Origin of the sequence: Xanthomonas maliensis, from assembly GCF_009192945.1 — a bacterium.
Taxonomy (GTDB): Bacteria; Pseudomonadota; Gammaproteobacteria; order Xanthomonadales; family Xanthomonadaceae; genus Xanthomonas; species Xanthomonas maliensis.
The window spans coordinates 115343-158798 of record NZ_NSET01000032.1 but is presented as its reverse complement, the minus strand read 5'-3'; the positions used below and the strand labels follow the sequence as shown (position 1 = coordinate 158798).

General features: G+C 66.8%; 31 protein-coding genes, 1 other RNA gene and 1 pseudogene (1 of these 33 only partly in view). 18 read left to right on the top strand and 15 right to left on the bottom strand.

Features of this window, described 5'->3' with window-relative positions; translation table 11 throughout:
• Positions 1–339: 339 nt before the first annotated feature.
• From CKY51_RS10980 to CKY51_RS10970, 3 genes are all read left to right on the top strand, one after another.
• Positions 340–996: a TetR/AcrR family transcriptional regulator gene (locus CKY51_RS10980; RefSeq protein WP_022972159.1), complete on the top strand. Its 657-nt coding sequence runs from the start codon at positions 340–342 to the stop codon at positions 994–996.
• Between the two features lie 129 nt (positions 997–1125).
• Positions 1126–1782, top strand: a complete 657-nt coding sequence (locus tag CKY51_RS10975; protein WP_031339646.1) for a protein-L-isoaspartate O-methyltransferase family protein — start codon at positions 1126–1128, stop codon at positions 1780–1782.
• Positions 1783–1802: 20 nt separating this feature from the next.
• Positions 1803–3185: a TolC family outer membrane protein gene (locus tag CKY51_RS10970; protein ID WP_022972161.1), complete on the top strand. Its 1383-nt coding sequence runs from the start codon at positions 1803–1805 to the stop codon at positions 3183–3185.
• A 157-nt stretch (positions 3186–3342) separates the two neighbouring features.
• Here the strand turns inward: CKY51_RS10970 and CKY51_RS10965 are convergent.
• Positions 3343–3418: non-coding RNA, sX9 sRNA (locus CKY51_RS10965), on the bottom strand.
• 229 nt (positions 3419–3647) lie between these two features.
• The gene (gene waaA, locus CKY51_RS10960) at positions 3648–4964 is read right to left on the bottom strand and encodes a lipid IV(A) 3-deoxy-D-manno-octulosonic acid transferase (protein WP_152249212.1); all 1317 of its coding nucleotides are present in this window, start codon (positions 4962–4964) and stop codon (positions 3648–3650) included.
• A 73-nt stretch (positions 4965–5037) separates the two neighbouring features.
• Here waaA and CKY51_RS10955 point away from each other — a divergent pair, with 73 nt between their 5' ends.
• The gene (locus tag CKY51_RS10955; protein ID WP_022972163.1) at positions 5038–5958 is read left to right on the top strand and encodes an LpxL/LpxP family Kdo(2)-lipid IV(A) lauroyl/palmitoleoyl acyltransferase; all 921 of its coding nucleotides are present in this window, start codon (positions 5038–5040) and stop codon (positions 5956–5958) included.
• 49 nt (positions 5959–6007) lie between these two features.
• On the opposite strand, the gene CKY51_RS10950 is transcribed toward CKY51_RS10955, so the two are convergent.
• From CKY51_RS10950 to CKY51_RS10940, 3 genes are read right to left on the bottom strand one after another with little or no spacing between them, the layout of a single operon-like run.
• Positions 6008–7351, bottom strand: coding sequence for an O-antigen ligase family protein (locus tag CKY51_RS10950; protein WP_022972164.1), 1344 nt, complete (start codon positions 7349–7351; stop codon positions 6008–6010).
• On the bottom strand, positions 7329–8444 hold the full coding sequence (locus CKY51_RS10945) for a glycosyltransferase (protein WP_022972165.1): 1116 nt from the start codon (positions 8442–8444) through the stop codon (positions 7329–7331). The genes CKY51_RS10950 and CKY51_RS10945 overlap by 23 nt, the downstream gene beginning before the upstream one ends.
• A gap of 10 nt (positions 8445–8454) precedes the next feature.
• On the bottom strand, positions 8455–8652 hold the full coding sequence (locus tag CKY51_RS10940) for a zinc-finger domain-containing protein (RefSeq protein ID WP_022972166.1): 198 nt from the start codon (positions 8650–8652) through the stop codon (positions 8455–8457).
• A 452-nt stretch (positions 8653–9104) separates the two neighbouring features.
• On the opposite strand from CKY51_RS10940, the gene CKY51_RS10935 reads away from it, so the two are divergent.
• Positions 9105–12455 (top strand): GH92 family glycosyl hydrolase, encoded by a 3351-nt coding sequence (locus CKY51_RS10935; RefSeq protein WP_031339652.1) that lies wholly within the window; start codon positions 9105–9107, stop codon positions 12453–12455.
• Positions 12456–12631: 176 nt separating this feature from the next.
• On the opposite strand, the gene CKY51_RS10930 is transcribed toward CKY51_RS10935, so the two are convergent.
• Positions 12632–14941 carry an NADP-dependent malic enzyme gene (locus CKY51_RS10930; protein WP_152249211.1) on the bottom strand — a complete coding sequence of 770 codons (2310 nt, stop codon included), beginning with the start codon at positions 14939–14941 and terminating at the stop codon, positions 12632–12634.
• A 163-nt stretch (positions 14942–15104) separates the two neighbouring features.
• Positions 15105–16481 (bottom strand): dicarboxylate/amino acid:cation symporter, encoded by a 1377-nt coding sequence (locus CKY51_RS10925; RefSeq protein WP_152249210.1) that lies wholly within the window; start codon positions 16479–16481, stop codon positions 15105–15107.
• A gap of 280 nt (positions 16482–16761) precedes the next feature.
• Between CKY51_RS10925 and CKY51_RS10920 the strand changes: the two genes are divergently transcribed.
• The 4 genes from CKY51_RS10920 to CKY51_RS22960 all read left to right on the top strand — a co-directional run bounded on the left by CKY51_RS10920 (position 16762) and on the right by CKY51_RS22960 (position 22359).
• The gene (locus CKY51_RS10920; RefSeq protein ID WP_022972171.1) at positions 16762–17934 is read left to right on the top strand and encodes an OprO/OprP family phosphate-selective porin; all 1173 of its coding nucleotides are present in this window, start codon (positions 16762–16764) and stop codon (positions 17932–17934) included.
• A gap of 108 nt (positions 17935–18042) precedes the next feature.
• Complete coding sequence (locus CKY51_RS10915; protein WP_022972172.1) at positions 18043–20685, top strand: hybrid sensor histidine kinase/response regulator; 2643 nt, start codon at positions 18043–18045, stop codon at positions 20683–20685.
• A 289-nt stretch (positions 20686–20974) separates the two neighbouring features.
• Positions 20975–21817: a DUF1460 domain-containing protein gene (locus CKY51_RS10910; protein WP_031339657.1), complete on the top strand. Its 843-nt coding sequence runs from the start codon at positions 20975–20977 to the stop codon at positions 21815–21817.
• Between the two features lie 221 nt (positions 21818–22038).
• Positions 22039–22359, top strand: a complete 321-nt coding sequence (locus CKY51_RS22960) for an Atu4866 domain-containing protein (protein WP_081641370.1) — start codon at positions 22039–22041, stop codon at positions 22357–22359.
• Here CKY51_RS22960 and CKY51_RS10900 read toward each other — a convergent pair.
• From CKY51_RS10900 to CKY51_RS10885, 4 genes are all read right to left on the bottom strand, one after another.
• Positions 22356–22994: a response regulator transcription factor gene (locus CKY51_RS10900; protein ID WP_022972175.1), complete on the bottom strand. Its 639-nt coding sequence runs from the start codon at positions 22992–22994 to the stop codon at positions 22356–22358. The two genes, CKY51_RS22960 and CKY51_RS10900, sit on opposite strands and share 4 nt — an antisense overlap.
• 304 nt (positions 22995–23298) lie before the next feature.
• Complete coding sequence (locus CKY51_RS10895) at positions 23299–24354, bottom strand: ABC transporter substrate-binding protein (protein ID WP_022972176.1); 1056 nt, start codon at positions 24352–24354, stop codon at positions 23299–23301.
• Positions 24351–25736: a sensor histidine kinase gene (locus CKY51_RS10890; RefSeq protein WP_022972177.1), complete on the bottom strand. Its 1386-nt coding sequence runs from the start codon at positions 25734–25736 to the stop codon at positions 24351–24353. The genes CKY51_RS10895 and CKY51_RS10890 overlap by 4 nt, the downstream gene beginning before the upstream one ends.
• Complete coding sequence (locus CKY51_RS10885; protein ID WP_022972178.1) at positions 25729–26442, bottom strand: response regulator transcription factor; 714 nt, start codon at positions 26440–26442, stop codon at positions 25729–25731. Before CKY51_RS10885 ends, CKY51_RS10890 begins: the two co-directional genes overlap by 8 nt.
• Positions 26443–26654: 212 nt before the next feature.
• Between CKY51_RS10885 and CKY51_RS10880 the strand changes: the two genes are divergently transcribed.
• From CKY51_RS10880 to CKY51_RS10865, 4 genes and pseudogenes are all read left to right on the top strand, one after another.
• A complete protein-coding gene (locus CKY51_RS10880; RefSeq protein WP_022972179.1) occupies positions 26655–27848 on the top strand; it encodes an OprO/OprP family phosphate-selective porin in 1194 nt (397 codons plus the stop codon).
• Positions 27849–27954: 106 nt separating this feature from the next.
• Positions 27955–29286, top strand: a pseudogene (locus CKY51_RS10875) (CitMHS family transporter); the annotation flags it as partial.
• Positions 29287–29519: 233 nt separating this feature from the next.
• Complete coding sequence (gene phbB, locus CKY51_RS10870; RefSeq protein ID WP_022972181.1) at positions 29520–30260, top strand: acetoacetyl-CoA reductase; 741 nt, start codon at positions 29520–29522, stop codon at positions 30258–30260.
• A gap of 205 nt (positions 30261–30465) precedes the next feature.
• Positions 30466–31497 carry a LacI family DNA-binding transcriptional regulator gene (locus CKY51_RS10865; protein ID WP_022972183.1) on the top strand — a complete coding sequence of 344 codons (1032 nt, stop codon included), beginning with the start codon at positions 30466–30468 and terminating at the stop codon, positions 31495–31497.
• A 235-nt stretch (positions 31498–31732) separates the two neighbouring features.
• Here the strand turns inward: CKY51_RS10865 and CKY51_RS10860 are convergent, their stop codons facing one another.
• A complete protein-coding gene (locus CKY51_RS10860) occupies positions 31733–33052 on the bottom strand; it encodes an MFS transporter (RefSeq protein WP_022972184.1) in 1320 nt (439 codons plus the stop codon).
• Between the two features lie 260 nt (positions 33053–33312).
• Here CKY51_RS10860 and CKY51_RS10855 point away from each other — a divergent pair, with 260 nt between their 5' ends.
• Positions 33313–35769 carry a TonB-dependent receptor domain-containing protein gene (locus CKY51_RS10855; RefSeq protein WP_170292314.1) on the top strand — a complete coding sequence of 819 codons (2457 nt, stop codon included), beginning with the start codon at positions 33313–33315 and terminating at the stop codon, positions 35767–35769.
• A 31-nt stretch (positions 35770–35800) separates the two neighbouring features.
• Positions 35801–37717 carry an alpha-amylase family protein gene (locus CKY51_RS10850; protein WP_022972186.1) on the top strand — a complete coding sequence of 639 codons (1917 nt, stop codon included), beginning with the start codon at positions 35801–35803 and terminating at the stop codon, positions 37715–37717.
• A 133-nt stretch (positions 37718–37850) separates the two neighbouring features.
• On the opposite strand, the gene CKY51_RS10845 is transcribed toward CKY51_RS10850, so the two are convergent.
• From CKY51_RS10845 to rsgA, 3 genes are all read right to left on the bottom strand, one after another.
• Positions 37851–38531: a type 1 glutamine amidotransferase domain-containing protein gene (locus CKY51_RS10845; RefSeq protein WP_022972187.1), complete on the bottom strand. Its 681-nt coding sequence runs from the start codon at positions 38529–38531 to the stop codon at positions 37851–37853.
• A 99-nt stretch (positions 38532–38630) separates the two neighbouring features.
• Positions 38631–39893, bottom strand: a complete 1263-nt coding sequence (locus tag CKY51_RS10840; RefSeq protein WP_022972188.1) for a flavohemoglobin expression-modulating QEGLA motif protein — start codon at positions 39891–39893, stop codon at positions 38631–38633.
• Positions 39894–40991 (bottom strand): ribosome small subunit-dependent GTPase A, encoded by a 1098-nt coding sequence (rsgA, locus tag CKY51_RS10835; RefSeq protein WP_022972189.1) that lies wholly within the window; start codon positions 40989–40991, stop codon positions 39894–39896. It lies immediately after the preceding gene.
• Between the two features lie 149 nt (positions 40992–41140).
• Here rsgA and CKY51_RS10830 point away from each other — a divergent pair, with 149 nt between their 5' ends.
• The 3 genes from CKY51_RS10830 to CKY51_RS10820 form a co-directional block, all read left to right on the top strand.
• On the top strand, positions 41141–42412 hold the full coding sequence (locus CKY51_RS10830) for a pyridoxal phosphate-dependent aminotransferase (RefSeq protein WP_022972190.1): 1272 nt from the start codon (positions 41141–41143) through the stop codon (positions 42410–42412).
• Positions 42412–43035 carry an SGNH/GDSL hydrolase family protein gene (locus CKY51_RS10825; RefSeq protein ID WP_022972191.1) on the top strand — a complete coding sequence of 208 codons (624 nt, stop codon included), beginning with the start codon at positions 42412–42414 and terminating at the stop codon, positions 43033–43035. Before CKY51_RS10830 ends, CKY51_RS10825 begins: the two co-directional genes overlap by 1 nt.
• A gap of 67 nt (positions 43036–43102) precedes the next feature.
• On the top strand, positions 43103–43456 hold the 5' portion of the coding sequence (locus CKY51_RS10820; protein ID WP_022972192.1) for a class I SAM-dependent methyltransferase. 318 nt of this gene lie beyond the right edge of the window; only the first 354 of its 672 coding nucleotides appear in the window; it begins with the start codon at positions 43103–43105; the stop codon falls past the right edge of the window.

Here is a 43456-nt window from a genome sequence, read left to right as displayed (position 1 = left end):
CACAGCGGCTGCGCCGCCCCCAGCCAGGCGATCCACAGCAGACATCCGAACAGCAGCCACGCACCTGCCATCCGCAGCAGACGCCTGCCGCGGACGCCGCTGATCTGCGTGCCCTCCCCCCCGATCTCCACTCGCCCCTGCGCCCCCCTCCGGACTGCTGGCGGCCGCCATTGCGTTGCCGTCAGACGCAGCAAAATTTATCACCGCGCCCTTCGCGCCCGCGCTAGGTGGATTCCCCACACCCACCGGGCCGGTCACCACAACGCCGCCGAGCGGCGGATGAATGCCGGCCACGCATTGCGAGTATAAATATAGAACCCGATGGTCTAGTATTGACCTATGTCCAGCCCGCCCCCCCTCAAGTCCAAGCCCAGGAGCAATGGCCCTGGTCGCCCGAAGGATCTCGGCAAACGTGCCGCCATCCTGGATGCCGCACGCGTGCTGTTCATGGAACAGGGCTATGCGGGGGTCAGCATGGACGGGATCGCCGCGGCGGCCGGCGTCTCCAAGCTCACCGTCTACAGCCACTTCGGCGACAAGGAGAGCCTGTTTTCCGAGGCGATTCGCGCGCAGTGCCAGCACATGATGCCCGACGACCTGTTCGAACAGGCGCCGGCCGGGGCCTTGCGCGAGCAGCTGATCGAGATCGCCAATGCGTTCTTTGCCATGGTCAGCAACGACTCGGCGATCGCCACCCACCGGATGATGATGGCGCCGGGAACCGGCGACGTGCATATCCGCGAGATGTTCTGGAATGCCGGCCCCAAGCGGACCCAACAGGCGCTGGCCGACTTCCTGTCGGCGCGGGTGGCCGAGGGCGAACTGGAGATCGACAATGTCGCGCTCGCGGCCTCGCAGTTCTTCTGCCTGCTCAAGGGCGAGCTGTACGCCTTGATGATGTGCGGCCTGCTGCCCGGCCAACCCAGCCAGGCCCAGGTGGTCGAACACATCCAGTCCAGCGTCGACTTCTTCCTGAGGGCGTATGCCCGGCGCTGAATACCGTCGGCCTTTGGTGGCGATGACTTCCGGCACTGCGTGGCCAGCGGCCACGCAGCGATGCTAGATGCGCCAGCGGCCCCGTGCACCGGTAAAATGCCTGCCCCACTCGCGTTGGATGACCGCACCATGACGATCGATTTCTCCCAGGCCCGCGAAAAGATGGTCGAACAGCAGATCCGGCCCTGGGATGTGCTGGACCTGCGCGTGCTCGGCGTACTGGCTCGCCTGCCGCGCGAGGCGTTCGTGCCGGAGACCTACAAGGCCCTGGCCTATGCCGACCTGGAAATCCCGCTGGCCGGCGGCCACAAGATGATGAAGCCGGTGGTCGAAGGCCGCATGCTGCAGGCGCTGGATCTGCAACCGGGCGAAGATGTGCTGGAAGTCGGCACCGGCAGTGGTTTTTCCACCGCCTGCCTGGCTGCGCTGGCCCGTGAAGTGGTGAGTCTGGAGATCGACCCGACACTCGCCGCCAACGCCCGCACCGCGCTGGATGCCACCGGCCTGGGCAGCAATGTACGCATCGAAACCGCTGACGTGTTCGCCTGGCAGAGCGAGCGCCGCTTCGACGCGATCTGCGTGACCGGCGCGGTCGACAGCCTGCCGACCCAGTGGCTGCAGTGGCTGCGTCCCAATGGCCGGCTGTTCGTCGTGCGTGGTCACGACCCGGTGATGGAAGCGGTCCTGGTCCGCGGCGATGTCAACGCCCCACGCATCGAATCGTTGTTCGAAACCGACCTCGCCTATCTCAAGGGCGCCGCACCGACGCCTCGATTCCACTTCTGATCCCCAAGGAAGCTTTCCCGATGATCCGCCGATCCCTCGTCCTGGCGCTGGCCGCCGCCCTGTCGCCGATGGCCGCGCAGGCCACCGATCTGTTGCAGGTCTACGAAATGGCCCGCAACGGCGATCCGCAACTGGCAGTGGCCGAATCCACCCGGCTGGTCAATCGGGAAGGCGAGGTGCAGGCACGCGCGGCGCTGTTGCCGCAGATCGACGGTAGCGCCGCCTACACCCAGTCGCACCGCGAACTGGAAGGCGTCGATGGGCGCTCCACCACCAAGCAACGCCAATACAGCATTCAGGGCAGCCAGACCATCTTCAACTGGGCACAGTTTGCCAACCTGCGTGCGCAGCGCGAGGTGGCCAAGTCTGCCGACTTCACACTGGAGGCGGCCAACAACGACCTGATCACCCGTACGTCGGCAGCGTATTTCCAGGTGCTGGTGGGCATCGAATCGCTGGCCGCTGCCGAGACCAACGAGGCCGCCGCCAAGAAGCAGTTCGACTACGCCGACAAGCGCCTGGAAGTGGGCCTGGCGCCGATCACCGACGTGCATGAAGCCCGCGCCCAGTACGACCAGGCGCGCGCCGACACCATCAATGCGCGCAACACGCTGAAGGACTACTACCAGGCCTTGACCGAACTCACCGGCCAGCCGGTGACCAGCCTGCGCGCGTTGCCCGACGACTTCCGCCCGCAGGTGCCCAGCGCCTACAACAATATCGACAAGTTGGTCGCCGACGCGATTGCCGAGAACCCGTCATTGAAGGCGCAGGCGTTGCAGGTCAGCGCCGCCGATGCGCAGGTCAATGCTGCACGTGCCGGTCACTATCCGACCTTGAGCCTGGGCGCCAACGTCGGCCGCAGCAATAGCTGGGGCGGTGCCAGCACGGTCGACCAGGCCGCCGGCAACTTCACCACCAACGGTCGCGACATCGACACCGATTCGATCGGCCTGACCTTGTCGATCCCGATCTTTGCCGGCGGCGCGACCCAATCGGCGGTGCGCCAGGCGCTGTCGCGGCGCGATATCCAGCAGGACACCTACGAGCAGCAGAAGCGTGCGCTCGACCGCAACACCCGCAACGCCTATCAGACCGTGGTGGCCGGTATCAGCGAAGTGGAAGCCCGTCGCCTGGCGGTGGTCTCCGCGCAGGCCGCCTACGACGCTTCGCAGGTCGGCCTGGAAGTGGGCACCCGGACCGTGTTGGACGTGGTGCAGAACCAGCGCACGCTGTTCCAGGCGGAGCTGAACTACGCGCAGTCGCGCTATACCTTCCTGCAGAACCGACTGCTGCTGGGCCAGGCCATCGGCAAGCTCGATATCAGCGACCTGCAGGACGTCAACCGCCTGCTGACGCAGGATGCCGAGTCCAAGCTGCAGAACAGCGGCCGGCTGCAGTAAGTCGCCGCGCGCGTCGAAGCGAAAGGCGGGCGACGGCCCGCTTTTTCGTTGCGGTCGATCACGTGGATCGAGTGGCATTGGCCGCCAGGCATGTTGGCAACCGCCGTTCTTGCACTGTCGCTCATGATGACCAGTGCGCCAGCCATTGATTTAGAGTAGCCAACAAAACGTAGCGAGCAGCCGTCAGGTGGGCGCGGACGGCGCGCAGGAACCGCAGTGTACGCGTGGCACATGAGGATTCCGAGCACCGGCCGCGCTCGCCTGGCGGCTACGCAGTCGCTTTGTTAGCTGCTCCTAATGCAGAACGCTCACGATTCCCCAGATGCAGACGCGCTAGATCAGCCTATCCGTCGCGATTGCACTGGCCGATGAGCGACGACGTTCGGTCGGCAGCACCAGCGCCGCACGTGTGCAGGATGCAGGATTGCAGCCATCGGCCTAAGCAACGTGACGCTCTGTTGCTCAGGACACCGCCAGTTCGCTCGCCACCGGCGGCAGGTGCGGGGCGATCTGCACCAAGGTGCGCGCCACCGCGCCCTTGCCATTGGCGACCAGTGCCAGGCCGGCGGCAGCCATCGCCTCACGCTGTACCGGGTCGCCGAGCAAACGTGCCAGCTCGCGCTGTACGCAGGCGGCGTCATCGCAGATGGTGACCGCCTCGGCCTCACGCATGCGCCGCGAGATCTCGGCGAAATTGTGCAGATGCGGACCGGTGATCGCCGGGGTGCCAACGGCTGCCGGTTCGAGCAGATTATGCCCGCCGATCGGCTGCAGGCTGCCGCCGACGAAGGCGACCTGGGCGCAGGCATAGAAGCTCATCAGCTCGCCCAGCGTGTCGATGATGAAGACCTGATCGTGCGGCCCGGGCCATTGCTGCCGCTTGCGGGTGGCAACGTGCCAACCGCGTTCGCGCGCCGCCGCTTCGACCTTGGCGAAGCGCTCCGGATGCCGCGGCGCCCACAACAACAGCAGATCGGGAAACTGCGCCAGCAGCGCCGCGTGGATGTCGCCCACTGCCGACTCCTCGCCTTCGTGCGTACTGGCGGCGATCCACACCGGTCGCGTGTGGGGCACCTGGCTGCGAAACTGCGCCACCACCGCCTGCAGCTGCGCCGGCGCGGCGATGTCGAACTTCAGATTGCCCAGCGCCACCACCTGGTCGCCGCGCGCGCCCAGGTGGATGAAGCGCTCGGCATCGTCCTGCGACTGCGCAGCCACGCAGGTGACCGTGCGCAGTGCGCGCCTGATCAGTGGAGCCAGCAGCCGATAGCCGCGCAGCGAGCGCGCCGATAGCCGCGCATTGAGGATGTACACCGGAATGCGCCGATCGCGGCAACCGAACAGCATGTTCGGCCATAACTCGGTTTCCAGGATCAAGGCCAGGCGTGGACGGAAATGCTCCAGGAACCGCCCCACGCTGCCGGGCACGTCGTAGGGCAGATAGACATGGTCGACCGCATCGCCCCAGAGCACGCGTACGCGCTCGGAGCCGGTCGGGGTAATGGTGGTGATGACCCAGCGGATATCCGGCCGCTCGGCCCGCAGCGCGTTGACCAGCGGTGCGGCTGCGTTGACCTCGCCCACCGACACCGCGTGCACCCACACCCGTGGGCGTCCACAGGCGTGGGCGTAGGACGCGTAGCGCTCGTTCCAGCGATTGAAGTACTCGCGGACGCGAAAGCCCCGCCAGACCAGGTGGTACACCGTCACCGGCAGCAACAGGTAGAGCAGCGCCGAATACAGCCCGCGCAACAGCCATTCGATTGGGTCTTTCCGCATCGGTGCAGGATACGGGAGCGTCGGCGGCTGCGCATGTACACGCGGCTGGCCGGGCACCCTTTAGAATTGCCTGATGTCCGAGCCCGCCAACGTCGCTGTCCGCCCCTCCCTGCGCAATCCCAAGCACTGGCCGATGTATCTGGGCCTGGCGGTGATGGTCGTGGCTGGGCGGCTGCCGTGGCTGCTGCAGCGCGCGTTGGGGCGCGGCATCGGCTGGCTTGCGCTGCACCTGGCCAGCACCCGCCGACGCGCGGCCGAGGTCAACCTCAAGCTGTGCTTTCCCGAGCAGGACGACGCCTGGCGGGCGCGGCTGCTGCGCGACAGTTTCGATGCGCTCGGCTTGGGCCTGTTCGAGTTCGCACGCGCATGGTGGGGCAGCATCGATGCCATCCGCCCACGCGTACGCATCGAAGGGCTGGAACATCTGCAACAGCTGCAGGCGCAACAGCGCGGCGTGCTGCTGGTGTCCGGGCATTTCATGACGCTGGAGATGTGCGGACGCCTGCTGTGTGATCACGTGCCGCTGGCCGGCATGTACCGGCGGCACCGCAATCCGGTATTCGAGTGGGCGGTCAAGCGCGGCCGCCTGCGCTACGCCAGCCACATGTTCGCCAACGAAGATCTGCGCGCCACCGTCAAGCACCTCAAGCGCGGCGGCTTCCTGTGGTACGCGCCGGATCAGGACATGCGCGGCAAGGACACGGTGTTCGTGCCGTTTTTCGGCCACCCGGCCTCGACCATCACCGCCACCCACCAGCTGGCGCGGCTGACCGGTTGTGCGGTGGTGCCCTACTTCCATCGCCGCGAAGGCGGCAGCTACGTGCTGAAGATCGCCCCGCCGCTGGCCGGCATCCCCTCCGACGACGTGATCGCCGATACCACCCAGGTCAATGCCGCCATCGAGGACATGGTGCGCGAAGCGCCAGATCAGTACTTGTGGATCCATCGCCGCTTCAAACGCCAACCCGGCGGGCGCAGCGCGTTCTATCGCTGAAATCGCCGGCACCGTCCCGGCGCGCAACCGGAGGAGGCAGCGTCCTCGCTCAGTGCGTCGCCGCCCCGCCGACCTCGTCGTTGAGCAGCGCACCGGCGTAGAAGCCGGCCAGCATCAGGGTAAGCCCGCCCCAGAAACTGGAATAGAACGCCAGGTGCGTGTTGAGGGGGAACAGCGTCGCCGCCAACGCGATCATGGCCGGACGCGCCTGCTCGCGCGCCGCCGGGCTGGAATAGCGCCAGGCGCGCCAGGCCTGCGCCAGTCCCGCCAGCCACAGCAACAACCCCAGGACGCCGGTTTCGGCGAGGATCTCCAGGACCAGCTGATGCGCGTGGAAGGCCGGCCCATCCCCCCAGGCGGGCGCCTGCGACGGCGCCGGATCGCAGGCTGGGTAGGCTTCGCGAAATCCGCGCACCCCGATACCGTTGAACGGATGGCTGCGGATCATGCAGACCGCCGCGCCCCAGATCTGCGCCCGCCCGGACAGCGCCTGGTCCACGCCCTGGGCGTCGTCGCCGAACGCCAGCGCCGTGCGGGTGATGCGCTCGCGCGCTTGCGGGGCCACCGCCACCACGCCGGCGGCCACCAGCAGGCCCAGCAGGGCAACCAATAGCAGCCGGCGCCCGCCCAACAGCTGCCATCCCGACAAGGCCACGACCACCGCGAAGGTGATCCAGGAAGCACGTGAGCCGGCCAGTACCAGCACCACGCCGACCGCCGCGGTACTCGCCAGCCATGCCCAACCGCCGCGCCGCCCCGCCAGCACCAGCACCAGCAGGAAGGGCGAAAGGCTGGCCAGCGTCTGCCCAAACTTCAGATTGCATGGCCCGAGCACGCCGCTGAGGCGGTCCACCCGCGCCAACTCCTGGGCGGTGCACAGTCCGTGCCCACTGATCACTTGCTTGAGCTGGTCCAGCCCGAAGAACAGCGGACTGGTGCCGAACACCGCCTGCAACAAGGCATCCAACGTCCACACCCCGGCGATGATCGCCAAGCCGCCAAAGGTGCGGCGGCGACGCGCGGCATTGGCGACGGCCATAGCGCACAGCCACATGAAGGGCAGATAGCGCAGGTCGGTGGCGGCTTTGCGCAGCGCACGACCGGCGTCCAGTGCATCGATGGCCGACAGCATCTGCGGCAGCCAATAGGCCAGGAACAGCACGCTGGTCAGCGCCCAGGACGCCCCGCTGAGCAGGCCGGTGCCGCCGCGGAAGCGTGCCTGCAGCAATCGGTAGGCAGCAAAGACCGCCCCCAGCGACAGCACGGTCTCGGCCAGCCCTGGGGTTGGCCACAGCGCCACGAATACCAGCACCCAGACAGGCGCCCAACGCCCGGCATCGGGACTCAGGACCGAGCCAGGGGCCACGGTGTCAGCGCTGTCGGAGTTCGTCATAGACCTTCAGGGTGGCCGATTGCATGGCCTGCAAGGTGTACGGCAGCACGGCAGGCGGCGCCAGCGCGTGCTGCAGCAAGGCAGCCGCGCGTTGGCACAACGCTGCGGCGTCGAACGGCGCGACCGCGCCCTGTGGCTGCAACTCGGCCAACAGCTCGCCGACCCCGCCGTGCGCCCACCCCAGCACCGGACGCCCCACTGCCAGCGCTTCCACGACCGTGCGTCCGAACGCCTCCGGCTTGCGCGACAGTTGCAGCACCAGGTCGCTGGCCGCATAGGCCTCGGCGATGCGGTCGGTGGGCGCGGTGAAAGCGACGGCCGCAGCCACCCCCAGGCGTGCGGCCTCGGCTTCGAGTTCCCGCACATAGGCCTCGCGCCCGGGCTCGCGCGCTCCGGGCAACCACAGCCAGGCAGGGATGCCGCCAGCGCGCAATGCGGCCAGGAGCTGCAGACCGTCGGCATGGCCTTTGAGGCGGGTGCCCCGGCCGGGCAACAACAACAGCGGCGCGGTGTCAGGCAGATCGGGCAGCAGGCGCTGTGCCCAGGCGCGTGCAGCGCGGTCCGGCAGCGGCCGGCGCGGAAACTGCGCCAATTCCACCCCGCGCGGGATCACCCGCAGGCGGCTGGGATCGGTGTGCGGATACTGCGTTCGCACGTAGTCGGCCACGGTCTGCGAGACGCAGATCACCCGTTCGCCGGAGGTCATCACCCGGCTGTAGCGACTCGGCGAATTGAGGCCATGCACGGTGGTGACCCAGCGCGGGCGGGTCGCTGCCGGCATGCCCCGCAAGGCGTACCAGCCCAACCACGCCGGCAGACGCGAGCGTGCATGCACGATGTCGGCCCCCAGGGTGCCGAACAAGCGACGCAGCGCCGGCACATGCCGCACGCTCAGCAACGACTTGCGACCGATCTCCAGGGTCACGTGCTCGGCCCCCAGCGCCTGCAACGCCGGCACCAGCCGGCCACCGGCGGAGACCACGACCGCGCGCTGGCCGGCACGCACCAAGGCGTCGGCGATCTCCAGCGTCGAGCGCTCCACGCCGCCGGACTGCAGAGCCGGCAGCAGTTGCACCACGGTCAGGCGGTGCATGCCGCCCGGATCAGTCGGCCAGGACGAACAACGAACCGCAGTATGGGCACTTGGCCTCGCCGTTCGGCTCGTCCTCGATCGGCAGATAGACCCGTGGGTGCGAATTCCACAGCGCCATTTCCGGCGTCGGGCAGCTCAACGGCAGATCGCTGCGATGCACGGTGTAACGCTTCTCGGCGTTGGCGGGCGCAGTGGCGGTAGGGCTCATGGCGATGCGGTCGAAAGGGAACGGATGCCTGCATTCTAGCAGCGGGCATCGGCCCACTGTCGGCTGCCGGCCGCCACAAGGCTCCCGCGGCCGGGCGTGCGCCAGCAGACCACATCCGTTGACCCTCCGCGCCGCGCGACCGAACGGGCGGACGAGTGCGACTGCGCGTCGGCAGCGACGCCTCCTGTGTTCGTATCGGGCCTGCGACGCCCGCCTGCACCGACGAGGCGCCCTCGCTGTACTGCCTTGCCAGCCGTGGAAGGGGGCTCCATGCAATCGCATCGCCTTGCGCCAGCCTCGCTCAAGCTCGCTTGCATGCAGCGCGCGGCTTGGACAGGATCCGGGTGGCCGTCGGCGCTCAGCCGACGGGAGGGGCGGCGCTGTAGGCGGTGACATGCGCAAACGCCGTCCGATCGATTCGCATTGACGCCGCTAGAAGGAACCTGCCTGACGTGCTCTCCCCTGCCCTTGCGCATCGCCGGCTATTGACCGCCGCGGTGATCGCCTGCACCGCCGCGGCGCCTCTGGCACAGGCGGCCAGCGGGTTCTTTACCTCGTTCGAGCCAGGACAGGCGCAGCCGGCGCCGATCGATGCGCCAGCGCTGGCGGTCGAAGTGGGAACCGGACCTGCCGCTCCGTACGCTGGCAAGCCGAACGCCGGCTACAGCGGTCTGCAGGCCTTGCGTTACACGGCCAAGGCCGTGAGCGGGCGGCGCACGCTGTTCGCCACCAACACGCGGATTGACGAGAACACCACGCTGTCATGGATGGTGCTGCCGGAAAGCGTCGGCAACGATCAGGTGGCCTCGACCTATGTTTCGCTCGATCTGCGCTTCGATGACGGCACCCGCCTCTCCACGACGTCGGCGCAGGATCAACATGGCGTCGCGGTCGGTGCGCATGCGCAGGGACAGTCGAAGACCTTGTACCCGCAGCAATGGGCACACAAGCAGGTGCGGCTCGGCGCAGTGGCGGCCCTGCGCGACCGCCGGGTGGTGGCCATCGAACTGGAGGTCGCGCCGCCGGCAGGCGCCACGGCGGTCGGCTGGCTCGACGATATCGTGCTGGGAGAGCTGCCGGCGCCCGCACCTGCCCGGCCGTCGGACTGGGTGCTGACCACTCGCGGCACGCACTCCAACGGCACCTTCTCGCGCGGCAACAATCTCCCCGCCACTGCAATGCCGCATGGCTTCAACTTCTGGACCCCAGTGACCGATGCCGGAACCCTTGGCTGGCTGTACCGCTGGAGCGAGCACAACGACGCCGACAATCGTCCGCGGTTGCAGGCCTTGTCGCTCAGTCATCAACCCAGCCCCTGGATGGGCGACCGGCAGACCTTCCAGGTGATGCCATCGCTGAGTGCGGGGATACCGGAGGCGGATCGTGCCAAGCGTGCGCTGGCGTTTTCGCATGCCGACGAGCGCGCGCGCCCCTATCGCTATGCGGTGCAGCTGGAGAACGGCATCCACGCCGACATCGCGCCGACCGATCATGCCGCGCTGTTCCGCTTTCGCTTTCCCGACCACGGCGATGCCAACCTGCTGTTCGACAATGTGGACGCGCGTGGCAGGCTACGCCTGGATGCGGCAACGCAGACGCTGTCTGGCTATACCGATGTGCGGAGCGGGCTGTCGACCGGAGCGACGCGCATGTATGTCTACGCCAGTTTCGACCGGCCATGGCTCTCCAGTGGCCGCATCGAGAGCGGTCGGCCGACCGGCTGGATCAAGTTCGATGCCGGCAGCGCGCGCCAAGTGCAGATGCGCATCGCCACCTCGCTGATCTCGCTGGATCAGGCCAGGCATAACCTGGCGCTGGAGATCGCACCATCGGCAAGCCTCGAGCAGATCGCCGCACGCGCGCAACAGGCCTGGGACGCGCTGCTCGGCCGCTTCGAGGTGCCCGATGCCAGCGACGACCAGAAGACCACGCTGTATTCCAATCTCTATCGGCTGCATCTGTATCCGAACTCCGGGCACGAGAACGTCGGCAGCGCGACCGCGCCCGATTGGCGCTACGCGAGCCAGAACAGTTGGTCGGACAACAACACCGATGGCAGCGCGGTGCGCAGCTTTGCGCCGATCCGCGATGGCCGCGTCTACGTCAACAACGGTTTCTGGGACACCTTCCGCACCGCCTGGCCAGCGTATGCGCTATTCGCGCCCGAGCAGGCCGGCGCACTGGTGCAGGGGTTCCTGGAACAGGCGCGGGCTGGCGACTGGATCGCGCGCTGGTCCTCGCCCGGCTATGCCGACCTGATGGTGGGCACCAGCTCGGACGTCGCGTTTGCCGATGCCTGGCTCAAGGGGGTGCAGGGCTTCGACCCGGCCGAAGCCTATGCGGCAGCACTGAAGAACGCCACCGTGGTGCCGCCGGATCGACATGTCGGCCGCAAGGGCATGGCGCGCTCGACCTTCCACGGCTATGCCGATACCGACACGCCCGAAGGCCTGTCGTGGTCAATGGAAGGCGCGCTCAACGACTTCGGCATCGCCAACATGGCCGACGCATTGTCGCAACACGCCAAGACGCCGACGGAGCGCGAGCGGTATGCGACCGAAGCCCTGTATTTCCGCCAGCGCGCGGCCGGCTACGCGCTGCTGTTCGACCCCAGTATCGGTTTTTTCCAGGGCCGCACTGCCAGTGATGCGTGGCGCCTGCAGGCGAGCGCGTACGATCCGCGCGTATGGGGCAACGACTACACCGAGTCCAATGGCTGGACCTTCGCCTTCACCGCGCCCCACGATGGCCAAGGCCTGGCCGCGCTCTACGGTGGGCGCGATGCGCTGGCCGCCAAGCTGGATCGGTTCTTCGCCACGCCCGAAACTGGCGCAGCTGAATTCGCCGGCTCCTACGGCGGCGTGATCCACGAGATGACCGAAGCCCGCGATGTGCGCCTGGGCATGTACGCCCACAGCAACCAACCGGCGCACCACATCCCCTGGATGTACCTGTTCGCCGGACAACCGTGGAAAACCCAGCAGCTCACCCGCGAGATTCTCGCGCGCCTGTACCTGGGCAGCGAGATCGGCCAGGGTTATGCCGGCGATGAAGACAATGGCGAAATGTCGGCCTGGTATCTGTTCGCCGCACTGGGACTGTATCCGCTGCGGATGGGCGCGGCCGAGTACGTGATCGGCTCGCCGTTGTTCAAGCACGCCCGCGTGCAGCTGCCGGGCGGCGCCCTCATCATCGATGCGCCGAATAATTCGCCGCAGAACGTCTACGTGCAATCGCTCACGCTCAACGGCAAACCCTGGAACAAGACCTGGCTGCCGCATGCCGCCATCGCCAACGGCGCGACACTGGCGTTCGTGATGGGACCGACGCCCTCGCGCTGGGGCAGCGGCGCAGACGCGGTCCCGCCTTCGCTGACCCCACCCGGACAGCGGCCCGCGCCGCTGCGCGACCTGCTCGCCAGCACGGCGCGCATCACCCTGGACAATGGCAGCGAACTGGCGAACCTGCACGATGACGATGCGAAGACGCTCGGCACACTCTCGCCGGGCGCGACGCTGACGCTCAGTGGACTGGCACACGGGACAGCCACGCTCTACACCTTGACCAACGGTTCCAGCCCGATCGCTGCTGCCGGCTGGACGCTGGAAGCGCGTGACCGGACGGGCGCATGGAACGTGATCGATCGACGCTCGCAAGAAGCATTTGCTTGGCCGCTGCAGACGCGCCCGTTCCGTATCGCCACGCCCGGCGTCTATGCCGAGTATCGGCTGCGCCTACAGACGCCGATGCGTACGCAGTGGGCGGAGATCGAGCTGCTCGGCTCCAAAGCCGCGACACCGTAAACGCGGCGCGTGCTCGCTACTGGAAATGACCGCCGGGCATGACGCCCAGCATGTGCGCCTTCGAGGTGAGACACGCGGCTGGACATGGCCAACCGCGTCTCGTCGATGGATCCGCCGCCCTGCCGCCGAGCGAGCCAGCGCAACCGGAGGGCGGCACTACGGTGCCGCCACGCCCGTCAGTCGTTGCTCTTGTCTGCCCCGCCCTTCTCGGCTTCCAGCAGCTTGCGGATCTGCGCGTCCACTGCGGCAATCGCGGTCATGTTCATCACCCGGCGCGAGGTGGCGCTGGTGGTGAGGATATGCACCGGCTTGGAGATGCCCATCAGGATCGGGCCGATCGCCACGCCATCGGTGAACACACGCACCAGGTTGTAGGCGATGTTGGCCGCTTCCAGGTTGGGCAGCACGAACAGGTTGGCGCGCCCCTTCAAGGTGCTGTTGGGCATGATCTGCTTGCGCAACGCCTCGTCCCAGGCGGTATCGCCCTGCATTTCGCCGTCGATGTTGAGCTCGGGCTTGCGCTTGAGCAAGGCTTCGCGCACCTGACGCATCTTCAGCGCATCGCGCGAGTCGTGGCTGCCGAAGTTGGAATGCGACAGCAAGGCGATATTGGGCTCGATGCCGAACAGCTTGAGGCGATAGGCAGCCTGCAAGGTCGCCTCGACGATCTGCTCGACGGTGGGATCTTCCTGCACATGGGTATCGAGGAAGAAGAACACGCCGAGCTGATTGATCACTCCGGTCATCGCCGAGGTCGAGCTCACGCGGGGCTCCAGCGGAATCACGCTGCGCGCATAGCCCAACTTCTTGTGGAAACGGCCGACCACGCCGGACAGCATCGCATCGGCCTCGCCACGCGCCACCATCACCGCCGCGATCAGGGTCGGACGCGAACGCATCAGCTCCTTGGCCGCGGTCACGGTCACGCCGCGACGCTCGGTGAGCGCGTGGTAGTACTGCCAGTAGTCGTTGAAGCGCGGATCGTCGTGGATGTTGGTGATCTCGAAATCCTCACCGGCACGGATGCGCAATCCCATGCGCTCGATACGCGCCTCGATCACCTCCGGGCGGCCGATCAGGATCGGGAAGGCCAGGCCTTCGTCGATGACACTCTGCACCGCGCGCAGCACCACCTCTTCTTCGCCCTCGGCATACACCACGCGCTGCTTGTCGGCACGCGCGCGGTCGTAAACCGGCTTCATCATCAGGCTGGTGCGGTAGACGAACTGGCCCAACTTGTCGCGATACGCGGCCATGTCGGTGATCGGCCGGGTGGCCACACCCGAGTCCATCGCCGCCTGCGCGACGGCCGAGGACAGCTCCACCAGCAGGCGCGGGTCGAGCGGACGCGGAATCAGATAATCCGGGCCGAAGCTCGGGGTTTCGCCGCCGTAGGCCGCACCCAGGTCGGAGGCCTCACGACGTGCCATCGCCGCGATCGCCTTGACGCAGGCGATCTTCATTTCCTCATTGATGCCGGTGGCGCCCACGTCGAGCGCGCCGCGGAACAGATAGGGGAAGCACAACACGTTGTTGATCTGGTTCGGATAGTCCGACCGACCGGTGCCGATGATGCAATCCGGGCGCACGGCCTTGGCCACTTCCGGGGTGATTTCCGGATTCGGGTTGGCCAGTGCGAAGATCACCGGCTGGCGCGCCATCGTGGCGACCATCTCCGGCTTGAGGATGCCGGCAGCCGACAGGCCCAGGAAGATATCCGCGCCCTCGACGATCTCGGCCAGGGTACGTTTGTCGGTGTCGCGCGCGTAGCGCTGCTTGTCCGGATCCAGATCGGTGCGGCCGGTGTGGATCACGCCATCGCGGTCCAGCGCCAGGATGTTCTCCGGCTTCAGGCCCAACGACACCAGCATGTTGACGCAGGAAATGCCGGCCGCACCCATGCCGGTGGTGGCCAGCTTGACCTCTTCGATCTTCTTGCCGGTGACCACCAGCGCGTTGAGCACGGCTGCGCCGACGATGATCGCCGTGCCATGCTGGTCGTCGTGGAACACCGGGATGTTCATCCGCTCGCGCAGCTTGCGCTCGACGATGAAGCATTCCGGCGCCTTGATGTCTTCAAGGTTGATGCCGCCGAAAGTCGGCTCCAGGCTGGCGATGATGTCCACCAGCTTGTCGGGATCGTTCTCGTTGATCTCGATATCGAACACGTCGATGCCGGCGAACTTCTGGAACAACACGCCCTTGCCTTCCATCACCGGCTTGGAGGCCAGCGGGCCGATATTGCCCAAACCCAGCACTGCAGTGCCGTTGCTGATCACTGCCACCAGATTGCCGCGCGCGGTGAGTTCGCTGGCATGGGTAGCGTCCTCGACGATGGCCTCGCAAGCGAACGCCACGCCGGGCGAGTACGCCAGCGACAGATCGCGCTGGGTCAGCATCGGCTTGGTCGCGGTGACCTTGATCTTGCCGGCCGGCTGTTGGCGGTGGTAATCGAGGGCGGCCTGTTTGAAGTCGTCGGTGGACATCGGTGGTGTGGTTCTCAAAGGCGCAGGAGGCTGAATTCTACCCTCCTGCCTGAACAAGGGCCTGTCGCGCAGCTGTCAGTGCGACAGGAACGTGGCGTGCTGCAACGCGAAACGGCCCTGCACCCCACCGGGAGACCGATGGAATGCAGGGCCGTAGGAACCCTCAGCGCAGGCTGGCCGGGGCCGTGCCCGGCTGGCCGACTGACGCCTGCAGCGGCGGCTGGCGACCATCCAGGGCGTTCTGCAGCTGGTCGTGATCCAACGCATTTTCCCAGCGCGAGACCACCACGGTGGCCACGGCATTGCCGACGAAGTTGGTCAACGAGCGGCACTCGCTCATGAAGCGGTCCACGCCCAGGATCAGCGCCATGCCGGCCACCGGCACTTCCGGCACCACCGCCAGCGTGGCGGCCAGGGTGATGAAGCCAGCGCCGGTCACGCCAGCGGCGCCCTTGGAGCTGAGCATGGCGACCAGCAGCAGCGCGATCTGGTGACCCAGGGTCAGTTCGGTATTGGTCGCCTGGGCGATGAACAGCGCCGCCAGCGTCATATAGATGTTGGTGCCGTCCAGATTGAACGAATAGCCGGTCGGCACGACCAGGCCCACCACCGACTTCTTGCAGCCGGCCTTCTCCATCTTCTCCATCAGCGAGGGCAGCGCCGACTCGGACGAGGAAGTACCCAGCACCAGCAGCAATTCGGCCTTGAGGTAGCGGATCAGCTTGATGATCGAAAACCCGCACAGCCGACTGACTGCCCCCAGGATCACCAGTACGAACAGCAGCGAGGTGATGTAGAACGAGCCGACCAGCCAGGCCAGGTTGACCAGCGATTCCACCCCGTACTTGCCGATGGTGAAGGCGATGGCGCCGAAGGCGCCGATCGGCGCGGTCCGCATCAGCAGGTGGACCAGCTTGAATACCGGGGCGGTCAGCGCCTCCAGCAGGTCCTGCACCGGCTTGCCGCGCTCGCCGACCATCGCCAGGGCGATCCCGAACAGCACCGCCACGAACAGCACCTGCAGGATGTTGGGGCCGGTGAGCTTGCCGCTGGCGACCTGGTCGCCGGTGAAGGCGCCGACCAGCGAGTTGGGGATGATGTCCATCAGGAAGCCGACCAGGGTCAGGTCGTGCGACTTCTCGACGTAGCTCTTGACCGCGCTCTGGTCCAGATCGGCCGGATTGATGTTCATGCCCGCGCCCGGCTGCACCACGTGCGCGACGATCATGCCGACGACCAGCGCCAGGGTGGAGAAGAACAGGAAGTACACCATCGCCTTGCCGAACACCCGGCCCACCGTCTTCAGGTGGGTCATGCCGGCAATGCCGGTCACGATGGTCAGGAAGATCACCGGGGCGATGATCATCTTCACCAGCTTGATGAAGGCATCGCCCAGCGGCTTGAGGCTCTCGCCGAAGGCCGGCTCGAAATGGCCCAGCAGGGCGCCGAGGATGATCGCCACCACCACCTGGAAGTACAGCTGGCGGTAGAACGGCACGGGGGTCGGCAACGGACCGACAGCGGGCTTGCTGATGCGCATGGCAGCACTCCGGGGGAACAGAGGGGCGCCTGGCAGGCACCCGGTGCGGCATTCTCGCCACAGCCCGAGCAGGTGGCCGATAACCCATTGGTACTACGCACTGTCTGGCCGCTGAACACCGGCTTACACTTCAGCGGCGCCGAACGCGGCCGTTAATTGCATTTAACGCAGGCACCGATCCACCGACGCTGTTGCACGGCCCCTGCGCGCCGTATGAATTCGTTCATAACGCTCGCCATGGCAGGACGCCCGGCCCAATCTCACCACACAGACCATTCCTATGCGCCTCAATCTGCTCGTCCTCGCACTGGCCATCGCCATCGCGCCCGCCGCCGCCCAGGCGGCCACCTCGATCGAAAACTGGCCGACCAAGTACACCTTCGGTGACGGCACCGAAGTTGGCCTGACCGGCAACTACGCCTACGACGACAACAATTTCTCCGGCGACGACCGTCTGGAAGACCGCACCGACTTCCGGCGCAAGGAATTCGGCGCCACCCTCAAGAAGAAGGGCGTTTACGACGCCATGGTCTATTACGACTTCGAATCCAAGCTGTGGCTGGACGTGTTCTACCGGTTCGAGACCAAGGCCTTGTTCGGCCAGGACTACGGCCGCGTGCGCCTGGGCTACATCAAGGTGCCGGTGGGCCTGGAAGCGGTGCAGAGCTCGCGCGCCGGCAGCTTCATGGAACTGGGGCTGCCGAGCCAGGCCGTGTTCGAGGGCCGGCGTACCGGCGTGGAATGGACGCTGGAGCGCCAGCAGTACCTGCTGCAGGCCGGCGCCTACGGCGGCAAGGACCTGCAGGGCGACAACCCCGGCACCACCCAGGCCGTGCATGCGGTGTGGACCCCGTTCAAGAGCGAAGGTGACGTGCTGCACCTGGGCTTTGCCGGCGCGATCGAAAACCCGCGTGGCTACACCGACGGCCGCGGCGTGTCCTTCAGCCCGCGCGTGCGTCTGCGGGCGCGTCCGGAAGCGGGCCTGACCGACGTGCGGCTGATCGACACCGGCACCATCGTGGACGTGGACCATGTGATCCGTACCGGCCTGGAAGGGGTCTGGATCCATGGCCCGTTCTCGCTGCAGAGCGAAGCGCTGCGTGCCGAAGTGGCGCGCAACGATAACCAACCGCACTTCATCGCCCAGGGCCAGTACATCTACGGCACCTGGTCGCTGACCGGCGAATCGCGCAGCTATGCCGGCGGCGTGCCGGGCAACATCAAGCCGACGCACGACTACGGCGCGATCGAATTGACTGCCCGCTACAGCCACCTGAACCTGGAAGACAACAAGGTCCATGGCGGCCGTCAGCACGACACCACCATCGGCGCCAACTGGTACCTGACCAGCCACTTCAAGTTCCAGGCCAACTACAGCTGGGTCGATGCCTCGCGTAACGGCGTGCACGAAACGCCGAAGATCATGGAACTGCGCGCGCAGGTGCAATTCTAAGCCACCGCTGGCAATCGCAAGTCCGCACGGCCGCGTCCTCCGGGACGCGGCCGTGTGCGTTTGCGGCATGCGCTTCGCCGGCGGGCCTGCGCCCGCCATACTGGGCGCATGTACGCTTCGCAACGCCGCCGCCTGCTGTTCACCCTGTCGATCATCCTTGGCGGCATGCTGGTGGCGATGTTCGCCGCTGGGCATTTCGTCGAACAGCGCGCACTCAGCGACGAGAGCGCCACGGTGCGCCGGCAATTGCGCCTGTATGCGCAGGCCTTGCAGCAGCGGATCGACCGCTACCGCACCCTGCCGCAAATCCTGGCACTGGACCCGGAGCTGCGGGCGGCAGTGGCCGGCTCGCTGTCGGCTGCCGATGTCGATCGGCTCAATCGCAAGCTCGAACGCGCCAACAACGTCACCCAGTCCTCCACGCTGACCCTGATCAACCGCGACGGCACCGCGCTGGCCGCCAGCAACTGGCGCGACGCACGCAGCAACGTAGGAGTGGACTACGCCTTCCGTCCCTACTACCAGCAGGCCATCGCCCACGGCAGCGGCAGTTTCTACGGCATCGGCATGACCACCAGCGAGCCGGGCTACTTCCTGTCGCAGGCCATCGTCGACCCGTCCGGCCAGGCCCAGGGCGTGGTGGTGATCAAGATCGCGCTGGCCGCGCTGGAGCGCGAATGGCTGCAGACGCCGGACATCGTGCTCGCCTCCGACGCCCATGACGTGGTGTTCCTGGCCAGTCGCCCCGCCTGGCGGTACCGCATGCTCGCCCCGCTCGACGGCGACGATCGCAACGAACTGCAAAGCACGCGGCAATACGCCGACCAGCAGCTGCTGCCGCTGCGTCGGCAGGTGGTCGAGCGGATCGGCGACGGCGGCCTGCTGGCCGAGGTGCGCGACCCGCCGCTGACCGGCCTGGTGCTGTGGCAGACCTTGCAGGTCCCCGAGAGCGGCTGGCAGCTGCACCTGCTGCACGATACCCGCAGCAGCGCCGCAGCTGGACGCGCCGCAGCGATCGCCGCAGCCGGCGCCTGGCTGGCGTTGGCGTTGCTTTGGCTGTTCGTACAGCAACGACGACGGCTGGCGGCACTGCGTCTGCGCAGCCGGCGCGAGCTGGAGGCAGTGCTGCAGCAGCATGCCAAGGAATTGCGCACCGCGCAGGACGGCGTGGTGCTCGCCGCGCAGCAGGCCAACGCCGGCCTGAGCCGCAGCCTGGAACACCTGCCGCAAGGCGTGGTGGTGATCGACGCCGAGCTCAAGCTGGTGGCGTGGAATACGCGCTATGTGGAGCTGTTCCGATTTCCGCAGGAGTTGTTGCAGATCGGCCAGCCGATCGAGGATCTGTTCCGCTTCAATGCGCGCCGCGGCCTGCTCGGTCCGGGACCGATCGAAGCGGCGATCGAACGCCGGCTCAATCACCTGCGCAGCGGCAAGCCGCATCTGCGCGAGAGCGAAAAGGAAGACGGCACGGTGCTGGAGATCCGTGGCAACCCGCTGCCCGATGGCGGCTTCGTCACCAGCTATGCCGACATCACCAGCTACAAGAACGCCGCCCGCGAGCTGCGCTCGCTGGCCAACGCCCTGGAACATCGGGTCGCCGAACGCACCCGCGACCTGGCGGCCGCCAAGCGCGATGCCGAAAACGCCAACCGCTACAAGACCCGTTTCGTCGCCTCGGCGGTGCATGACCTGCTGCAGCCGCTCAACGCGGCGCGCATGTTCGTCTCGGTGTTGCGCGCGCAGGTGCGCCATGAGGACGGCGCACGCCTGGTCGATAACGTGGACGAAGCCTTGGCGGCCCAGGACGCCATCCTCAACAGCCTGCTGGACATCTCGCGGCTGGAAGCCGGCAGCTTGAAGACCCAGGTCCGCGACGTCGCGCTGGGGCCGCTGCTGGACACGCTGGCACGCGAGTTCGGCATCCTGGCCGAGGATCGCGGCCTGGTGCTGGAGCTGGTGCCCACCTCGGCGCTGGTGCGCAGCGATGAAACCTTGCTACGCCGCATCCTGCAGAACTTCCTGTCCAACGCCATCCGCTATACCGCGCGCGGCCGCGTCGTGCTCGGATGCCGCCGTCGTGGCGACTGGCTACGGATCGAGGTGCACGACCAGGGCCCTGGCATTCCCGAGGCCTTGCAGGGCGAGATCTTCGAAGAGTTTCGTCGCCTGGACGATGGCGTGGCCAACGACCGCGGCGCCGGCCTCGGACTGGCGATCGTCGAGCGGATCGGCCGCCTGCTCGGCCACCGCATCAGCTTGCGCTCCACCCTGGGCAGCGGCAGCGTGTTCTCGGTCAGCGTGCCGCTGAGCGCAGGCGCGACCGTGACCGCAGCGCCGACGGCGCCAGTCCTCGCAGAACCCGGCAACGATCCGATCCTGCATGGCTGCCGGATCTGGTGCGTGGACGACGATGCGCGCGTCTGCGAGGCCACCCGCACCTTGTTGGAACGCTGGGACTGCCGGGTGGATTTCGCCGGCGGACCGGACGAGGCGCTGGCCTGTGCGCACGCCGACGACGCGCCGGAGCTGCTGTTGCTGGATGTGCGCATGGGCGCGCACCATGGCCCCATGCTGCTGCAGCAACTGATGGAGCGCTGGCAGCGCGAGCCACGCATCATCCTGATCACCGCAGAGCCCGACCCGGCCCTGCGCGAGCACGCACAGGAGCTGGGATGGGGCTTTCTTTCCAAGCCGGTTCGTCCGCCGGCCCTGCGTGCATTGATCACGCAGATGTTGTTGCGGCGCGGATGAGGCGTGCGGTCAGAAACCTGCGCCTGCAGGTAAAACCCGGGGAATGGCGCGCCTCCAGGATGTCGGGCTTCTGACCGCAAGAGACCAGATGATGTCCGACCATACGGCATGCGTCTTATGCAGTTGTTTCACAGCCCCGCCTACAAGGGACGCGGTCTTTTGGCTCGTTTCCGCGCACCGAACTGCGCGCGCTTTCAATCGCGCTTGCTTGAGGGCGATAAAGTACGTGCAAACATGCGCCTAACCACGCAACCACCCGATGTCTCTGCCCTGGAAAATGAGAGCCATCATGTCCAGATCTGGCTGCTTGATATTCGCCTCGTTGCTTGTCGCCGGCTGCGCGGCGGATCTGCCGGTGCAGGCCGCAACGCCCGCCAGCACCGTGCAGCCGGCTGGCCCGGTGCGCGCGGACATCGACCCGTCCACGCTGCAAACCTTGAATCGCGTGCTGCATCAGGTGTCCAGCCATCGCAGCCTGAGCGCTGGGCATCTGATCAAGGTGATCTCGGCGGAGTTTCTTGGCACGCCGTATCAGGCCAACATGCTGCAAGGCTCGGCCACCACGCCGGAGAAGGTGATCATCGATTTCAGGGGTCTGGATTGCTTCACCTATCTGGATTATGTGGAGGCGGCGCGCCACGCCTATTCGCAGCAGGATTTCGTCGATCGCCTGATCCTGACCCGGTACGTCGATGGCATCGTGGGCTTCACCACGCGCAAGCACTTCTTTTCGGACTGGGTCACCCGCTCCTACCCGCTTGCCGAGGACATCACCGCAACACTGAGCTCCAAGGCAGTGCGCGTGGACAAGGCGCTCAACCTGAAAGCCGACGGCAGTGTTTACCTGCCCGGATTGCCGGTGGTGCAGCGAACCATCACCTACATCCCCGCCGCCGATGTGGATCGCCAGGTCATCCGGCAACTGCGTAGCGGCGACTACATCGGCAGATACTCCCCGGCCGCTGGGCTGGATGTCAGCCACGTCGGCATCTTCCTGCAAACCGACCAGGGCCCGGTGCTCCGCAATGCCTCGTCGCGACCGGAAAACGAGAAGGTGGTGGATTCGCCGTTTACCGAATACGTGGCACGCACTGTAGGCATCGTGGTCTACAGGCCCAAGCCGTCATCGTAGTTGCCAAGGCGTTGCGCAGCCTGCGTCAACGCTTGCCTGGGGGCGCCGGCGCTGGCGATTGCCCGAGAAGCCAGCGCGCTCTACCTAGCACCCATCACTCAACCCGGCGCTACAGCGCGTCCGGCCATCGACCCGGAAGATTGGGCAAGGATGGCGGATCACCAGGCTCATGCCATGCCGCCCCCTTCCCAACATCCTCACCCTTGCCGGAGCACACGCCGATGCAAACACACTCCCACGTCGGCATGTGGGTCACCGGCGACGGCAGGATCCGCCAGGCCGTGTTGGCCGACGGCCGCGATGACGAAGCGCGGACCGAGTGGGATTCCGCATCATGGACGCGCGTGCAACGGCTACGCGCTGTGACGCAGCGATCGGCCTGGCATGTGGTGGGCGCAGGCATCACATGGCGGCGCCTGCGGGGAGCCGATGCATGGCGCGAGGTGGCCGCCACAAGACATGGGCGATACCGTTGTCGACCTTCGATCAGCCGGCAGCCGGCGCCATCGCCGCTGCAAACGCCGCGCCCTGCCGTTGCCTAACCCTCGCCTTCCGGCTCCAACGCCTTCACCAGCACCGCGGCCTGCGTGCGGCTATAACAATCCAGCTTCTTGAGGATCGCGGTGACATGCACCTTGACGGTGTTCTCGGCCAGTCCGAGCTCGTGGGCGATCTGTTTGTTCAACAGCCCGTCGGCCAGGCACAACAGCACGCGAAACTGCTGCGGGGTCAGCTGCGCCAGCTTGGCCGCCAGCTGTGCGTCGGCCTCCGAACGCTCGGCCGTCATCGGCGGGAACCAGGTGCCACCATCGAGCACGGCCGCCACTGCCGTGCCGATGGTGTCGGCCGGCGTGGACTTGGGAATGAAGCCGGCCGCGCCGAACTGCTGCGCGCGCCGGATCACCCGCGGGTGGTCGTTGGACGAGATCACCACCACCGGAATGTCCGGATGCTCGCCACGCACGTGCAGCAACGCCGAAAAACCGCGCGCGCCCGGCATCGCCAGATCCAACAGCACCAGCTCGGCCTGCGGATGCGCCCGCAGCATCGCGCTCAACGTGGTGGCACTGGAGGCCTCCACCACCTGCACCTGCGGCAGGCTCTGATGCAGTACATGGATGACCGCCGAGCGGAACAACGGGTGGTCGTCGGCAACGAGGATGATGGAATCGGCCATCTGCCAAGTCTGGCACCGGCCCGGCGGTTTGCCCAGCTAGAGCGTGTGATGCACGTTGAGATGGGATGCGTTGGCCGTCAGCGGTGCGGAGCGGGTGCTGGGTGGCGCCGGCTTGGCTGACACCAAGGCAAATCGCGCGGTGCGCGCTGCGTGCCGCTGACGGCCAACCCTACGGGAAGCGCCCTGTGGCGCGCCGAGACCGCGTTGCGCGCCTTGCCCAGGCGGGCTAGCTGGGCTGCAGCGCAGGCCTTGTCTCGACGCGCCGCAGGACGCGTCGCACTCACCTCAACGTGCATCACACGCTTTAAGGCGGCGGCTGCGTACTGGCCCGCCATGCCTCCAGGAACTGGCGGCGCTTGAGTTTATCCAGGTAAACCAGCAGGCCTGGCCCCAGCGGGATCGGCCGAAACGGCGGACGGGCCGCGCGATCGCGGCCGCCGGCGGACGGCAGGATCGGCATCAAACGCGCCTCGCGCGACAGCACCTGCTGCCCGCGTGGCGACAGCAGATAGTCCAGAAAGCGGCGGGCCTCGCTCGCGTGCGGCGCGGTCTTGGGGATCACCGCAGTGCGCAAGGCCACCAGGGTGTAGTCCTGCGGCTGCACGATGCCCAGCGGCGCACCGGCATCGATGCGCGCCTGCGCGTACGATCCCAGCACGTTGTAGGCCAGCAGCAACTCGCCGCGGCTGACCCGGTCCAACAGCGTGCCGGTGCGCTCTTCCAAGCGCACCTGGTTGGCACCCAGCGCGGCCAGCAAAGCACCGGCGATGGTCCCCAGTTGGCCGTCCTGGGTGGCGAACAGATAGCCCACGCCGCTGCGGGCCACATCGTAGGTCCCCACCCGCCCACGCAAGGGCGCATCGGGCGCGCGCAGCAGTGCCAGCAGCTGTTGCCGCGTGCGCGGCACCCGCGCCGGATCGAGCAGACGCGTGTTGTAGACGATGGCCACCGGCTCGTAGCTGATGCCGAACACTTCATGCCGCCACTGCGCCCATGCCGGCAGCGCCTCGGTCTGCGCCGAACGATGCGCGAGCGCGTGGCCGTCGTTCACCAGCTTGGTCTGCAAGTCCATGCTGGCGCTGATCAGCACGTCGGCAACGCGTCCGCCGGTGCCCGGATGCAGATAGCGGTCGTAGATATCCCAGGCGATCACATCCTCGTAGACGACCTCGGTGTGCGGATACAGCCGCTGGTAGTCCTGGATGACCGCCGCAAACACGTCCAGGTCGGTGGAGCCTTGCACGCGCAACTGCGCGCGCACCTCAGCGTGCGCCGGGAACCGCCGGACCTGCCCAGGATCGCCCCAGGCAACGCCATGCGCCAACAACAGCAAGGCCAGGATGCAACGCCAGCGTCTCATCGCACTGCTCCAGGAAAATATAGCGAGGCCACCAAGCCGCCCTCGAGGCGGTTGCTCAGGTCGATTCTCCCGCCATGCGCCTCGACCACCCGCTTGACGATGGCCAGCCCCAAGCCTGCGCCGCCGGCCGGCGCGTCGGCACCGCGCGTGAAACGCTCGAACACGCGCTCGGCCTCGGCCGCCGGAATCCCCGGGCCATGATCGGCGATGGTGATCACATGCTGATCGCCCGCACTGGTCAACGCTACCTGCAGCGGCGCGCCGCCGCTGTATTTGCAGGCATTGTCGAGCAGGTTCTTCAGCGCCTCGCGCAGCAGCAAGGCATCGCCACGCAGCAGCGCCGGCTGCGGATCGATCGCCAGCTGCATGCGTGGCACCGGTTCGCTGCGCGGGAGCGCCTCGTGCAAGGCCTGGTGCAGCACTTCGGCCAGATCCACCGGGGCAAACCGTTGCAGGTTGGCGCGATGGATCACGCTGGCATCGCTGAGCAACTGGTTGAGCAGCCGGCTCATGTGACTGGCATTGCGTTCGATCGCCGCCAGGCTGCGGCGCATTTCCTGTGGATCGTCGTCGTCCATCGCCAGCTGTGCCTGCGCCCGCAAGGCGGCCAACGGCGTGCGCATCTGGTGCGCTGCCTCGGCCATGAAGGCGCGCAAGGTCTCGTTGCTGGAAGAGAGCCGGGCCATGAAGCGATTGAGTGCCGCCACCATCTGCTGCATCTCCTGCGGCGCCGGTGCGGTCAAGGGTTTCAGATCGGAAGGCTCGCGGCGCGAGAGGTCGCGTTCGATGCGTTGCAGCGGCCGCAGCGCGCGATAGACCCCCAGCCACACCAGGGCCAGCGACAACAGCGACAGCACGCCGATCGCCGCCAACGCCTGCCAGATGACTTCGCGTGCCACGGCATCGCGCGCACGCCGGGTCTGCCCGACTTGTACGCGCACCTCGCCCTGCGCCGATGCCGATGCCACCCGATGCGCCACCACCACGAACCGGACCGGCTCGCCGCTATAGATCGCGTCGAACAACAGCGGGCGCTCGCTCTCCGGCGCGCGCGGCGGCAGCGGCAGATCTTCCGCACCGGTAATGGTCTGCCCGCGCGCATCGAAGACGCGATAAAACACCCGGTCTTCCGCCGCCATGCCCAGCAAGTCCAGCGAGGCATAGGGCAAATCCACCTGCCAGTCGCCCCCCACCAGCGCCACGCTGTCGATGATCGACAACGCCGACGACACCAGCAGGTGATCGTAGGAGCGGTTGGCTGCGCGTTCGCCGTAATCACGCGCGACAAAGAACAGCGCGATCGCACCGAACAGCGACAAGCTCCCCAGGTACACCAGCAGGGTGCGCCGCAACGAGGGCGCCACTGCCGAGGACTCAGCCATCGCCATCGTCGTCGCCCTTGGACTCGGCGAGCGCCTGCGGCTCGGCCGCTTCCAGCTTGTAGCCGGCGCCGCGCACAGTGACGATGCGCAGCGGCGCTGCCGCCAGCTTGCGCCGCAGGCGACCGACATACAGCTCGATCGCGTTCGGGCCGGCTTCGTCGTCGAAGCCGAACAGGCCGTTGCCGATCTCGTCCTTGCCCACCACCTGCCCCAATCGCCCGATCAGGATTTCCAGCAGGCGAAACTCACGATTGGGCAACTCGATCGGCACGCCATCCAGGTTCACCGTATGGCCAGCGTTGTCGAACACGAATCCGCCCACCTGCACCACCGCACTGGCGTGGCCCTGGTTGCGCCGCAGCAGTACGCGGCAGCGCGCCTCGAACTCGCGGAAATCGAACGGTTTGCCCAGGTAGTCGTCGGCGCCGACGTCCAACGCCTGGACACGATCCTCGATGCCGTCGCGCGCCGTCAGCATCAGCACCGGAGTGGCATCGCCACGCTCGCGCATGCCGGCCAGCACGCGCAGGCCGTCCAACCCGGGCAGGCCGATATCCAGCACCACCAGGTCGAAGCGTTGGTAGCGCAGCACGCTGGCGGCAGCCAATCCATCGCGTTGCCAATCCACCGCATGCCCGCTGCGGCGCATGCGCCGCACGATCGCATCGGCAAGATCGGCATTGTCTTCGACGAGCAACAGGCGCATGAGGCGGTGATCGAGGATGGGAGAGGCGAAGGTGGGCTACTGCGGCCGGAAGGTAACAGGCCAGCGCCGCAAAAGCTCGCCTAGGCGGCCAACCGGCATCCGCTGCCACGACAGGCGCATGACAGCTTCGCGCGACTAGGCTGCAGCCATCTCGCCGCGGCGGTGTCGTGGCGAACCATCGATGTGACTTGCACATGCACCTGGGAGGGTCTGTGGTCAACGATAGCTTGCGCCTGCGCGCCATTGCCGCTTGCGCGGTCCTCAGCCTGGCATCGGCGGCCCATGCCGCCGACGACGACGGCCCGATCACCGCCACCGTTGGTGGACGCGTTCACTGGGATTTCACCGCATTCGACAACGACGACCGCGGCACGCCCGATCGCAACGACACCCAGTTCCGCCGCATCTGGCTGGATGTCTCGGGCAAGTTCTACGGGTTCGACTACAAGGCCGAAGCCGACTTCGCCGGCCTGCAGTACGAACCCGGCAGCCGCGGTGTGCTGGCACGCGACGTCTATCTGGCCAAGCGCTTTGCTGCCGGCACCCTGACCGTGGGTCAGTTCAAGCAGTATTTCTCGCTGGATGACCGCACCGGCTCCAACTATGGCCCCTTCCTCGAGCGCGGCTATGCGTCCACCACGCTGGCGCCGATCTACCGCAAGGCGATCTCCTGGCAGGCCCATCGGCCCGATGCGACCTGGTCGAGCTCTCTCTACAGCTTGGAGAGCATCGATAACTCAGCCACCAAGGGCGGCGGACTGGGGACCCGCCTGACCTGGGCGCCGGAACTGGGCGAAGCGCGCCTGCGCCATCTGGGCCTGTCGCTGGCGCATGAACGTTACTCGCACCCCGGTAGCGGCGGTGCCGCGCCGCTGCTGATTCGTCCGCGTCCGGAGAACGATCTGGCCAACAACAGTCGCATCACCCTGGCGCGTTTCGCCGACGGCCGCGACACGGATTTCGACAAATGGTCGCTGGAGTATGCCGAGGTCGTCGGCCCCTGGTCCTGGCAGGGCGAGTTCAGCGGTGCGGTGCTCGACGACGACGCGCAGCATGCGAACATCCTGGCGACCTATGGCCTGGTCAGCTGGTTCGTGACCGGCGAATCGCGCGGCTACGACCGCAAGACCGGGCGTTTCAGCCGGATCAAGACACCCAACCATCGCGCCGGCGCGTTCGAGTTGGCGTTGCGCTACGACCGCATGTGGGGCGATCAGCACCTGCGCGGCGCACCCGACTTCATCGATGCGACCACGCAATCGTGGACGCTGGGCGGCAACTGGTACATCAAGCCCAATCTGCGGGTGATGCTCAATGTGATCGACAGCCGCAATCGCGACAGCATGCTGCATACGCTGGTCGACCACACGCTGGCGGTGACCGGCCGCTTCCAGTACGACTTCTGATGCAGCGTCCGCCGGCCTTGCGCACCCTGCTCTCTCGCTCGTCCCCCGGTCGACGGCCAGACCGTCGTCGCCCCGTTTTCTCGCTGCACGCCACAAAGGACGCACCCGCATGCTGACCGCGCTCGGTTTCGGAATGGTGATCACCTTCATGTATCTGATCATGAGCAAGCGGTTGTCGCCGCTGGTGGCTCTGATCACCGTGCCGATCGTGTTCGCACTGCTGGGTGGCTTCGGCACCGGCATCAACGACATGATGCTCGACGGCATCAAGAAGATCGCTCCTACCGGCGTGATGCTGATGTTCGCCATCCTCTACTTCGGGGTGATGATCGATGCCGGCCTGTTCGATCCACTGGTCGGGCGCATCCTGCGCGTGGTCAAGGGCGATCCGATGAAGATCGTGCTCGGTACCGCGATCCTGGCGATGCTGATCTCGCTCGATGGCGACGGTTCGACCACCTACATGATCACCGTCTCGGCGATGCTGCCGCTGTACCAACGGCTGGGCATGAATGCGCTCAACCTGACCTGTGTGACCATCCTGGCCGGTGGCGTGATGAACCTCACGCCGTGGGGCGGGCCGACCGCGCGCGCGGCCACCGCCTTGCACGTGGATCCATCCGATGTCTTCGTGCCGCTGGTCCCGGCGATGCTGATCGCACTTGCCGGCATTCTGCTGCTGGCCTGGACGCTGGGCATGCGCGAGCGCCGCCGCCTGGGCGTGGTCCGACTGCCGGCCGACGGCAACTGGCCCGCATCCAGCCTGCCCGAGGAAGGCGATGCGCTGCCGCGGGTGGAAGACACCGACGACATCAAACGCCCCAAGCTGCTGTGGGTGAACCTGCTGCTGACGCTGGCGCTGATGGGAGCACTGGTGGTCGGTGTGCTGCCAATGCCGGTGTTGTTCATGATCGGCTTTGCGCTGGCGCTGATGATCAACTATCCCAATCTGGCCGAGCAACGCCGTCGTCTGGTCAATCATGCCGGCAACGTGCTGGCGGTGGTCTCGCTGATCTTCGCCGCCGGCATTTTCACCGGCATCCTGTCCAATACCGGCATGGTCGAGGCGATGTCGCGCAGCTTCCTGGCGGTGATTCCGGACAGTTGGGGGCCGTACCTGGCGGTGATCACCGCCGTGGTCAGCATGCCGTTTACCTTTTTCATGTCCAACGACGCGTTCTACTTCGGCGTGCTGCCGATCCTGTCCGAAGCGGCCGGCCATTACGGCATCGCACCGGTGGAAATGGCGCGCGCCTCGCTGGCCGGGCAACCGGTGCATCTGCTCAGCCCTCTGGTGCCCTCGACCTATCTGCTGGTGGGCCTGGCCAAGGTCGACTTCGCCGACCACCAGCGCTTCACGCTCAAGTGGGCGGTGCTGATCTCGCTGCTGTTGATGGGCGGTGGCTTGGTGTTTGGGTTGTTTCCGTTGGCTCGGTAGGGCGAAGGGCGAAGGGCGAAGGGCGAAGGGCTCGGGACCCGGGACCCGGGACCCGGGACCCGGAAAGCGTTTCACCCTCGCCTTCCACGAGTTGCCGTTCTTCATCTGCTTTTTGCGTGTTGCTTTGCGTGTTGCGTTTCGCTTTTGGCTTTGCGCCTTTCGCTCCCCGGGTCCCGAGTCCCGGCTAAAGAGCCCCCGGCTGTCCCCCTCCACCTCCCACAAGGATCCCACCAATGACTCTCCGCATCGCATACGTCACCAGCGGCATGGGCAGCGTCGGCACGGCGATCTGCCAGAAGCTGGCGCGTAGTGGCCATACCGTGGTGGCGGGCTGCGGCCCCAATTCGCCGCGCAAGGCAGGCTGGCTGCGCGAGCAACGCGAACTGGGCTTCGATTTCGTCGCCTCCGAAGGCAACGCCGCCGACTGGGATTCCACGGTCGCCGCCTTTGCCAAGGTCAAGGCCGAGGTGGGCGAGATCGACGTGCTGGTCAATAACGCCGGCGGCAGCCGCGACACCTTGTTCCGGCAGATGAGTCGCGACGACTGGAACGCGGTGATCGCCAGCAACCTGCATTCCCTGTTCAACATCACCAAGCAGGTCATCGACGGCATGACCCAACGCGGCTGGGGACGCATCGTCAATATCGGCTCGGTCAGTGCGCACAAGGGGCAGATCGGGCAGATCAACTTCGCCACCGCCAAGGCGGCGATGCATGGCTTCAGCCGCGCGTTGGCGCAGGAGGTGGCCGCACGCGGGGTCACCGTCAACACCATTTCGCCTGGCTACATCGCCAGCGCGTCCATCAGCAGTTTTCCACCGGACGTCCTCGATCGACTGGCCACGTCGGTGCCGGTACGCCGGCTTGGCAAGCCCGCCGACGTTGCCGGCCTGTGCGCCTGGCTCGCCTCGGACGAGGCCGCATATGTCACCGGTGCCGACTATCCGGTCAATGGCGGCCTGCACATGGGGTGAGTCGCCCGCCCGCGTGGGCGGCGCAGCGCATCGACCGTCAGGGCAAGCACATCGACACGCTGGCGATCTTGCCATGCACCTGCACCACGCGCAGCGCATCTGCTGTCGCGGTTGTGCCGTGAATGGCGTCAAGCGGACGCCAGCGGAACTCGACACGTTACCGGGGCGAACTGATTACACTCTGGTTTTTGCATCCTGCGCTGCCATGGCAAACCCGTCCGATCGGCCCACCCCTGCCGCTCGTCCACAGATGGCCGACATCGCCCGCATGGCGGGCGTGTCCGAATCCACCGTCTCGCGCGCACTGGCCGGTAGCCCGGTGGTCGCCGAACGCACCCGTGCCTATATCAAGCAAATCGCTGCCGAGGCCGGTTACCAGGTCGATCCGGTGGCGCGCAGCCTGCGCGCCCGGCGCTCCAACACGGTGAGCGTGGCAGTGCCGATGATGCACGCCCTCGACCAACCGCTGTCCGATCCGTTCCTGATGACCATGCTGGCGCTGCTCGCCGAGGAGCTGACCGGGCGCGGCTACAGCATGCTGCTGTCCAAGCTGGATCGTCACCAGGATGGCTGGGTCGAGCAGCTGGCGCGGGGCAGCCGCTCGGACGGGGTCATCGTGCTCGGCCAGAGCTTCGAGCATGCCTCGCTGGATGCGGCCGCGCGCGACGGCCTGCCGATGGCGGTCTGGGGCAGCCGTATCGACGGCCAGTCCTACATCAGCGTTGGCAGCGACAACTTCCAGGGCGGCCGGCTGGCCACCGATCATTTGATCGCCAGCGGCCGCCGCCGCATCGCCTTTCTTGGCGACGACCAGTTGCCGGAAGTGGCGCCGCGTTTTGCCGGCTACCGACAGGCACTGCAGGAGCATGGACTGGAGTTCGACACCCGCCTGCATGCGCGCAGCCATTTCGTCAGCGAGGATGCATATCGCCTGACCCGCGCCATGCTCAAGAAGACCGATCCACCCGACGGCTTGTTTGCCGCCTCCGACGTGATCGCGGTGGGCGCCGTGCGCGCCCTGGTCGAAGCAGGCCATCGTGTGCCGCAGGACATTTCCCTGGTCGGCTTCGACGATATTCCGCTGGCGGCCTACAGTCAGCCGCCGCTGACCACGATCCGCCAGGATCTCGCGCTCGCCGCGCGCCTGCTGGTGGATCGCTTGCTGGCGGCGATCAATGGCGAGCCGGTCGAGTCGGTGGAGATGCCGGTGCGGCTGATCGTGCGCGAGTCAGCGTAAGCCGGCGATCGTCGGCAGTCGCATCCCCAGGTCCACAAGCGCCCCCCCTGCCCCGTGCTGCGTGCCGACGGTCGCGTGAGTGCGAGGGTCGGCAACTCGCTACCACCGCGGCCCCCATTGGCCATGCGGTCCAGCAGACGCACGTTGGGCCAGTCGCCACCACGCTCGCGGCGCGACCGTCGCACGGCCACTGGAGCCCTCAAGCATCCAGCGCGCCGACGCGACACGCCCGCGCTTACGCCGTCAGCGGCTTGGCCTTGCGCACCCGCACGCACAGCATGGCCACGGCCGCCAGCAGCATCAGCGCGCCGGCCAGCCGGATCACGTTGCGCGGATCGCCCTGCAGCAGGCTGTCGTAATACAGCGGCAACGTCACGATCTGGATCAACATCGGCAACACGATGAACAGGTTGAACAGCCCCATGTAGACACCGGTCCGCTCGGGCGGAATGCTATCGGCCAGCATCAGATAGGGGTTGCCCATCATGCTGGCCCAGGCCAGGCCGATGCCGACCATCGGCAGCAGCAACAGCCAGCGGTCGTGGATGCCTGGCAGCATCCACATGCCAAGCCCCGCTGCCACCAGGCAAGCGGCGTGGGTGTACTTGGGACCGCAGCGCCGCACCACCGGCACCATCGCAAACGCCGCCAGGAAGGCGACGAAATTGTAGAAACCGCCGATCTGCCCGTTGATCAGTCCGGCCTGGCGGAAACCGTGCGAATCGGCCTCGGTGGTGGCGAACAGCGTGGTCGACAACGACAGCACGATGTATTGCCAGTAGCAGAAAATCGCATACCACTGGAACAGCATCACCGGTGCGAGTTGACGCATGGTCGGAGGCATCTCGCGCAAGGCAGCGGCGATCTCGCGCACGGTGGCGCCGAGCCCGCGGCCGGCATCGCGCATGCGCGCCAATTCGGCAGCACTGGGCCGCGGTTCGCGCACGCTGCGCGCGGTCAACAGAATCGAGGCCGCCGAGAAGCCTGCACCGATCACAAACGCGGCGATGGTGACATAGGGGATGTGGTGGGCATTGGCGGCATCCTGGTTGACGCCCAGCCACACCAGCAACGGCGGAGTGAGATAGGCCAGCGTCTGCCCCAGGCCGGTGAAAGCGCTCTGGGTGAGGTAACCCAACGGCCGCTGCGGCGGTGCCAGCACATCGCTGACCAGCGCCCGGTACGGTTCCATCGCGACGTTGTTGGCGGCGTCCAGCACCCACAGCAGGCACACCGCCATCCACAGCGCGGTGCTGAACGGCATCGCCAGCAGACACAGACTGCACACCAGCGCGCCCAGCACCATGTAGGGCAACCGCCGGCCCCAGCGGGTGGTGGAGCGGTCGCTGAGCGCGCCCACGACCGGTTGCAACACCAGCCCGGTGATCGGGCCGGCCAGCCACAGGTACGGCAGATTGGCGTGGTCGGCGCCCAGATAGTTGTAGATCGGGCTCATATTGCTTTGTTGCAGCCCAAAGCTGTATTGCACGCCGAAGAAGCCGGCATTGAGCGCCAGGATGCGAGTAAGCGAAAGCGGTGCTGCGGTCGAGGACATGCGGGATCCGGCGTTCGGCGGCCTCCGGTCGGCCGCGGCGCACTCTAACCTGCCGGGACTGCAATCGATTGTAACGCTGCGCTGCAGCAGATTCATGGATGTCTTTTAAGGCCTTTAATTTCCAGAAAGTATGTTGCAGTGCAGGATTGCAATCGATTGCAATTGCCGTTATCACTGCCCCGCGCTGCAGGCCATCGGCCATCCCTGGACGGGACGACGCAGGCGTCGGCACACCACCATCCGTGAGAGAGAGAATCGCGATGTCCACCAAGCACACCTTGCGCCTGCACGCCCTTGCCTGTGCGGTCGCCACCTGCCTGTGCGCGCCTGCTGCGCTGGCGCAGGACGCCACCGCCACCACACCGGCTGCCACGGCGACCACCGACAACGCGGCGGTCAACCTGGACGCGGTGTTCGTCACCGGCACGTCCAGTGCCACCACCAAGCTGAAGTCCAGCGTGTCGGTCAGCACCGTCGGCGCCGAGGCGATCGAGCAATCGGCGCCGCGTAGCACCGCCGAGATCTTCCGCAATATCCCTGGCGTACGCTCGGAGTCCAGCGGCGGCGAAGGCAACGCCAACATCGCCGTGCGCGGCCTGCCGGTCGCCTCCGGTGGCGCCAAGTTTCTGCAGTTGCAAGAAGACGGGCTGCCGGTGATGGAGTTCGGCGACATCGCCTTCGGCAATTCCGACATCTTCCTGCGTTCGGATTTCACCCTCGATCGCATCGAGGCCATTCGTGGCGGCTCGGCGTCCACCTTCACCAGCAACGCGCCCGGCGGCATCATCAACTTCATCAGCAAGACCGGCGACACTGCCGGCGGCAGCGTGGGCATCAGTCGCGGCCTGGACTACGACAATACGCGGGTGGACTTCGACTACGGCGCTCCGTTCGCCGAGCAGTGGCAATTCAATATCGGCGGCTTCTTCCGCCAGGGCGACGGCATTCGCGACGCCGGCTACGGCACCGACAAGGGCGGTCAACTCAAGGCCAACCTGACCCGGCTGTTCGACAATGGCTATGTGCGCCTGTACGGCAAGTACCTCAACGATCGCGCTGCCGGCTACCTGCCAGTCCCGACCTCGGTGCGCGGCAGCGACGGCTCACCCGACCTGGGCCGCCTGCCCGGCTTCGATCCCGGCCGCGACACCTTGTACAGCCCGTATTTCCGCAGCGACATCGGTCTGGATGGCAACAACGGGCCACGCAGCACCAACCTCAGCGATGGCATGCATCCGATCTCTCGCACGCTGGGTGCCGAAGCCTGGTTCGACCTCGGCAGTGGCTGGAGCCTGAGCGAAAAATTCCGCGTCGCCGACAACAGCGGCCGCTTCGTCAGTCCCTTCCCGGTCGAAGTCAGCGATGCTGCAACCCTGGCGAGCGCCATTGGCGGCAGCGGTGCGCAATTGATCCAGGCCACCGGGCCGCAGGTGGGCCAAGCCTATTCCGGCTTGGCCGTGCGCACCCACTTGTTCAATGTGGCCATCAACGATCTGGGCAACGTGGTCAACGACCTGAGCATCTCGCGCGAATTCGGCGGCGATGGCCGCAGCTTGAATCTGCGCATCGGCTATTACGCCTCGCGTCAGACCATCGACATGGACTGGACCTGGGATTCGTACGTGCAGAGCCTGGGCCGCAACTCGCGCTTGCTCAATGTCGTCGACGCCAACGGCGTTTCGCTGTCACAAGGCGGGCTGTACGCCTACGGCACGCCGTTCTGGGGCGATTGCTGCGTCACCCGCAGCTACGACGTGCGCTACAACGTCAATGCACCGTATGTGGCGCTGACCTTCGACAGCGGCAAGCTCAGCGTCGATGGCAGCCTGCGCTACGACATGGGCGATGCGCGCGGCAGCTACAGCGGCACCGCGATTGCGCAGAACCTGGACGTCAACGGCGATGGCGTGATCCAGCCGGTCGAGCAGCGTGTGGCGACCATCGACACCGCAAACCCGAAGCCGGTGCACTACGACTGGAACTACCTCTCGTACTCGCTCGGCGCCAACTACCTGCTCAGCGACGACCTCGGCGCCTTCGCCCGTATCAGCCGCGGCGCGCGCGCCAATGCCGACCGCCTGCTGTTCGGCGTGGTGCGCGACGACGGCTCGGTGTCGTCGAACGAAGCGGTCAACGTGGTCAAGCAGGCCGAAGCCGGCCTGAAATGGCGCCGCGACGGCCTGAGCCTGTTCGCGACCGCCTTCGCGGCGCGCACCGAAGAACAGAACTTCGAACTCACCAGCCAGCGCTTCTTCAACCGCACCTACAAGGCCCACGGCGTGGAGCTGGAGGCCAGCTATCGCTACCAGGGATTCACCGTCAACGGCGGCTTGACCTGGACCGACGCGGAAATCGACAAGGATCAGATCACACCGGAAAACGCCGGCAATGTGCCGCGGCGTCAGGCCGATCTGATCTGGCAGCTGACGCCGAGCTACCGTGGCGACCGCTACCAGTTCGGCGTCAACCTGATCGGCACCACCGATGCCTACACGCAGGATTCCAACCAACTGAAGATGCCGGGCTATACCCAGGTCAACCTGTTCGGCGACTACCGGCTGACCGATGCGCTGACCGTGGCGCTCAACGTCAACAATGTCTTCAACACCTTCGGCTTGACCGAAGCGGAGGAAGCCACCATTCCTGCCAATGGCATCATCCGCGCGCGTTCCATTGCCGGTCGCACCACCAGCATCAGCCTGCGCTACGACTTCTGAGGACCCAGTCGGCCCCGGCCGGCGTTGATCAATGACTCCCCCCTCGCTCCCCCTCTCGGCCGAACGCGTGGCCTTCGCCGCCGCGCTGGATGCCCGTCGTGCCGCTGCACTGTTGCCGCGCTACGATCGCCATGCGCCACGCCTGCTCGAACTGTTGCAGTCCCTGTACGGACAGCAGCCCGGCTATGCCAGCTGGTTGCAGCATTGGCTCGCCGCGCTGGGGCAGTGCGCCCAGCAGCGCCCGGATGCGCTGTTGCAGCTCGATGCCGAACGGGCGCCGGGCTGGTTCGGGCAATCGCAGATGCTCGGCTACAGCGCCTATGTGGATCGCTTCGCCGGCAATCTGCAGGGCGTGGCTGCGCGCGTGCCGTATCTGCAGGAGCTGGGGGTGCGCTATCTGCATCTGCTGCCCTTCCTGCGCGCGCGCGCTGGCGACAACGACGGCGGCTTTGCCGTCAGCGACTATGGCCAGGTGGAGCCGGCGCTGGGCAGCAACGACGACCTGGTCGCACTGACCACCCGCCTGCGCGCAGCCGGCATCAGCCTGTGCGCCGATTTCGTCCTCAACCATACTGCCGACGACCATGCCTGGGCGCAGGCCGCGCGCGCCGGCGACGCCCGCTATCTCAACTACTACCATCACTTTCCCGATCGACACCTGCCGGACCGCTACGAGGCCACCCTGGGCCAGGTGTTCCCGCAGACCGCGCCGGGCAATTTCAGTTGGGACGCGCAGACCGGGCACTGGCTGTGGACGACCTTCTATCCCTATCAATGGGACTTGAATTGGAGCAACCCGGCGGTATTCGGCGAGATGGCCCTGGCGCTGCTGCGGCTGGCCAATCTGGGCGTGGAAGCGTTCCGGCTCGATTCCACCGCGTACCTGTGGAAGCGGCTGGGCAGCGACTGCATGAATCAGCCCGAAGCGCATCAACTGCTGGTTGCCCTGCGTGCGGTCACCGACATCGTCGCGCCGTCGGTGGCGATGAAGGCCGAAGCCATCGTGCCGATGACACAGTTGCCACCCTACTTCGGCAGCGGCCGCGACGAGGGCCGCGAGTGCCACCTGGCCTACCACAGTACCTTGATGGCGGCCGGCTGGTCGGCGCTGGCGCTGCAGCGTGGCGACCTGCTGCACACCGTGATCGCTCACAGCCCACCGCTGCCGCGCGGCTGCGCCTGGCTCAGCTATGTGCGTTGTCATGACGATATCGGCTGGAACGTGCTGCAGCAGGAAGCGGCTGGCACAGCCGAGCAGCCGCCGTTCTCGCTGCGCACGGTGGCGCAGTTCTATGCCAATGCGGTGCCCGGCAGCTACGCGCGCGGCGAGAGCTTCCAGAGCAGCGGCGATGGCGTGCATGGCACCAACGGCATGGCATCGGCGCTGGCCGGCGTGCAGGCCGCGCAGGAGCAAGGCGATGCGGCGGCACTGGAGCTGGCCATCGACCGCCTGGTGCTGCTGTATGCGCTGGCCCTGGCGATGCCAGGTGTGCCGTTGATCTATATGGGCGACGAACTGGCCTTGCCGAACGACAGCGGTTATCGCAACGACCCGCAGCGTCGCCACGAAGGGCGCTGGCTGCATCGGCCGGCGATGGACTGGGAGCGCGTCGAACTGCGCCATGACCCGGCAACCGTGCCTGGACACGTCTATGGCCGCCTGCGTGCGTTGATCCGTACCCGCGCCAGCCTGCCGGCGCTGGGCGCGGACCACGCGCTGGGCAGCGTCGCGCTCGCCGATCCACGTCTGCTGGCGCTGACCCGCGGCGACGATTTCCTTGCGATCCACAATTTCGCCGAGCAAGCGGTGACGGTGGTTTTTCCTGGTCGGCCGGACGACTGGCGGTTGCTGGATCCGCAGCACGACCTGGCCCAGCCGGTGCCAACCACACTCACGCTGCCGGCCCACGCGGTGCGCTGGTTCCGCCGCGTCAACCCTGCGCTTTAGACACAGCGATGGCTGCGTAGGTAGAAAACTGAAGAGCCCGCATCGACCGCACGCTCAAGAGCGTGCGGTCGATGCGGGCTAGACGCCGCAAATCACCGCGAGGGCACGCACGCTGCATGCCAGGCGATGTCGCTCAGTGCTTGAGCAATTCCAGCAGCGCGTGGGCCGCCTGCTCGGACGAGGCGGGATTCTGTCCGGTCACCAGCCTTCCGTCGGTGACCACATGCACGCCCCAATCGGCGCCTTTCTCGTAGCGGCCGCCCAGCTCCTTCAACACATCCTCTACCAAGAACGGCACGATCTTGGTCAGGCCCACGCCGTCCTCTTCGCCGTTGGTGAAGCCGGTCACCCGGCGCCCAGCGACCAGCGGTTCGCCGTCGGCGCCCTTGACCCGGCGCAGCACGCCTGGCGCGTGGCAAACCAGACCGTGCGGCTTGTTCGCGGCGGCAAAGGCCTCGATCAAGCCGATCGACTGCTGATCCTCGGCCAGGTCCCACAGCGGACCATGGCCGCCGGGATAGAACACCGCATCGAAATCGTCAGCCGTCACTTGCGTCAGCGGCGTGGTGCTGGCCAGCGCCTGCTGTGCCTGCGGATCCTGCTTGAAGCGCTTGGTCGCCTCGGTCTGTGCATCCGGCGCATCGCTCTTGGGATCCAGCGGCGGCTGTCCACCCTTGGGCGATGCCAAGGTGATCTGTACACCGGCATCCTTGAAGACGTAGTACGGCGCGGCGAATTCCTCCAGCCAGAAGCCGGTCTTCTTGCCGGTATCGCCTAGCTGGTCGTGCGACGTCAGCACCATCAGGATCTTCATTGCATTGCCTCGTATCAAGGCCCACTCGGGCGAGGCGCCCAGTGTCCTGTCCAGCCCGTTGCGGCGTCGTGTAGAGCGCGTCTGCGGGGTGCAGACGATTCAGACGTCCATTGCCGGCGGCTGCAACTGATCCATGCGGATCCGATTGGCGAATAACGAGAACGCGAGCATGCCGGCCAATCCGCTGACCCGGCTGATCCACGGCGGCAGCCAGCGCGGCGGTGCCAACACGCCGCTGTCGAACAGCGGCGCCAAGCGCTCCACGTCGCCCAGCGCCATCTTGCCGGCGAATAGCGAACGGCAGCGTTGCAACTGGTCGTGCTGCAAGGCGTGGCGGAAGAAGGTATGCACGGCGACCAGGCCGCGCAGGTACACCGTATCCTTGGTGAAGGCAGCGCCGCCGCTGGTCGGTACGCCGCGGAAGACCCGCTGTGCCGAGGAAAAGCTTTCCGCCGCGTTCTGTCCGCTGGCGGTGAAGTAGCGAAATACGTCGAGGAAATCCGCCCCATCGCGTGCCATCGCGATCGCTTCGATGCGCAAGCTGATGCGTTTCATCCGCTCGATGTCGATGCTGCCGGTGATCTGTTCGGCGAAGGTCGCCAGGCCTTCCTGCGTGGCGGTGGTGCGCGGCGAGGAGATGCCCAGGCTGGGCAGGTTGAGTTGTTCGCGCCCATTGAGCGCGGTCAGCGAATGCACCAGCGCCTCATGATGGAACAGCTGCGCGCGGTCGTAGCCGCTGAAGGTGGCACCACTGCGCAGACGAATGCGATGCGCGCCGGCGGCGGCCTTGGCCAGCAGGTCCGGGTCCAACTCTACGGTGATGATGCGCTGTTCGAAAAACGCATCCAGATCGTTCTGCAACTGCAGCCGCAAGGCGGTGGCCGACACCGGCACCTGCTCTTCCGGCGCCAGCAACTCGCGATCCAGTTCGCGGGCAATCTGGATGAAGTGCTGCGCCGCGGCCCGCGTCGTCGGGCCATTGCCCGGCATCGGATCGTCGGGCACCCCGAACAGCTGCACCGCGTAGTCGCCTGCGGCAGCCGTCCCCAGCGACTCCAGCAAACCGGCAGCCAAGCCCCAGCTATGCGCCGAATCGATCAGATAGGCGCCCAACGGATGCTGCGGATCGGCGGCCTGGGCCAGCTCGGACAATTCCCGACGGGTTTGGCTGAAATCCAGTCGCGGATACTCCACCTGCGGCAACACCGGCTGCCCGCGCGCGACACCGGCCAGGAACGGCTCCTGCAAGGCACGCGGCCAGCTCGCCAGCGCCAGCAACCGCACCCCGCGTACCGCCTTGACCAGGCGCGCATCCAGTCGCGCGTGATGGACGATCTCTGCCGGCCGCTTACGCATGGCCATTCAACGGCGCCCGGGCCGACCGCCGGGCCGCCGAACGACGCCCTTGCCCGCCTGGTTCTGCGCCGTACGCGTAGCCAGTTTTTCCGCCGCGCTGGCGACCTCCTCGCGCAACTTGAGGTAATTGGCCAGCCGGTGCGGATCCAGCGTGCCCGCCTCGATCGCTGCGCGCACTGCGCAGCCGGGCTCGGCACCGTGCGCGCAATCGTTGAAACGGCACTGCGCCGCCAACGCTTCGATATCGGAAAAGCCGCCGTCGGCGAGATCTTCTTCGCCGGTGGGCTTGAGCTCGCGCATGCCCGGGGTATCGATCAGGCAGGCACCGGAGGGCAGCGGCATCAAGGCCCGATGGGTGGTGGTGTGGCGCCCGCGCGAATCGTTCTCGCGCACCGCGTTGGTCTTCATCTTCTGCACGCCGAGCAAGGTATTGGTCAGCGTCGACTTGCCTGCGCCGGACGACCCCACCAGCACCACGGTCCGGCCATCGCCCAACCACGGTTGCAAGGCCGAAACGCTCTGCGGATCCTTGGCATTGACGGTGCGCACCGCGATCTTCTGCGCGGCCAGCTCCACCAGCACCGCCACTGCATCCTGCGCATAGTCGGTCTGATCGGCCTTGGTCAGTACCACCACCGGCGTCGGCGCGGCGTCGCCGGCACCGCCACCGACCAGCAGCAGGTAGCGCTCGATCCGACGCGGATTGAAGTCCGCATCCAAGCCACAGACGATGAACACCGTATCGATATTGGCCGCGATCACCTGCTGGTGATAATGCTCGCCCGCGGCACCCCGCTTGATGGCGGTCCGCCGTGGCAACAGCGCCACGATGCGATGGCCCTCCATCAGCACCCAATCGCCCACCGCCGCGCGCTCGTGACTGGGAAAACGCGGCCGCTGCCAGTCCGGCAGCGACTCGGCCTTCACGCTGGCCTCCGGGCCATCGGCCACCACATAGCCAGTACGATGCTGCTCCACCACCCGCGCCGGTAGCGCCTGCGGATGCGCGGCGAACACCGCCTGCCAGGCCGGCTCCTGCGGCGGCCCCGGCCAGGGCCAGCCGATGGATTGGAGGGTGCGATAGTCGGGGGAGGGGGTGGTCATTGGGAGATTCTAGCGGGCCGGTGCATGCGTCTCTGCATGACGCTGCCCTGCATCGCTCCGGGCAGGCTTGACACCGTTGCCGATGCAAGCATGTCGGCCCGTTGCATTTCCGTTACCATGCCAATTCACGCCTCAGCACGGCTCAGCGCATGTCCACCGCCCCGCAAAAGCCGCTCGCCATCCGCGAGCGCCTGTCCGAAGTCCGCTACGAGATCCGGGGCGAACTGGCACGGCGAGCGCGGGAGCTGGAAGCGCAGGGGCGCAAGCTGATCAAGCTCAATATCGGCAATCCGGGTGCGTTCGGGTTCCGGGCGCCGGAGCATCTGCAGCGCGCGATCGCCGATGACATGGGCCGGACCGACCCCTATACGCATCAGCAGGGTCTACCGGAGGCGCGCGAGGCGATCGCCTCCGCCTACGCCCGCCGGCAACACCCCGATGCGCACCCGGACCGCATCTTCGTCGGTAACGGGGTCAGCGAGCTGATCGACCTGTCGCTGCGCGCCCTGCTCAATCCCGGCGACGAGGTCCTGGTGCCCTCGCCCGACTACCCGCTGTGGTCGGCCGCCACCATCCTCAACGACGGCCGCCCGGTGTATTACCGCTGCGCGCCGGAGAATGGGTTCCAGCCCGACCCGGTGGAGATCGAGACGCTGGTGTCCTCGCGCACCCGCGCCATCGTGCTGATCAACCCCAACAATCCCAGCGGCGCCAGCTATTCGCGCGAGCTGCTGGAACGCATCGTGGCGATCGCGGTCAAGCACAACCTCTTGCTGATGGTCGATGAGATCTACGACCAGGTGCTCTACGACAACGCGGCCTTCGTGCCGGTGGCGCCGCTGGCTGGCGCGCATCCGTGCATCACCTTCAGCGGGTTAAGCAAGGTGCATCGCGCCTGCGGCTGGCGGGTGGGCTGGGCGCTGCTGTCCGGTGAGCAGTCGCGTATCCACGACCTGCGCAACGCCATGGACCTGCTCGGTGCACTGCGCCTGTGCGCCAACGTGCCGGGGCAATACGCCATCGAGGCCGCAGTGAACGGCCCGGACACCATCTCGGCACTGTGTGCCCCCGGCGGACGGCTCTACGAGACCCGGCGGGCGGTGATCGAGGCCTGCGCGGCCAGCGAGCATCTGCAGCTGGTGGCGCCAGCTGGTGCCTTGTACGCCTTCCCGGCGGTGGTGGGGCCGGCGGCGCGCAACTTCGACGACCACACCTTCGCGCTGGAACTGATGAACGAGGAAGGCGTGCTGGTGGTGCCTGGTTCCAGCTTCAACGTGCCGTATCGGCATCATTTCCGGGTGACCCTGCTGCCCGAGGCGGCGGTCATGCGCGACGTGTTCGCGCGCATCGATCGGGCGCTGGCGCGGCGCGCCGAGACGGTTACCAAGGTGGTGCCGCTGAAGTCGCGCAGCGTGGCGTGATGGCGGCGCTGAGTCCGCCGTTGCGCTATCTGGCGCTGGGCGATTCCTACACCATTGGCGAAGGCGTGGACGCGGCGCAGCGCTGGCCAATGCAGTTGGCCGATGGCCTGCGGGCGCACGGCTGGAATGTGGGCACGCCTGAGATCATCGCCACCACCGGCTGGACCACCGACGAACTGCAGGCCGGTATCGCAGCCGCTGCGCCGCAGGGGCCATACGACTTGGTGAGTCTGCTGATCGGGGTCAACAACCAGTACCGCGGGTGGCCGCTGGACACCTACCGCACCCAGTTCGACACCTTGTTGCAACACGCCATTGCGCTGGCCGGCGAACAGCTGCGGCGGGTGTTCGTACTGTCGATCCCCGATTGGGGCCTGACGCCATTCGCGCGCGCGCAGGGCCGCGATGGCGCCCAGGTCGGCGCGCAGATCGACGCCTTCAACGCCGTGGCCGCCGAGCGCTGCGCGGCGGCGTCGGTGCGCTTCGTCGATATCACTCCAACCAGCCGTGATGGCGGCGATGCACCGCAGATGCTGGTCGACGATGGCCTGCATCCGTCCGGCGCGATGTATGCGCGCTGGGCCGCACTGGCCCTGCCCGCCGCGCGCGAGGCGCTGAGCTGACCCGTACTCCCCGCTGGACCCGCTTCACTGCCAAGGAACGACATTGACCTCCGCCGCCACCCAGCCCATGAGCCGCGCACAAGCACTGACGATCGCGCGCGCTTTCCTGCCCCGGCATCCGCTGGGCAACCGCTACGACTACTACTACACCCAGACCAAGCTGCGCACCGACCCGCTGTATCCAGGCGTGCTGGCACAACTGCGTGACAGCACCGCACCGGTGCTGGACCTGGGCTGCGGCCTGGGCCTGCTGGCGCACGCCTTGCGCGCCGATGGCCAGAGCGTGGCCTACCACGGCGTGGACGTGGACGCCTCCAAGATCCGCCGTGCCGAGCGCATCGCCCAGCGCGCCGGGCTGGGCCGCACCCAGTTCGGCGTGGTCGACCTGAGCGTGGGCTGGCCGCCGCACCGCGGCAGCGTG

Coding starts and splice junctions, on each gene's coding strand:
- CKY51_RS10980 (WP_022972159.1), top strand. CDS start 340: ATGTCCAGCCCGCCCCCCCTCAAGTCCAAGCCCAGGAGCAATGGCCCT.
- CKY51_RS10975 (WP_031339646.1), top strand. CDS start 1,126: ATGACGATCGATTTCTCCCAGGCCCGCGAAAAGATGGTCGAACAGCAG.
- CKY51_RS10970 (WP_022972161.1), top strand. CDS start 1,803: ATGATCCGCCGATCCCTCGTCCTGGCGCTGGCCGCCGCCCTGTCGCCG.
- waaA (WP_152249212.1), bottom strand. CDS start 4,964: ATGCGGAAAGACCCAATCGAATGGCTGTTGCGCGGGCTGTATTCGGCG.
- CKY51_RS10955 (WP_022972163.1), top strand. CDS start 5,038: ATGTCCGAGCCCGCCAACGTCGCTGTCCGCCCCTCCCTGCGCAATCCC.
- CKY51_RS10950 (WP_022972164.1), bottom strand. CDS start 7,351: ATGACGAACTCCGACAGCGCTGACACCGTGGCCCCTGGCTCGGTCCTG.
- CKY51_RS10945 (WP_022972165.1), bottom strand. CDS start 8,444: ATGCACCGCCTGACCGTGGTGCAACTGCTGCCGGCTCTGCAGTCCGGC.
- CKY51_RS10940 (WP_022972166.1), bottom strand. CDS start 8,652: ATGAGCCCTACCGCCACTGCGCCCGCCAACGCCGAGAAGCGTTACACC.
- CKY51_RS10930 (WP_152249211.1), bottom strand. CDS start 14,941: ATGTCCACCGACGACTTCAAACAGGCCGCCCTCGATTACCACCGCCAA.
- CKY51_RS10925 (WP_152249210.1), bottom strand. CDS start 16,481: ATGCGCATCAGCAAGCCCGCTGTCGGTCCGTTGCCGACCCCCGTGCCG.
- CKY51_RS10920 (WP_022972171.1), top strand. CDS start 16,762: ATGCGCCTCAATCTGCTCGTCCTCGCACTGGCCATCGCCATCGCGCCC.
- CKY51_RS10915 (WP_022972172.1), top strand. CDS start 18,043: ATGTACGCTTCGCAACGCCGCCGCCTGCTGTTCACCCTGTCGATCATC.
- CKY51_RS10910 (WP_031339657.1), top strand. CDS start 20,975: ATGTCCAGATCTGGCTGCTTGATATTCGCCTCGTTGCTTGTCGCCGGC.
- CKY51_RS22960 (WP_081641370.1), top strand. CDS start 22,039: ATGCAAACACACTCCCACGTCGGCATGTGGGTCACCGGCGACGGCAGG.
- CKY51_RS10900 (WP_022972175.1), bottom strand. CDS start 22,994: ATGGCCGATTCCATCATCCTCGTTGCCGACGACCACCCGTTGTTCCGC.
- CKY51_RS10895 (WP_022972176.1), bottom strand. CDS start 24,354: ATGAGACGCTGGCGTTGCATCCTGGCCTTGCTGTTGTTGGCGCATGGC.
- CKY51_RS10890 (WP_022972177.1), bottom strand. CDS start 25,736: ATGGCTGAGTCCTCGGCAGTGGCGCCCTCGTTGCGGCGCACCCTGCTG.
- CKY51_RS10885 (WP_022972178.1), bottom strand. CDS start 26,442: ATGCGCCTGTTGCTCGTCGAAGACAATGCCGATCTTGCCGATGCGATC.
- phbB (WP_022972181.1), top strand. CDS start 29,520: ATGACTCTCCGCATCGCATACGTCACCAGCGGCATGGGCAGCGTCGGC.
- CKY51_RS10865 (WP_022972183.1), top strand. CDS start 30,466: ATGGCAAACCCGTCCGATCGGCCCACCCCTGCCGCTCGTCCACAGATG.
- CKY51_RS10860 (WP_022972184.1), bottom strand. CDS start 33,052: ATGTCCTCGACCGCAGCACCGCTTTCGCTTACTCGCATCCTGGCGCTC.
- CKY51_RS10855 (WP_170292314.1), top strand. CDS start 33,313: ATGTCCACCAAGCACACCTTGCGCCTGCACGCCCTTGCCTGTGCGGTC.
- CKY51_RS10850 (WP_022972186.1), top strand. CDS start 35,801: ATGACTCCCCCCTCGCTCCCCCTCTCGGCCGAACGCGTGGCCTTCGCC.
- CKY51_RS10845 (WP_022972187.1), bottom strand. CDS start 38,531: ATGAAGATCCTGATGGTGCTGACGTCGCACGACCAGCTAGGCGATACC.
- CKY51_RS10840 (WP_022972188.1), bottom strand. CDS start 39,893: ATGGCCATGCGTAAGCGGCCGGCAGAGATCGTCCATCACGCGCGACTG.
- rsgA (WP_022972189.1), bottom strand. CDS start 40,991: ATGACCACCCCCTCCCCCGACTATCGCACCCTCCAATCCATCGGCTGG.
- CKY51_RS10830 (WP_022972190.1), top strand. CDS start 41,141: ATGTCCACCGCCCCGCAAAAGCCGCTCGCCATCCGCGAGCGCCTGTCC.
- CKY51_RS10825 (WP_022972191.1), top strand. CDS start 42,412: ATGGCGGCGCTGAGTCCGCCGTTGCGCTATCTGGCGCTGGGCGATTCC.